At 56.0% G+C, this 57,671-nt stretch carries 46 protein-coding genes (2 of these 46 cut by a window edge); 20 read left to right on the plus strand and 26 right to left on the minus strand.

The features are described from left to right. From putP to ACONT6_RS12015, 3 genes are all read right to left on the minus strand, one after another. Positions 1-469 carry the 5' end (the start) of a sodium/proline symporter PutP gene (putP, locus tag ACONT6_RS12005; protein WP_428818737.1) on the minus strand. The gene continues 1,007 nt to the left of window position 1, outside the view, so only the first 469 of its 1,476 coding nucleotides appear in the window; its start codon is at positions 467-469; its stop codon lies off the left edge, out of view. 811 nt (positions 470-1,280) lie between these two features. Further along, positions 1,281-2,213 carry a tRNA 2-thiocytidine(32) synthetase TtcA gene (gene ttcA, locus ACONT6_RS12010; RefSeq protein ID WP_428818738.1) on the minus strand — a complete coding sequence of 311 codons (933 nt, stop codon included), beginning with the start codon at positions 2,211-2,213 and terminating at the stop codon, positions 1,281-1,283. A 256-nt stretch (positions 2,214-2,469) separates the two neighbouring features. After that, entirely contained in the window at positions 2,470-3,216 is a 747-nt protein-coding gene (locus tag ACONT6_RS12015; protein ID WP_428818739.1) for an arylesterase, read from the minus strand. A 71-nt stretch (positions 3,217-3,287) separates the two neighbouring features. Between ACONT6_RS12015 and ACONT6_RS12020 the strand changes: the two genes are divergently transcribed. The 6 genes from ACONT6_RS12020 to ACONT6_RS12045 all read left to right on the plus strand — a co-directional run bounded on the left by ACONT6_RS12020 (position 3,288) and on the right by ACONT6_RS12045 (position 15,900). Further along, positions 3,288-4,040, plus strand: coding sequence for an ABC transporter ATP-binding protein (locus tag ACONT6_RS12020; protein WP_428821509.1), 753 nt, complete (start codon positions 3,288-3,290; stop codon positions 4,038-4,040). After that, a complete protein-coding gene (locus ACONT6_RS12025; protein ID WP_428818740.1) occupies positions 4,040-6,493 on the plus strand; it encodes an ABC transporter permease in 2,454 nt (817 codons plus the stop codon). Before ACONT6_RS12020 ends, ACONT6_RS12025 begins: the two co-directional genes overlap by 1 nt. A 237-nt stretch (positions 6,494-6,730) precedes the next feature. Beyond that, positions 6,731-8,002: an adenosylmethionine--8-amino-7-oxononanoate transaminase gene (bioA, locus tag ACONT6_RS12030; protein ID WP_428818741.1), complete on the plus strand. Its 1,272-nt coding sequence runs from the start codon at positions 6,731-6,733 to the stop codon at positions 8,000-8,002. 146 nt (positions 8,003-8,148) lie between these two features. Then, positions 8,149-10,974 (plus strand): glycoside hydrolase family 9 protein, encoded by a 2,826-nt coding sequence (locus ACONT6_RS12035; protein ID WP_428818742.1) that lies wholly within the window; start codon positions 8,149-8,151, stop codon positions 10,972-10,974. An 88-nt stretch (positions 10,975-11,062) separates the two neighbouring features. Beyond that, positions 11,063-12,964, plus strand: coding sequence for a cellulase family glycosylhydrolase (locus ACONT6_RS12040; RefSeq protein WP_428818743.1), 1,902 nt, complete (start codon positions 11,063-11,065; stop codon positions 12,962-12,964). 248 nt (positions 12,965-13,212) lie between these two features. Further along, positions 13,213-15,900 carry a cellulose binding domain-containing protein gene (locus tag ACONT6_RS12045; protein WP_428818744.1) on the plus strand — a complete coding sequence of 896 codons (2,688 nt, stop codon included), beginning with the start codon at positions 13,213-13,215 and terminating at the stop codon, positions 15,898-15,900. A 71-nt stretch (positions 15,901-15,971) separates the two neighbouring features. Here ACONT6_RS12045 and ACONT6_RS12050 read toward each other — a convergent pair whose 3' ends face one another. The 3 genes from ACONT6_RS12050 to ACONT6_RS12060 all read right to left on the minus strand — a co-directional run bounded on the left by ACONT6_RS12050 (position 15,972) and on the right by ACONT6_RS12060 (position 20,592). Beyond that, entirely contained in the window at positions 15,972-17,669 is a 1,698-nt protein-coding gene (locus tag ACONT6_RS12050) for a glycoside hydrolase family 43 protein (RefSeq protein WP_428818745.1), read from the minus strand. A 193-nt stretch (positions 17,670-17,862) separates the two neighbouring features. Then, on the minus strand, positions 17,863-18,495 hold the full coding sequence (locus ACONT6_RS12055; RefSeq protein WP_428818746.1) for a thioredoxin family protein: 633 nt from the start codon (positions 18,493-18,495) through the stop codon (positions 17,863-17,865). 27 nt (positions 18,496-18,522) lie between these two features. Then, positions 18,523-20,592: a protein-disulfide reductase DsbD family protein gene (locus tag ACONT6_RS12060; protein WP_428818747.1), complete on the minus strand. Its 2,070-nt coding sequence runs from the start codon at positions 20,590-20,592 to the stop codon at positions 18,523-18,525. A gap of 193 nt (positions 20,593-20,785) precedes the next feature. Between ACONT6_RS12060 and selD the strand changes: the two genes are divergently transcribed. The 6 genes from selD to phnE all read left to right on the plus strand — a co-directional run bounded on the left by selD (position 20,786) and on the right by phnE (position 26,431). Further along, positions 20,786-21,853 (plus strand): selenide, water dikinase SelD, encoded by a 1,068-nt coding sequence (gene selD, locus ACONT6_RS12065; protein WP_428818748.1) that lies wholly within the window; start codon positions 20,786-20,788, stop codon positions 21,851-21,853. Next, entirely contained in the window at positions 21,850-22,962 is a 1,113-nt protein-coding gene (mnmH, locus tag ACONT6_RS12070; protein WP_428818749.1) for a tRNA 2-selenouridine(34) synthase MnmH, read from the plus strand. The genes selD and mnmH overlap by 4 nt, the downstream gene beginning before the upstream one ends. Positions 22,963-23,027: 65 nt before the next feature. Further along, positions 23,028-23,915, plus strand: coding sequence for a putative selenate ABC transporter substrate-binding protein (locus ACONT6_RS12075; RefSeq protein ID WP_428818750.1), 888 nt, complete (start codon positions 23,028-23,030; stop codon positions 23,913-23,915). Then, complete coding sequence (locus tag ACONT6_RS12080) at positions 23,912-24,760, plus strand: phosphonate ABC transporter ATP-binding protein (protein ID WP_428818751.1); 849 nt, start codon at positions 23,912-23,914, stop codon at positions 24,758-24,760. Before ACONT6_RS12075 ends, ACONT6_RS12080 begins: the two co-directional genes overlap by 4 nt. A 16-nt stretch (positions 24,761-24,776) precedes the next feature. Further along, positions 24,777-25,637 (plus strand): PhnE/PtxC family ABC transporter permease, encoded by an 861-nt coding sequence (locus tag ACONT6_RS12085; protein WP_428818752.1) that lies wholly within the window; start codon positions 24,777-24,779, stop codon positions 25,635-25,637. Next, entirely contained in the window at positions 25,634-26,431 is a 798-nt protein-coding gene (gene phnE, locus ACONT6_RS12090) for a phosphonate ABC transporter, permease protein PhnE (RefSeq protein ID WP_428818753.1), read from the plus strand. The genes ACONT6_RS12085 and phnE overlap by 4 nt, the downstream gene beginning before the upstream one ends. Before the next feature lie 40 nt (positions 26,432-26,471). On the opposite strand, the gene ACONT6_RS12095 is transcribed toward phnE, so the two are convergent. Together ACONT6_RS12095 and ACONT6_RS12100 are read right to left on the minus strand one after the other, a co-directional pair. Continuing rightward, entirely contained in the window at positions 26,472-27,266 is a 795-nt protein-coding gene (locus tag ACONT6_RS12095) for an alpha/beta hydrolase (protein WP_428818754.1), read from the minus strand. 41 nt (positions 27,267-27,307) lie between these two features. Beyond that, positions 27,308-28,795 (minus strand): flavin-containing monooxygenase, encoded by a 1,488-nt coding sequence (locus ACONT6_RS12100; RefSeq protein ID WP_428821510.1) that lies wholly within the window; start codon positions 28,793-28,795, stop codon positions 27,308-27,310. 188 nt (positions 28,796-28,983) lie between these two features. On the opposite strand from ACONT6_RS12100, the gene ACONT6_RS12105 reads away from it, so the two are divergent. Next, positions 28,984-30,000, plus strand: coding sequence for an AraC family transcriptional regulator (locus ACONT6_RS12105; RefSeq protein ID WP_428818755.1), 1,017 nt, complete (start codon positions 28,984-28,986; stop codon positions 29,998-30,000). A 118-nt stretch (positions 30,001-30,118) separates the two neighbouring features. After that, positions 30,119-30,532 (plus strand): hypothetical protein, encoded by a 414-nt coding sequence (locus ACONT6_RS12110; protein WP_428818756.1) that lies wholly within the window; start codon positions 30,119-30,121, stop codon positions 30,530-30,532. A 218-nt stretch (positions 30,533-30,750) separates the two neighbouring features. Here ACONT6_RS12110 and ACONT6_RS12115 read toward each other — a convergent pair whose 3' ends face one another. From ACONT6_RS12115 to ACONT6_RS12150, 8 genes are all read right to left on the minus strand, one after another. Beyond that, positions 30,751-30,921 carry a hypothetical protein gene (locus ACONT6_RS12115; RefSeq protein ID WP_428818757.1) on the minus strand — a complete coding sequence of 57 codons (171 nt, stop codon included), beginning with the start codon at positions 30,919-30,921 and terminating at the stop codon, positions 30,751-30,753. 12 nt (positions 30,922-30,933) lie between these two features. Further along, positions 30,934-31,419, minus strand: coding sequence for a hypothetical protein (locus ACONT6_RS12120; RefSeq protein WP_428818758.1), 486 nt, complete (start codon positions 31,417-31,419; stop codon positions 30,934-30,936). A 150-nt stretch (positions 31,420-31,569) separates the two neighbouring features. Beyond that, entirely contained in the window at positions 31,570-32,016 is a 447-nt protein-coding gene (locus ACONT6_RS12125) for a DUF1493 family protein (protein WP_428821511.1), read from the minus strand. Between the two features lie 41 nt (positions 32,017-32,057). Further along, entirely contained in the window at positions 32,058-32,552 is a 495-nt protein-coding gene (locus ACONT6_RS12130; protein WP_428818759.1) for a hypothetical protein, read from the minus strand. A gap of 154 nt (positions 32,553-32,706) precedes the next feature. Continuing rightward, positions 32,707-33,087, minus strand: a complete 381-nt coding sequence (locus ACONT6_RS12135; RefSeq protein WP_428818760.1) for a hypothetical protein — start codon at positions 33,085-33,087, stop codon at positions 32,707-32,709. A gap of 151 nt (positions 33,088-33,238) precedes the next feature. Further along, on the minus strand, positions 33,239-34,870 hold the full coding sequence (locus ACONT6_RS12140; protein ID WP_428818761.1) for a UvrD-helicase domain-containing protein: 1,632 nt from the start codon (positions 34,868-34,870) through the stop codon (positions 33,239-33,241). 1 nt (position 34,871) lies between these two features. Then, the gene (locus tag ACONT6_RS12145; protein ID WP_428818762.1) at positions 34,872-36,572 is read right to left on the minus strand and encodes an ATP-dependent nuclease; all 1,701 of its coding nucleotides are present in this window, start codon (positions 36,570-36,572) and stop codon (positions 34,872-34,874) included. A gap of 232 nt (positions 36,573-36,804) precedes the next feature. Next, positions 36,805-37,182, minus strand: coding sequence for a tetratricopeptide repeat protein (locus tag ACONT6_RS12150; RefSeq protein ID WP_428818763.1), 378 nt, complete (start codon positions 37,180-37,182; stop codon positions 36,805-36,807). Between the two features lie 381 nt (positions 37,183-37,563). Here ACONT6_RS12150 and ACONT6_RS12155 point away from each other — a divergent pair, with 381 nt between their 5' ends. Then, positions 37,564-38,505: an integron integrase gene (locus ACONT6_RS12155; protein WP_428818764.1), complete on the plus strand. Its 942-nt coding sequence runs from the start codon at positions 37,564-37,566 to the stop codon at positions 38,503-38,505. A gap of 125 nt (positions 38,506-38,630) precedes the next feature. Here ACONT6_RS12155 and sucD read toward each other — a convergent pair whose 3' ends face one another. From sucD to sdhC, 9 genes are all read right to left on the minus strand, one after another. Next, positions 38,631-39,503: a succinate--CoA ligase subunit alpha gene (gene sucD / locus ACONT6_RS12160; RefSeq protein ID WP_078086032.1), complete on the minus strand. Its 873-nt coding sequence runs from the start codon at positions 39,501-39,503 to the stop codon at positions 38,631-38,633. A 2-nt stretch (positions 39,504-39,505) separates the two neighbouring features. Continuing rightward, entirely contained in the window at positions 39,506-40,672 is a 1,167-nt protein-coding gene (gene sucC, locus ACONT6_RS12165) for an ADP-forming succinate--CoA ligase subunit beta (RefSeq protein WP_078086033.1), read from the minus strand. A 157-nt stretch (positions 40,673-40,829) separates the two neighbouring features. Continuing rightward, a complete protein-coding gene (gene lpdA, locus ACONT6_RS12170; protein ID WP_428818765.1) occupies positions 40,830-42,272 on the minus strand; it encodes a dihydrolipoyl dehydrogenase in 1,443 nt (480 codons plus the stop codon). A gap of 179 nt (positions 42,273-42,451) precedes the next feature. Then, positions 42,452-43,651, minus strand: coding sequence for a 2-oxoglutarate dehydrogenase complex dihydrolipoyllysine-residue succinyltransferase (odhB, locus tag ACONT6_RS12175; protein ID WP_428818766.1), 1,200 nt, complete (start codon positions 43,649-43,651; stop codon positions 42,452-42,454). A gap of 41 nt (positions 43,652-43,692) precedes the next feature. Then, positions 43,693-46,518, minus strand: a complete 2,826-nt coding sequence (locus ACONT6_RS12180; RefSeq protein WP_428818767.1) for a 2-oxoglutarate dehydrogenase E1 component — start codon at positions 46,516-46,518, stop codon at positions 43,693-43,695. Positions 46,519-46,708: 190 nt separating this feature from the next. After that, a complete protein-coding gene (locus ACONT6_RS12185; protein ID WP_428818768.1) occupies positions 46,709-47,413 on the minus strand; it encodes a succinate dehydrogenase iron-sulfur subunit in 705 nt (234 codons plus the stop codon). A gap of 18 nt (positions 47,414-47,431) precedes the next feature. Continuing rightward, a complete protein-coding gene (sdhA, locus tag ACONT6_RS12190) occupies positions 47,432-49,204 on the minus strand; it encodes a succinate dehydrogenase flavoprotein subunit (RefSeq protein WP_428818769.1) in 1,773 nt (590 codons plus the stop codon). Positions 49,205-49,207: 3 nt separating this feature from the next. Continuing rightward, positions 49,208-49,576, minus strand: coding sequence for a succinate dehydrogenase, hydrophobic membrane anchor protein (gene sdhD, locus ACONT6_RS12195; RefSeq protein WP_078086038.1), 369 nt, complete (start codon positions 49,574-49,576; stop codon positions 49,208-49,210). Further along, positions 49,570-49,944, minus strand: coding sequence for a succinate dehydrogenase, cytochrome b556 subunit (sdhC, locus tag ACONT6_RS12200; RefSeq protein WP_428818770.1), 375 nt, complete (start codon positions 49,942-49,944; stop codon positions 49,570-49,572). Before sdhC ends, sdhD begins: the two co-directional genes overlap by 7 nt. 647 nt (positions 49,945-50,591) lie before the next feature. Between sdhC and gltA the strand changes: the two genes are divergently transcribed. Further along, a complete protein-coding gene (gene gltA / locus ACONT6_RS12205) occupies positions 50,592-51,881 on the plus strand; it encodes a citrate synthase (protein ID WP_078086040.1) in 1,290 nt (429 codons plus the stop codon). Positions 51,882-52,191: 310 nt separating this feature from the next. Here gltA and ACONT6_RS12210 read toward each other — a convergent pair whose 3' ends face one another. Then, positions 52,192-52,260, minus strand: a complete 69-nt coding sequence (locus ACONT6_RS12210; RefSeq protein ID WP_428821512.1) for an OapA N-terminal domain-containing protein — start codon at positions 52,258-52,260, stop codon at positions 52,192-52,194. On the opposite strand from ACONT6_RS12210, the gene ACONT6_RS12215 reads away from it, so the two are divergent. From ACONT6_RS12215 to ACONT6_RS12230, 4 genes are all read left to right on the plus strand, one after another. Then, on the plus strand, positions 52,231-53,742 hold the full coding sequence (locus tag ACONT6_RS12215; protein WP_428821513.1) for a vanadium-dependent haloperoxidase: 1,512 nt from the start codon (positions 52,231-52,233) through the stop codon (positions 53,740-53,742). The two genes, ACONT6_RS12210 and ACONT6_RS12215, sit on opposite strands and share 30 nt — an antisense overlap. A gap of 381 nt (positions 53,743-54,123) precedes the next feature. Then, positions 54,124-54,633: a hemerythrin domain-containing protein gene (locus ACONT6_RS12220; RefSeq protein ID WP_428818771.1), complete on the plus strand. Its 510-nt coding sequence runs from the start codon at positions 54,124-54,126 to the stop codon at positions 54,631-54,633. A gap of 185 nt (positions 54,634-54,818) precedes the next feature. Then, positions 54,819-56,831, plus strand: coding sequence for an FAD-dependent oxidoreductase (locus tag ACONT6_RS12225; protein ID WP_428818772.1), 2,013 nt, complete (start codon positions 54,819-54,821; stop codon positions 56,829-56,831). Then, positions 56,832-57,671 carry the 5' portion of a cytochrome c3 family protein gene (locus tag ACONT6_RS12230; protein ID WP_428818773.1) on the plus strand. The gene runs 504 nt beyond the window's last position, so the window shows 840 of its 1,344 coding nt (coding positions 1-840); its start codon is at positions 56,832-56,834; its stop codon lies beyond the right edge, outside the window.

Consider the following 57,671-nt stretch of genomic DNA (forward strand, 5'->3'; position numbering starts at 1 on the left):
CGAATACCGTTTCAAACAGCTTACCGCCGGCGATCAGGCCCGAGGCCACATAGAACAGGAAAAACAGCAGAATGAATATCGCGCAAACCGTGCGCAGGTAGGGGTGCTCAAGGTTAAATCGCCGGTGCAGGTAAGCCGGTACCGTGAGCGCATCGTCCAATGCGTAGGTATAAATCCGCAGGCGGCGCGCCATGGTCGTCCAGCTCAGTACAATGCCGCTGAACAACCCGATGGCAATCCAGGCGGAGGACAACCCGGAGGCATAGGCAGCACCGGGCAGACCGAGCAGCAGCCAGCCGCTCATATCCGAGGCGCCGGCACTGAGTGCGGCCACCGCCGGAGGTAGCGAGCGGCCACCGAGAAAATAATCACTGGCATCTTTGGTGCGCTGGTAAGCGTATACGCCGATGGCAAGAATCAACGCGAGATAAGCGATGAACGTGAGGGCGACAAGCCATTGTCCGGACATGTGGGGTTCCCCGTCAGAATTGGCAGACAAAGCCTCTCTTGGCGAAAGAATAGGCTGAATCCGTCGTTATTGGTCTTTATTGCGCGTAAATCTACCCATTTGCTGGCGATAGCTCAATCGGCAAACTAAACCAAGGGTGTAAGTTGCGCTAAAGCATACATTTGAAAGTGCCAGGGAGCGGCATTTTCAGACTGAGCAGTAAGGGAATATCAAAACACTATGGGTATTTGTCTCGACGAGCTGCGCCTCCTGGTGGTTCGTCCCACGTTAAAGCAGTTGCGCGCCTGGTCCCCGGGGATGGAAGCCCTGTTACTGGGAACCGCCGCACAGGAGTCCGAGCTGGGGTTTCACCTCAAAACCGGACACCGCCACGGTATGGGCATCTTCCAGATACTCCCCAGCACCCACCGACAGATCTGGGACAAGTACCTGATCAACTTCCCTGCGCTCGCCTCCAAGGTACGCGGACTCGCCAGCCAGCGCGACTTCCTGCAACACCCCCACGCCGAACTCGCCACCAACCTGCGCTACGCCACCGCCATCGCCTGGCTGGTCTACCGCGCTGCAGGTGTGGAAACTGTCGAAAGCGAAAACCTGCCGAAAATGGCGCGGCTGTGGAAAAAACATTTCCACCACGGCCCCAGCGCCAGGTTGCGGGACTTTGTCGAAAGCTACAGTGCGCTGATCAATCCCGAAAAAAATCTCCCTTCCGGGTCGCCGACCGGCGGAAGGCCGCCCCCCAAAAACGAAACAGCCGCGGCAAATGCCACGGCTGTTAAGAAAAGCGATACGCTACTGATCGAAGACGAACCTACAGATTCCGCGCCTCGATATACATTGGCTGAGCAGCCTGAGCCGGCTCCTCCTCGCGGGCATCTTCGGGAATCCAAGAATCCACCGACTGCTCGATCGAACGCGCGTTCACCTCAGGCGCGGGTGTAGAACGATCCAGCTCCAGACTCTCGAAATCATACAGATCCCGATCCGCCAGCTGTGATGGAGACACCCGCGTGAGCGCGGCAAAAATATTATCGCTGCGCCCGGGGAATTTCTTGTCCCAATCGTTCAACATGCCCTTGATCGCCTGACGCTGCAGGTTTTCCTGACTACCGCACAGGTTGCACGGAATAATCGGGAAATTCTTGTGCTCCGCAAACGCCACCAGATCAGACTCACGGCAATACGCCAGCGGGCGAATCACAATATTGCGCCCATCGTCCGCACGCAATTTGGGTGGCATCGCCTTCAGGCGGCCACCGTAAAACATATTCAGAAACAGTGTCTCGACGATATCATCCTTGTGGTGTCCCAGCGCAACCTTGGTCGCACCGATCTCCTCCGCAAAGCCGTACAGCGTGCCGCGACGCAGACGGGAGCAGAGACCACAGGTCGTCTTCCCTTCCGGCACCACCTCTTTCACCACACTGTAAGTATCCTTATTCACAATGTGATAAGGCACCCCCACAGACTGCAGGTACTCCGGCAGGATGTGCTCCGGGAACCCCGGCTGCTTCTGATCCATATTCACCGCCACCAGCTCAAAGTGCACCGGTGCCGTCTTCTGCAGGTTCATCAGGATTTCCAGCATCGCGTAGGAATCCTTACCACCGGACAGGCACACCATCACCTTGTCGCCCTCTTCAATCATATTGAAGTCGGCGATCGCCTTGCCCACATTGCGGCGCAGGCGCTTTTGCAGCTTGTTGAATTCCAGCCGCTCGCGGCGGTTTTCCAGATCAGACATTGGGTAAATCTCAAACTCCCGAACGACAACAACTTGCTGCCGCCGGCTACGAAGTATTTCAGTTGGATGCGAAGGCGCTGACGCCGGGTAAGTCTTTGCGGGACCGTCTGTGGCCATGGATGGCCACAGCCGAGCGTTCATGGATGAACTCGTAGCGTGTGCCGCAAAGGCTTACCCGGCGGCAGCGCCGCCACCAGCCCCAGCAACGAAGTCACTGGGGCCAGCAAAAATCAGCCCGCGATTGTACGCTTTCCGATCAAGAAGTGCACAGGCTATCGGACCGGGTGTCCACATCGCCTTTCAGCAGACTCTCCAGACACGGCCATACATGCTCCAGCAACGCCGGCTGGGCCTTCGCCGTGGGATGAATACCGTCCGTCTGCATCGCCCCCTCCTCCAGCGCTACCGGCTCCAGGAAAAACGGAATCAGCGGCACCTGCTCCTCCGCCGCCACCTTCGGATACACCGCCGCAAACGCCTGCGTATACGCCTTACCGTAATTGGGCGGCATCTGCATACCCAGCAACAGCACCTCAGCACCACCGGCCCGGGCCATCTTCACCATCCGCTGCAGATTCTGCTGCAACGCCCGCGGCGGATACCCCCGCAGACCATCGTTGCCGCCCAGCTCCACCACCAGCCACTCCGGTGAATGCTCAGTCAGCAACCGCGGCAAACGCGCCACACCGCCGGAAGACGTCTCCCCACTCACACTGGCGTTCACCACCTCAACCGCCAGGCCGCGCTCCGCCAGCCGCTCGCGCAGCAACTGCACCCAGCCCTGACGCTCATCCAGCCCGTAAGCCGCACTGATACTGTCCCCCAGCACCAGTAAAGTCTTCTGCTTCTCTGCCGAACTCACTTGTTCCCGCGCGGCCGAGTCTGCCCCGGAAATAGCATCCGCCCGGGCAAAACCGGCGTATAAACCCGTGACCAGCGCGACGAAAAGCAGACCTCGCGGGACAAAATCCGCCCCGAATCCCCGGAAAAAAACTGCCGCCATGTCATACTCTCCAATTCAAACTGGTCGCTACAAACGTGAACCACATTTTGCAGGAATTACAGGGACTTGCCATGTCGATGATGCTAAAAGCCGAACATCTTCACCACCGTGTCAGCACCAGCGAAGGCCCGCTGACCCTGCTCAACGACATTTCCCTGCAACTGCCCGCCGGCCAAAGCCTCGCCATCACCGGCGCCTCCGGCTCAGGCAAATCCACCCTACTGGGCCTACTCGCCGGCCTCGACCGCCCCACTGAGGGCAAAATCTGGCTCGCCGGCGAAGATATTACCGCCATGGACGAAGAGGAACGCGCCGCGCTGCGCGCCCGCTGTGTGGGCTTCGTGTTCCAGACTTTCCAGCTGTTGCCCGGCCTCACCGCGCGGGAGAATGTCATGCTGCCGAGCGAACTGCGCGGCGAGCGCAACGCCGGCAAGCGCGCGGAAGAATTCCTCGAGCGCGTCGGCCTCGGCCACCGCCTGCACCACTATCCCCGACAACTCTCCGGCGGCGAACAGCAGCGGGTCGCTATCGCCCGCGCATTCTGCAGCATTGCCAATCAGGGTTCAGGCTCAAACTCAGACACAAACAATGGCATTCTGTTCGCCGACGAACCCACCGGTAGCCTCGACGCGCACAACGGCGACAAGGTGATCGACCTGCTGTTCAATCTCAACGCCGAAACCGGCACCACTCTGGTACTGGTGACCCACGAACAGCGCCTGGCCGAGCGTTGCGGTGCCCACCTGCGTATGGCTGCAGGGGAAATTACTACTGCCGACATTCCCGACGGCTATTTCGGTGATCAGGCGGAGGTATCCGCCTGATGCTACCGCTTCGACTATTGAGCCGCGATTGGCGCGGCGGCGAACTGGCACTGATCGCCACTGCGCTGGTGCTGGCGGTCAGTTGCGTCACCGCCATCGCCCACTTTGGCGATCGCCTGACCCGTGCCATGCATATCCAGTCCCAGAGCTTCCTCGCCGCCGAGCGGGTGGTGCAGAGCAGCAAGCCGGTACCGGAGGCGTGGCTGGACAAGGCCAGTGAGCTGGGCCTGCAACAGGCGCAGACGGTCGGCTTCGCGTCCATGCTCTCTGCCGGAGACGAATTCCAGTTTGCCTCGGTAAAAGCCGTGAGCGACGGTTACCCACTGGTGGGCCAACTGGAGATGCGCACCACCACCACCGCGACGCCAATCACTACGCAACAGGGCCCCGCGCCGGGCAATGTGTGGCTGGAACCGCGCCTGCTGCCGCTGATGAACCTGGAAATCGGCAGTGACCTGCAACTGGGCGACAGCACGTTTACCGTCAGCGGGTTGATCGACCAGGAACCGGATCGCGGCGCCAACCTGTTCTCCATGGGCGCGCGCCTGATGATGCATGCCGACGACCTCGCCGCCACCAATATTCTCCAGCCCGGTAGCCGCGTCACCTACCGCTACCTGTTCGCCGGTGATGACGCCGCCCTCAAGCAGTATTTCAAGTGGCTGAAGCCGCACCTGACCGAGCACCAGCGGGTGATCGACCTGCAGGAAGGCCAGCCGCGGGTTGCCAAGGCACTGGATCGCGCGGAAAGCTTCCTGTACCTCGCCGGCAGCCTCGCGGTTCTGCTGGCCAGCGTGGCCGTCGGCCTCGCCGCACGCCGCTACGGCCTGCGTCACGCCAACTATGTCGCAGTAATGAAAAGCCTCGGTGCGGGCAAACAGAAAATTCTTGCCATCTACATCGGCCAGATGACCGCGCTCACCCTGATCGCCACCGCGGTCGGCCTCGCCATCGGCTCCTTCGTGCAATCCCAGGCGGTAAACCTGTTGCAAGGCTTCTTCCCGGTCACACCACCGCCCAGCAGCTGGCAACCGCTGATTGTCGGCATCGCCACCGGTCTTGCCTGTGTGATCGGCTTCGCCCTACCGCCACTGTTCCGCCTGGCACAGACCGACCCCATGCAGACCCTGCGTCAGGACTGGAGCAACCCGGACAAACGCGAATGGCTCGGGCTGATCCCCGGCCCGCTTTCCATGCTGCTGCTGATCTGGTGGCTTTCCGGCAGCCTCGCCACTACTGCGGCACTACTCGCCGGCTTGGGCCTGCTGGTGGCTGGCAGCGCCGGAATCAACCGCCTGCTGGTACGCGGCAAACTCGCCGCCCTCGGCGGCAGCTGGCGCATCGCCCTCGGCAGCCTGCAACGCCGCGCCGGCTTCAACACCCTGCTGATTGCCGCCTTCGGCACCGGCCTGCTCGCCATGCTCGCCATGTTCTACGCCCGCACCGCGCTGATCGATGAGTGGCAGATGCAGCTGCCGGAAAAGGCCCCCAACCACTTCCTGGTCAATATCGCCCCCTACGAACTGGACGGCGTCAAACAGAAAATCGAAGGCAAAAACCTCGAAGGCACCGAGTTCTACCCCATGGTGCGCGGCCGCCTGACTGCAGTGAACGGCACCCCGGTTGATGAGCGCGAACAGAAAGACGGCGCCATCCGCCGCGAACTCAACCTGAGCTGGACCGACACCGTCCCCGCCGACAACAAGATCGTCGCCGGCGAATGGTGGGACGAAAACACTACAGAAGGAGTGTCCGTAGAAGTCGAAGTCGCCGCACGACTGGGACTCGAAATGGGTGACGTATTGCGCTTCTCCATCGGTGGCCTCGAAACCGAAGCCCCCATCACCAGCCTGCGCACCCTCGACTGGAACAGCATGCGTCCCAACTTCTTCATGCTGTTCGCCCCCGGTAGCCTCGACAACTTCCCGGCCACCTACATCCAGAGCTTTTACCTACCGCCGGAAGAAAAGCTGTTTATCAACGAACTGGTGAAAAACTTCCCCAGTGTCAGCATCATCGAGCTGGACAAAATCATCGCCAATATCCGCGAAACCATCGGCCAGGTCGCCATCGCCATCGAATCCGTCCTCGCCCTGATGCTGATCGCCGGCGTACTGGTGCTGATCGCCGGCGTCCGCGCCAGCATCGCCGAGCGCTTGCAGGAAGCCGCCGTCATCCGCACACTGGGCGGCCGCCGACAGCTGCTTATTCGCAGTCTGATGATCGAATTCGGGCTGTTGGGGATTGCAGCCGGTTTGCTTGCGGCGTTTGGCACCGAGGCAACGCTGGCAGTGCTTTCGCAGCGGGTGTTTGAACTGCCATTCAATTTCCACCCGGGCCTGTGGATACTCGGCCCGCTGGTGGGCGCGCTGCTTGTTGGCACTGCCGGCACTCTCGCCTGCCGAAGTGCAGTGAGCCAGCCGCCGTTGAAAGTTTTAAGAGAATTAGCTTAATCGCAATTCTCGGCGCTGATTTCCGGTCTTCGCCGAAATGACAAAGTAGCAATTCCACGCTGCTAACGAAGTATATATTTTTGAATTGAAGGTGGAGTACCGGGTATCTGTTTTTGAAAGCGTCGCAAACAGGATGTTTGCGCCGCAGCGCCCAGGGATGGGTTCACAGCGGTTTCAAAAACAGATACCCGGTACTTCACCGCCACCCACCTGCTTAAGAAGAAATCCCACTGAACCATGATGGATTTAGAGTTCGATAAAAACCACATCTGGCACCCCTACTCCTCTCTGATCAATCCTCCTCCGGTCTACCCGATCGCAAGAGCCGAAGGGGTAAGAATTTATCTGGAAGACGGCCGCGGGTTGATCGACGGCATGAGCTCCTGGTGGAGCACTCTGCACGGCTACAACGTTCCCGAACTGAACGCCGCCATGCAGGCACAGATGGAAAAAATGAGCCACGTCATGTTCGGCGGACTTACCCACGAGCCCGCCATCGAACTCAGCAAAAAACTCGTCGCCCTGACCCCGGAACCGCTGCAGAAAGTCTTCCTCGCCGACTCCGGCTCCGTCTCCGTCGAAGTCGCCATCAAAATGGCCCTGCAATACTGGCAGTCCCAGGGCAAGCCGGAGAAAAACAGACTGCTGGCACTGCGCAACGGCTACCACGGCGACACCTTCGGCGCCATGGCCACCTGCGATCCCGTCAACGGCATGCACCACCTGTTCGCCAGCCAGCTCACCCAGCACCTGTTTGCCCCCGCGCCAAAGCCAAAATTCGACGAACCCTGCACTGACGAAGATATCGCCGAACTGCAGCACATGATTGAGCAGAATCACCCGCAACTGGCGGCGGTAATTCTGGAGCCCATCGTCCAGGGTGCCGGCGGTATGCGTTTCTACTCACCGGAATACTTGCGCAAGGTGCGTGCACTGTGCGACGAATTCGACCTTCTACTGATCGCCGACGAAATTGCCACCGGCTTCGGCCGCAGCGGCAAAATGTTTGCCTGCGAGCACGCCGGCATCAGTCCGGATATCCTCACCCTCGGCAAAGCACTCACCGGCGGCACCATGACCATGGCGGCCACGTTATGTACCGATAAAGTTGCCAACGGTATCTGTAACGGCGAAGCCGGCGTCTTCATGCACGGGCCCACGTTTATGGGTAACCCCATGGCTTGCGCCGTCGCCAATGCCAGTATCGACTTGTTGCTTAAACGGGACTGGCAACAGCAGGTTCAACGCGTTGAAATGCAGCTGAAAGAAGAATTGGCCCCGTTGAAAAATGCCACCGGTGTCACCGATGTGCGTGTACTGGGCGCCATCGGCGTAGTGGAAATGAAACAGCCTGTGGACAACCGAACGCTACAGGAAAGTCTGATCGAGCGCGGCGTTTGGCTACGCCCATTCGGCAAGCTGGTTTACACAATGCCGCCGTACATCATTTCTGCATCAGATCTGACAAAGCTGACAAGTGCAATGAACGAAACGCTCTCTGCACTCTGAATATCGTAATCCATCACAAAACATAAAAGCTGGCGGAGAAAGCTTTCCCGAAGTAAATCGCAACACGTCCTTCTTGTGCGAGTGCAAACGCTCGCCGGGCAACCCACCTGCCCGAAAACAATAATTTACAAGAAGGATTTTTCACCATGCGATTGATCAGAGCCAGCAAACCGCTCAGTGCCGCCATCGCCGCGGCCCTGGCGGGTTCTGCACTATTCTCTTCCGGTGCCCTAGCCGCCAACTACGGCGAGGCGCTACAGAAATCCATTTATTTCTACGAAGCCCAGCAGTCCGGTCCGATTCCCAGCTGGAACCGCAATGAGTGGCGCGGTGATTCCGCGATGACAGATGGCGCGGACAATAATGTGGATCTTACCGGCGGCTGGTACGACGCCGGTGACCATGTGAAGTTCGGGTTCCCTATGGCCGCCAGTGCCACCATGTTGGCCTGGGGAGTGGTAGAGAACCGCGAGGCCTACGCGCAGACCGGTCAGCTGGACCATATCCAGAACAACCTGCGCTTTGTAGCCGATTACTTTGTCAAAGCACACACCGCGCCCAATGAACTCTGGGGGCAGGTGGGCAACGGCGGTGCGGATCACGCCTGGTGGGGCTCGGCGGAGGTGATGCCGATGGCGCGGCCTTCCTATAAGGTGGATGCGAACTGTCCGGGATCGGATCTGGCCGGTGAGACCGCGGCGGCACTGGCGGCAATTGCGATGGTGTTCGAGCCAACGGACGCAACCTATGCAAGTAATCTGTTGCAGCACGCGGAGCAACTTTACAGCTTTGCGGACAATTACCGCGGCAAATATAGCGACTGTATTACCGATGCCACCAGTTACTACAACTCCTGGAGTGGCTATAACGACGAGTTGGTATGGGGCGCAGCGTGGCTATATCGCGCCACTGGCAATCAGTCCTACCTGGACAAGGCCAACAGCTACTACGACAACTTATCCACAGAGCAGCAATCCACTACCCGCTCCTACAAGTGGACCCACGCCTGGGACGACAAAAGCTACGGCAGCTACGTATTGATGTCACAGCTAACGGATAATCCCCAGTACCGCGCCGACGCGGAGCGCTGGCTGGATTTCTGGACCACGGGCTATAACGGCAATCGGGTTTCCTATACCCCCGGTGGCCTCGCACATCTGGATCAGTGGGGCGCGGCCCGTTACACGTCCAATACCTCGTTTATCGCGCTGATCTATTCAGATTACCTGAACAGCAAGGATCCCGGAAATCCCCGCGTGCAGACCTATTATGATTTCGCCGTGGGTCAAATGGAGTATCTGCTGGGCGACAACCCGTTGAACATGAGCTACCAGATCGGTTACGGCCCAGTCTCCCCCACTTCGCCCCATCACCGCACCGCACACGGCTCCTGGAACGACAGCCTGTCCGATCCCGTGGGTAATCGCCACACACTGGTCGGCGCCCTGGTTGGTGGGCCGGATACCAGTGACAACTTCCAGAATGATCGCGGTGATTATGTACTGAATGAAGTGGCCACGGACTACAACGCCGGCTTCACCGGTGCCCTGGCGCGCCTGTGGCTGGACTTCGGCGGCAACCCGATTCCTGAGAGCAGTTTCCCTGCACCTGAAACCCGCGATACGGAGTTTTTCGTCGACGCCAAACTGAATTCCAGTGGCCCACGCCACACAGAAATCAGCGCGCGCCCGCACAATCGCAGCGCCTGGCCAGCGCGACTCACCGACAACCTGAGCCTGCGTTACTGGATCGATATTTCCGAACTGGTGGATGCAGGCTATTCCGCCAGCGACCTGCAACTCTCCAGTGCCTACAGCCAGGCCAGCGGCTTCAGCGGCCCCCACCCCTGGGGCGATCCTGTGGACAATATTTTCTACGTGGAAGTCTCTTTTGCCGGTATGGATATCTATCCCGGCGGCCAGTCCGAGAGCAAGAAGGAAAGCCAATTCCGGGTCGCGGTGCCGGAAGGCCTGCCGTGGGACCCGAGCAACGATCCGTCGTGGGATAATTACACCAGTGACCGTCTTGAAGCACCGCTAATCGCGCTGTACGACGATCGCGAACTGATCTGGGGCCAGGAACCCGGTGAGGGCTGTGGTGGCGACTCCGGTATCAACTGCGCGCCCACCGCGAATGACGTGAACGTACAGACCGGGTTCGAATCCCAGGTGATGGTGACCCTGTCCGGCAGCGACAGCGACGGCAGTATCACGGCCTATACTGTGGCAACCGGTCCCGCAAATGGCAGCCTGAGCGGTAGCGGTGCGGAGCTGCTGTATACCCCCGATGCGGGCTTCTTCGGCGCCGACAGCTTTACCTACACCGTCACCGACAACGCCGGTGCGGTATCCCCGGCAGCCACCGTCACCATCGATGTGGAATCCCCGCCAGTACCCGCCGTCAGCATTACCTCCCCCGCCGGCGGCAGCACCTTTGATGAAGGGGAAGACATCACCGTGCAGTACACACTGCAGTACGCAGACGGTGTGAACCTCTACTTCGACGGCGTGCTGACATCCAGTGCCAGCGGCACAACCGATCTGGTCATCCCGGCGCCGAGCCTCGGCGACCATCAGATCGAAGTGCGCGCCGTTGACGACGGGGAAGAACTCACTGCCAGCGACAGTGTGACGATTACCGTGGAAGCGGAGTCTACTGGCGGCGGTGACGGCGTCAGCTGTGAAGCGCTGAGTGCCGACACCTGGAACAACGGCTTCGTGCTGAACAATATCACCGTAACCAACGACGGCAGCGAGGCAATCCAGGCGTGGGAAATCCAGCTCACCTTTGCCGAGCCCATCACCCTGGTAAACGGCTGGAGCGGTGAGTTCAGCCTCTCGGCGGACGGCCGGGTGGTAACCGTTTCCAACGCGGCCTGGAATGGCAGTCTGCAGCCCGGTGGCTCCACCGTGCTGGGATTCCAGGGCGGCCACAACGGCAACTTCAGCCTGCCCACCTGCAGCGCTGATTGATCATACCTCCCTCCTGAACAAGTCCCCGGCTTCCGCCGGGGACTTCTCTTCAAGCAGTAAAAAACCGGATAAGAATAATGAGGAACCCATGAATAAACTAAACCTGCTTGCGCTTTCCAGCGCACTGGCGCTTGCCATAAACATGAATACGCATGCCCAAGTCCAGGCACAACCCGATGACGACTGGCTGCATGTGCAAGGCAATCAGATTGTGGATCAACAGGGTAACCCGGTGTGGCTCACCGGTGCCAACTGGTTTGGCTTCAATACCAGCGAGCGGGTATTTCACGGCCTGTGGGCGGTAAATCTTGAAGAAGCCATGGCCGACCTGGCCGGCCGCGGAATCAATATTCTACGGATTCCTATTTCTACCGAACTGATTTACGAGTGGCAGAGCGGCCTCGCCGCGGTACCCAGTATCAACGATTATGTAAACCCGGAGCTGGAAGGCAAAACGTCTCTGGAAATCTTTGATGCGGTGGTCGCCCAGGCGAAAAAGTACGGGGTCAAAATCCTGATTGATGTACACAGTGCAAAAGCGGACAACTCCGGTCACTTTGCCCCCATGTGGTACGACGAGGTATTTACCACCGAGATTTTTTACCAGACCTGGGAGTGGATGGCGGAACGCTACAAAAACGACGACACCATCCTCGCCTTCGATATCGAGAACGAACCCCACGGCAAACCCTGGGCGGATTCGCCATTCGCCAAATGGGACAGCTCCACCGACGAGACCAACTGGAAACACGCCTGTGAAACGGCGTCAAAACGGGTCCTGGCCATCAATCCCAATCTGCTGGTGCTGTGCGAGGGCATCGAGTCCTATCCCAAAGACGGCGTAACCTGGAACAGCAATTCCAGCAAGGACTTCCACAACTACTGGTGGGGCGGCAATCTGCGCGGTGTGGTCGATCACCCCATCGATCTCGGGCCCAATCAGGACCAGCTGGTTTACTCACCACATATTTACGGCCCTTCCGTCTACCAGCAGCCCTGGTTCGAGCCGGACTTCTCCTATGAATCCCTGATCAATGACGCCTGGCGGGACAACTGGTTCTACCTGTATGAACAGGGAATCTCGCCGCTCCTGTTCGGTGAGTGGGGTGGCCATATGGATGGCGGCCAGAATGAAAAATGGATGGGCTATGCCCGCGACCTGATCGTCGAGTACAGGCTGCACCACACCTTCTGGTGCCTGAATCCCAACTCCGGCGATACCGGGGGCCTGTGGGGATACGATTGGAAGACCTGGGACGAAGAAAAATACGCGCTACTGGAAAGTGCGCTGTGGAAAAACACCGACGGCAAGTTCGTAGGGCTCGACCATGAGGTGCCACTGGGCAGTAGCGCCACCGGTATTAGCGTCAGCGAGTATTACGGCACAGAAACACCGAAGCTGAATGTCGTCTCGCCGACTGATGGCAGCCAGTTCCTGCCCGAAGAACCCGTATCCATTGCATTCAACCTGCGCAAGAGCAGCGGCACCAACATTTACCTGGATGGTGGCCTGGTCGCTACCGCCAATAGCAGCCCTACCACGGTCACAGCGCCCGCAGAAATCGGCACATACCAGCTGCAGCTGGTTGCGATAGACAATGGTGGTATCGAACTGCCCGCCAGTGACAGCCTGTACATTGAAGTCGTCAGTGAAACCACCCCCGAACCGGAACCAGAGCCCGAAACGGACGTCATCTGTGAACTGGGTACCGCCGATGTGTGGGCAGACGGGTTTGTCATTAACACAGTCACCGTAGCCAATGGTGGCAATACGCCGTTGAGCGGCTGGTCGGCAGCGCTCCGCTTTGCACCGGGCACCCAGTTTGACAGCGGCTGGGGCGGCGTTTTCCAGGCCAGTGACGACGAACAGACGATCACCGTGAGTAATCTGGAGTGGAATGGCAGCCTGCAACCGGGAGCATCAGCGACGTTCGGTTTCCAGGGCGTGCACAACGGCAACTTCAGTCTGCCTACCTGCAGCGGCGACTAAAATACACAACCCATCCGACATAAACCGGGGTCACAGTGAATAGTTTTTAAATTTTCCTGTGATCCCATTTTTGATTAACCGGTGATTCAGCCCGCGGCTGTAAAAACGCCGGCTGCGTTCATTTGCTGGCCAAAGGAGGAACTCAAATGGCTCCGGATCAGGCGCACATTCCGGAAAATTAAACTAATCACTAATAACAAGCACCAAGTACCCCGATAAAAATAAAAATTTACGCAACAAGAGAGACAATGACGATGAACAAAAAATCCCTTTTGTTCCGCGCCCGGCTCTGGGTCGCGGCCGCAGCCAGTATTGGGCTTTTGCCTTCGCTGGCGCAGTCACAGGAATCCATTTCCTGTGACGTGGACTATCCCATCAGCGACTGGAACGGCGCTTATCAGGCCGACGTGGGCATCACCAATACCGGCAATGCGCCCATTGCCGGCTGGACCCTGGAGTGGGATGTCGGCAGTGGTGAAAGCCACAGCGGCGGCTGGAATGCGAATATTGTGCAAAGTGGCACCCGTATCCGTGCCTCCAATGCCGCCAGCCATTGGAATGGCACCATCGCCCCCGGCGCCACCCACAACTTTGGTATCCAGCTGACCGACGCCGTGCCCCCGGCGCAGATCCCCGCCGTTTTCACCCTTAATGGCACAGTGTGTAACGGTGGCGGTTCGTCGAGCAGCTCGTCCGGCGGTGGCTCTTCAAGTTCGTCTTCAAGCTCTTCCTCCAGTGGTGGTTCCGGCTCTTCGGGCAGCGGCGGTTCGTCCGGTGGTGGAAACGCGATTACCCTGCAGGAAAACGCCACCGGATTCTGTGGTGTCGACGGTAGTATCGATAGCAATAATGCCGGATTCACCGGCGGTGGCTTCGCCAATACCCACAACCTGAGCGGAACGCGCATTCGCTGGAGCCTGAATGCGGCATCTGCCAGCGATTACCTGCTGGACTGGCGCTTTGCCAACGGCGGCAGTGCAAACCGGCCCGCCAATGTGCGCGTCAACGGTGCCGACCTGGCCAGCGTGGATTTTCCCTCCACCGGCGGCTGGACCAGCTGGAGCCAGGCTAGCGTCGTGGTCGCGCTGACCGCTGGGGAAAACACTATAGAACTGGTTGCCTCGGGCAGCGACGGCCTGGCAAATATCGACGCCCTCACGGCAACTGGCGACGGACCATCTGCCGGTGCCTGTACTTCCACCGGTGGTGGCAACTATCAGATGGAAAACCTGACGCGCGGCGTCACCGTCGTACCCACCGGCAATGGAAACCTGGTGAGCTGGCGAATTCTTGGCACCGACGATCCGGATGTGGCCTTCAACCTTTATCGCAACGGCCAGAAGATCAATAGCCAACTAATTACGGGCGCGAGCAACTATCTGGACCGGAACGGGTCTGCCGGTGCCGCCTATTCAGTACGTGCAGTGACCAATGGCAGCGAGGGTGCGCCGGCACCCGCAGAACTCGTGTTCAACGGGAACGGCTTTTTTGACGTACCCATCCAGCGCCCGGCGGGCGGGTCCGGCTACACCTATTCCGCCAACGATGCCAGCGCAGCCGACCTTACCGGTGATGGCCAGTATGAACTGATTGTAAAATGGGACCCCAGTAACTCACGCGATAATTCCCAGAGTGGTTTTACCGGCAACGTCTACATGGATGCCTATCGTCTCAATGGCGAACGCCTGTGGCGTATCAATCTGGGGAGCAACATTCGCGCGGGCGCCCACTACACCCAGTTCCAGGCCTACGACTACGATGGCGACGGCCGCGCGGAAGTGGCGATGAAAACCGCTGACGGTACCGTGGATGGCACTGGCAATGTAATTGGCAATGTCAGTGCCGACTACCGCAACTCCGCCGGTTATATTCTCTCCGGCCCGGAGTTTCTCACCATCTTTGACGGCCGCACCGGCGCCGCCATCGACACCGTCGATTACCAGCCCCCGCGCGGTAACGTGAGCAGCTGGGGAGATAACTACGGCAACCGCGTGGATCGTTTCCTGGCCGGCACCGCCTGGCTCGATGGCGCCACCCCCAGCCTGATTTTCTCCCGCGGTTATTACACCCGCACCGTGATCTGGGCAGTGGACTTCGATGGGCAGAACCTCTCCACCCGCTGGATATTCGATTCCAATCAAGCGGGCAGAGAATACGAGGGACAAGGCGCTCACAGCCTATCCATCGCGGATCTGAACGGTGACGGACGCCAGGATATTGTCTTCGGTGCCATGGCGATCGGTGCTAACGGCCAGCCGCTGTGGAACACCCGCATGTATCACGGTGACGCACTGCACGTGAGCGATTTCGTACCCGGCCGTCCCGGCCAGGAAATCTTTATGCCCGCGGAGCACAGCAACCAGCCCTCGTCGCGGTTGATCGACGGCCGGAACGGCTCGGTGATTTTCCAGACCCCGGCCAATGGCGACAATGGCCGGGCCGTGGCCGGTAATATATGGGCAGGCAATCCGGGGGGCGAATTCTGGTCCTCGCGGGTCAGCGGTCTACTCAATGCCAGCGGTAGTGCGGTCGCCGCCAAACCCGGTCCCACCAATTTCCTGATCTGGTGGGATGGCGACGGAGAACGGGAATTACTGGACGGTACCCGCATCGACAACTACGACCCTGCAGTGCGCTTGCTGACCGGTTCCAATGTTGTCTCCAACAATGGCACCAAGGCGACGCCATCCCTTTCCGCCGATCTGTTCGGTGACTGGCGAGAGGAAGTGGTGTGGGCGACCAGTGATAGCTCCGCGCTGCGGATCTATGCTACCCCCTACGGTACGGATCTGCGCATACCTACCTTGATGCACGATCCACAATACCGCGCGGCCATCGCCTGGCAGAACAGCGGTTACAACCAGCCGCCGCACCCGAGTTTTTATATCGGCAGTGAGGTACTGACGTATCCGTGGCCGGATATCTATACGCCCTGAAGCGACAGGGAAGTTCGATATTACAACGCAAAAGGGCTCCGTAATGGAGCCCTTTTCGGTTTCGCGGCATTTTAGCGCTTCGGCTGGATAAAGCGGAATTCTTTTACATCAATATAGTTTTTCGCATTTACCAGATCCGCATCATTGGTGCGGACAAACAAACCGACCTTGGCACCTACCCAGCGTCCGCGGCGCGCCTGGAAGAGTTCGCCCAGTGCGCGGAAGCGGCCATTTTCTTTCTGGTAGCTGAGCACTGTCTGCCCGCCCTGACTTACCGTCATGCGCAGGGTCAGTTCGCCAGATTTCACACGGCTGTGCGGTTCAAAGTGCTCAGTGCATTCCTTGCGCGCATCGCGACAGCTCACTTCACCGATTTCCATTTCGCCGGTGCCGGGCAGGTTGCGGAACCCGATCCAGGCGTAGTCTTCGCCAAACATAAGTAGGCCACCTTCCACTTCGCCGAGCGTCTCGGGAATTTCCAGCGTGGCCTGTACGATAAACTCCGGTGCCGGCAGTTTCTGCAGCAGCAAAGATGGCTGCATCCACAGGTTGTCCCCTTCCGGGTCCACGCTCTGCTGTGCGAACAGACGCAGGTAACCTTCGCGCGCGTCCAGGCTGTACCAGTCTTCACTGTAATTGGCATTCCACTGCCACTGCAGAGCCAGCTCGTCATCGGCAAAGTCGTCCGCAAACGGCAGGTTTTTTACCGGACTCGGTTTGCTGACTTCCGGTTTACGATAACTGGTCACCGGGTTGCCCACACCATCGTCGTCTTCATCCACACCGATTACCGGCCAGCCGTCTTTCCATGCCATTGGCTGCAAGTGCACGATACGGCCATAGGGACCGCGCGCCTGAAAGTGGATAAACCAGTCTTCCCCCGCCGGGGTGTGAATCCAGGAACCCTGGTGCGGGCCGTTGGTGATGCTATTGCCCTGCTCCATCACGATACGGTCTTCATAGGGACCGTAAATATTTTTGGAACGGAATACCGACTGCCAACCCACCGGTACCCCGCCGGCGGGCGCAAATACGTAGTAGTACTCTCCGCGCTTGTAAAACTTCGGCCCCTCAAGCGTGCGGTAACCTTCCAGCGCATGGCCATTGATCACAACCTCGCCTTCCGCTTCCACCTCGGAGCCATCGGCGGACATTTTATGCAGCGTGAGGATATTGTTCTTGCCGGAACGGCTCTTTGCCCAACCGTGCAACAGATAGGCTTGGCCATCGTCATCCCACAGCGGGGTCGGATCGATAATGCCCTTGCCCGGCAGAATCAGCTTCGGCTCGCTCCAACCCTGCTTGGGATCTGCGGTATTGGTCATGTAGATGCCGTGATCCGGATCGGGAAAAAAGATCCACAGCTTGTCGTCGTGGTAGCGGATATTCGGTGCCCAGATGCCGTTACCGTGCTGGGGCACAGCAAAGGTCTCCGCAGGGACATTCTTGTCCACCACATAGTCAATCAGTTCCCAGTTCACCAGATCCGTGGAGTGCAGCAGCGGCAACCCCGGAGAAGCATTGAAACTGGACGCGGTCATGTAAAAGTCATCCCCGACCGCAACCACGTCCGGGTCTGAATAGTCTGCGTACAGGATGGGGTTCTGGTAGTGACCATTGCCCAGATCCGCCTGCCACAGGGCAACTGGCGCAGTCGAAAAGTGGCCTGGCTTGATTTCCGCTACTTCTGCGTGGTCGCAACCGTTGACCAAAAGAGCAGTTAGGATTAATGGCAAAATCAGCCTGAAAACGTTTACATCGTGCTTCATAATTTTCCCGCGGTTATCGGTTTTTTTCTGAGGGGTACTATTTCAGAGGGGACGTGAAAATTGGCTGACCATTTTATCTTTGGTCAGGCCAAACTTTCAATCAATGTGACAGAGGGAAGGAAAAGGAAAGTTAAAAGAGCCTCGCCACTTCTCGGCGAAGTGGCGATAAAACGTGCAAAAAGCCAATCGCAGATCAGTACTTCACGCTGCAGCCATAGGCACGAGAAGAAGCAACGGCAACTTTTTCACCGTTCAGTGCCGCATCAAACGCAGCGGCCACATAATTGTTGGACTTGGGAATCACTGCCGGATTGGCCGAGTCATTGTCATCAATCGCACCGGCGTACACCACCTCGCCTTGCGGGTTGATGATAAACATATGCGGAGTGGTCTTGGCACCGTAGGCGCGGCCCATGCTGCCATCGCTATCCAGCAGGAATGGCACGCTGGCAGCCAGCTTGTGGCTTTCCGCCACTTCCAGTGCCTGCGCCGGTTCCAGGTAACCCTGCTTGCCCTTGGCGGAGGAAATGACGGTCAGCCAGTTGATATCCTGGTCGGTGTATTTCTTCTGCAGTGCCTGCATATTGCCACTGCCGTAGTGCTTCTTCACATAGGGACAGTCCTTGTTGAACCACTCCAGCACCAGCCACTCGCCTTTGTAATCCTCCAGGCTGCGGGTTTCTCCTGCCGCGTCCACTTCGCTGAAGTCCGGCGCCTTTTCGCCGGGCACCGCCACAGCCATGGTCAGTGCCGGCAGCGCCAACAGCGCAGCGCCACTCAGCACATTACGGAAAAAACGTTTACCACTCATACCTTGTGTACTCACGATCACGCATCCTCTTGGTTGATAAAATCATTCCTGATTGAACAGTGCTTCGATCATCTCTGCTTTCAGTATCTGCGGCAGTAAAACTGGCGTGCGCTCTCCCGGGGCATACCACGCATAAACCGGCACCGAGTTCCTTCCCAGCTCCCCCAGTGCGCGGGTAATGTCCGGGTCCTGATCGGTCCAGTCCGCGCGCACCAGAAATACGTCATTGTCCCGGAACAGCGCCTCGACGTCCTCGGACTCCAGCACCAGTTTTTTGTTCACCTGACAGGTAATACACCAGGCCGCGGTGTAGTCGATAAATACGGCCTGATTGCGCGCCAGTGCCTGATTGATGGCATTACGATTGTACGGCTGCCAACCGCCTGCAGACTCGGTCTGCGCGCTTTTCACACCACTACCGTTTTGCTGCAATTTACTGACCGCGCCAAAACTCATCACCAGCGCGGCGAGGACCAGTAACCAGGCGATCCAGCGACTGCCCCGAAACTGATGGCGGCCCAGCCAGAAGGCAAACACCACTGACAGCATCAGCAGGGCACTGATCAGCCAGCCACTTTCACCAATCAGCCTGCCCAGCACCCACATCAGCCAGATCACCGTGGCATAAAGCGGGAAGGCAAGGAATTGCCGCAGCGTCTCCATCCAGGGTCCCGGTGCTGGCAGGCGGTTGAGCAGCGCGGGAAAAGCGCACAGCAATACAAACGGCAGCGCCAGGCCGATACCCAGGCCAAGGAAAATGGCCATGGCGCCGTAGGCCGGCAGCAGTGTCGCTGCCCCGAGTGCGGCGCCCATAAACGGGCCGGTACAGGGCGCGGCAACAAACACCGCCAGCACACCGGTCACAAAAGCGCCACCGCGGCTGTTGCCCGCAAGGTTCATCAGGTGGTGTCCGAATTCATACAGGCCGCTGAACGACAGGGCCATTACCCAGAACAGTAGAATCAGCCCCAGCACCACCGGCGCCGATTGCAGCTGGAACCCCCAGCCGATGGCGGCACCGCCGGCGCGCAGGATCAGTAACAGCGCACCCAGCGCGGCAAAGGTCACCAGCACACCCGCAGCGTAGCGCAGGCCTTCCTTGAGGCGTCCCGAGGCCTCAGCTTCCGGGCCAACCAGGCCAAACAGCTTGATCGACAGTACCGGGAATACACAGGGCATCAGGTTGAGAATGGCACCACCGGCAATGGCGGCGAGTACCAGCAGCCACAGTGGTTGACCGCCGTCGACAGGCGCGGGTTGTGAGGCCGGTGCGCTGGAAGACGCTGCCTCAATTTCTACATCGTCCAGCTGCCAGGCGCGCTCGCCGTCACTGACAACGAATCCGGTGGTCGGTGTCACCGGCGCGCCGGGCACCCGCTGGAAGGTGTAGCGGATGGTGTTTTCCGCTTGCTCGACCTGAGGCTCCTTGGCGGTAAGCAAGCCGCCATCGAGAGGGAATACATCCGGCACCGACCGCTGTTTGCCGCCCTCACCCGCCTCAAGGATCAGTTGCAGGGAATCTCCCGCTGACATGGCGGACACATTGGCGACGGTCCAGGGAAAGTTTCCGGTGTCGGCGGATTCGGGCACCCGTGCGGCGAACCGGTCCCGCAGCGCCTTGTCCTCAAGGGACCACTGTGCGGCATCCGCCACAGGCCGCGACAGGATCATGGTGCCGTAGCCGGGAATGCAATCGACCTTGCACACCAGCCACTCGAGATTCACCACCAGCTCCATGCGCGACGCATCGGGCTTTACCGAAAACAGGTAGGCCACATCGCCCTCGTAGCCGAGATTGGTCAGATGCTCGATGGGTAGGCGTACTGGAAACGGCCATTGAATATCGCCCACATCGCCACTGGCGCCGACAAAATCAAAGCGCGGTGCAGCGCCAGAATCCCCGGCATTGCGCCAGTAAACATGCCAACCGGGGTCAACTTCGAAATAGAAGCCGATGGTTTCGGTTCCACCGGCAAACGTATCCGGCGCCAGCCAGCGTACTTTTACATGGTCGCCGGAGGCGGTTTCCTGCGTCGTATCCCCGTGGCTGTGAAACGCGAGGCCCCACAGAAAAAAGGAAAACAGAAATCCAGCCAGAGATTTCAAAGCCAACAGACACCCCACTTTGCAGCCGTCAATGGATTTACTTTGTCAATCGTATTGTGTTTGTACTCACCGGTCATTCAAATGGATTACCACGGTTGCTGCAAGCAGGTCGAACGGCATGGATGAAAACACCCGCCAACCACTGATAAAATGTCCGTCTTTCATCCCGGCATTCGTCCCGTCAACGCACAAGGCTTCCATGTCCAATCACGCTCCTGCCTCCTCCGAGCCCGTTCGCCTGACCCAGTACAGCCACGGCGCCGGCTGTGGCTGCAAAATTGCGCCCGCAGTACTCGACAAGATCCTCGCAGACAGCGGCACCCAGCTCGCCGATACCAACCTGTGGGTGGGCAATAGCTCCCGTGACGACGCCGCTGTGTACGCGCTGGACGAGGAACGCGGGGTGGTGTCGACCACCGACTTCTTTATGCCGATCGTGGATGATCCCTACGACTTCGGCCGCATCGCCGCCACCAATGCCATCAGTGATATCTACGCCATGGGGGCCGATCCGCTGATGGCCATCGCCATTCTCGGCTGGCCGATAAATGTGCTGCCGCCGGAAGTGGCGCGGGAAGTGATTCGCGGCGGCCGTGCCGTATGTGAAGCCGCGGGCATCCCGCTGGCGGGCGGCCACTCCATCGATGCCCCGGAACCCATCTTCGGGCTGGCGGTCACTGGCGTGGTGGAAAAACGCCGGCTGAAACGCAATGACACCGCCACCGCCGGTTGCAAACTGTATCTGACCAAGCCCATCGGCATCGGCGTGCTCACCACCGCGGAAAAGCAGGGCAAGCTGCGCGAAGAAGATATCGGCGTGGCGCGCGACCTGATGTGTACCCTCAATCGTCCCGGCAGCCACTTTGCGCGGCTGTCCGGCGTCACCGCGATGACAGACGTCACCGGTTTCGGCCTGCTCGGCCACCTGGTGGAACTGGCGGATGGCAGCGGCCTGTGTGCCGAACTGGATTTCGACGCTGTGCCCCGGATAGCCAGCGTGCCCCACTACCTCGAACAGGGCTGCATTCCCGGCGGTACCGGGCGCAACTTTGAAAGCTACGGGCACCGGGTTCGCCTGCAGGAAGAAAGCCAGCACCAGTTGCTGTGCGACCCGCAGACCAGCGGTGGATTACTGGTGGCAGTTACCCCGGAAGGTGAGGCAGAGTTTCTCGCCGCCGCTCAGGCACTGGATTTGCACCTCACCCCCATCGGCGAACTGGTGGCGCGGGAAGACGCCGGCCACGAATTCGCGGTGACCCTGCGATGAGCACAGTGAAAGCCCCCAGGCCGGATACCGGCGACTTCCGCGAGATCTTCCTGCACGACGTGCCAATGATCGATACCCGCGCACCGGTGGAGTTCAACAAGGGATCTTTTCCCAATGCGGTTAACCTGCCGCTGATGACCGACATCGAACGCCAGAAGGTGGGCACCTGCTACAAACAGAAAGGCCAGCAGGCGGCGATCGCGCTCGGTCACGAGCTGGTTGGTGGCGCGGTAAAGGAAGCACGTGTGGCCGCGTGGGCGGAGTTTGCCCGCAATCATCCCGAAGGCTACCTGTTCTGCTTCCGCGGCGGCCTGCGCTCCCAGATCAGTCAGCAATGGCTCAACGAGGCGGGCGTTCCCTATCCGCGGATTACCGGCGGCTACAAGGCAATGCGCACCTTCCTGATCGAGGAACTTGAAAGCGCCGTACGCGAATGCAGTTTCACCCTGGTCGGTGGAATGACCGGCACCGGTAAAACCGAAGTCCTGATGCAGCTGGACAACGCAGTAGACCTTGAGGGCCACGCCAACCACCGCGGCTCCAGCTTCGGCAAGCGAGCCACCGCACAACCGCCACAGATCGCGTTTGAAAATGCACTGGCGGTGGATTTTCTCAAGCGCCGCGCTGCGGGCCAGACACACTTTGTGCTGGAAGACGAAAGTCGCCTGATTGGCCGCTGCTCTGTGCCGCTTTCCCTGCACCAGGGCATGGGCAACTACCCGCTGGTATGGCTGGACGACACCCTGGAAGGCCGGGTGGAGCGGATCCTGAAGGATTACGTGGTCGACCTGTGTGCGGAGTTTGTGAAACTGCACGGCGCCGAAGAAGGGCCGGTGGCCTTTGCCCAGGCACTGCGCCAGAACCTGGCCAACATCACCAAACGGCTCGGTGGCCAGCGCTACCAGGAACTGGACACCATCATGCAGGAGGCACTGCAACAGCAGACCGCCGATGGCAATGTGGACCGCCACCAGGACTGGATCACCGCGCTGCTGCGGGACTACTACGACCCCATGTACGTCTACCAGGCGGAAAAGAAAGCCGCACGTATCGTATTCCGCGGCAACCAGCGCGAAGTGGTGGAGTACCTGCGCGCGCAAGTGCAATAAAGTAAGCCGAATTTTTTCCGACAATCCGTTAATCGTTTTTTCCACTATTGAACTGGAGAACTCGCATGTTGAATCGTGCCCCTCAGCAATGGGCAAAGGTGCTTGTTGCCCTTTGCCTGCTCCCCCTCACCCTGCTTTTCGGCGCTACCGCCAGTGCCGATGAATCCAGTCCGAAGGTTCTGCGCGTCTCCGCCATTCCCGATGAAGCGCCCACAGAACTGCTGCGCAAGTTCAAGCCGCTGGGGACTTATCTGGAACAGCAGCTTGGAATGCCGGTGAAATTTATTCCGGTGACCGACTATGCGGCGGTGGTGGAAAGCCTGGCGGCCGACCGCGTCGACCTGGCCTGGCTTGGGGGATTCACCTTTGTGCAGGCGCGCCTGAAAACCGGTAACGCAATACCCCTGGTACAGCGAGAACAGGACCGGCATTTCACCAGCAAGTTCATTACCGCCGATCCCGCGGTAAAAACCCTGCAGGATTTGAAGGGCAAAAGCTTTGTCTTCGGTTCCATCTCTTCCACCTCCGGCAGCCTGATGCCGCGCTACTTTATGGCCAAAGACGGTATCAAGCCGGAAACCTTCTTTGGCCGAGTAGCCTACTCCGGTGCCCACGATGCCACCGCAGCCTGGGTGCAGGCCGGCAAGGCGGATGCCGGTGTGCTGAATGCCTCGGTGTGGGACAAGCTGGTAGACAGTGGCAAGGTGGATACCGACAAGGTGCGGGTGCTGGCAACGACACCGCCCTACTTCGATTACAACTGGACCGTACGCGGCGATCTCTCCCCGGCCCTGACGAAAAATATCAAGGCAGCCTTTCTGGCACTCGACCCGGCCAATCCTGAGCACAAGGCCATTCTCGATCTACAGGCCACAGAGCGTTTTATCGAAACGGCTCCGGAAAACTACCAGTCCATTGAAGATGCGGCACGCTCGGTGGGCCTTTTGAAATGAATATCGCGTTGCGCGGTGTCGGCGTGATCTTCACGCGCGCCACAACCGCGCTGCAGCACCAGGCTCAGGTAAAGCCCGCGCTGGAGAATATTGCGCTCGCTATCAAAGAAGGTGAGCAGGTAGCGATTATCGGGCCTTCCGGTGCCGGGAAAAGCACACTGCTGCGCCTGCTGGCGACCGCGCAGCGGCCCGACACCGGCAACATCAGCATTCTCAATACCTCCCCCTGGTCGATCAGCAGTGGCGTGCGCCAGAAATTGCGCGCGCGAATCGGCCTGGTTCAACAGTCGCCTCCGTTGCCACCGCGGCAACGGGTGGTCACCGCTGTCGCCGCCGGTCGCGCGGGTCAGTGGTCGCGGTTGAAGGGCCTGCTCAACTTTTTTTATCCCATGGATATTCCAGGTGTGCGCGCAACCCTGGCGAAACTGGATCTGGGGGACAAACTATTCGAGCGCTGCGATCAACTCTCCGGAGGTCAATTGCAGCGTGTCGCCATCGCCCGTGCCCTGTACCAGCAGCCGGCACTGATTCTGGCCGATGAGCCGGTGTCCGCGATGGACCCGGTGCTGGCGGAACACACGCTGAACTTGTTGAAACAGGAAGCGGGACAACACAGCGCAACCCTGGTAGTGAGTCTTCACAACCTGGAACTGGCGATGAGACTGTTTCCCCGGGTCATCGGCCTGCGCGACGGCGCCATACTTTTCGACAAACCGGTGGAAGAAATCACCGCCGGCGAGCTGGACCAGCTCTACGCCAACGAACAGCTACAAGCCGCAGTTAACCATATCGGCCAGGATCAACCGCAGTGGCAACCACTGACACCACCGCGCTGCCAACCCTGATGACTGGCCTGCAGCGATGACGCAACCCAGCATACATACGGCCGCCGATCCATCGGGATGGCAACAGCGCGATCCGGCACTCCTGCCCCGCTTGCTGCTGGGCGCCGTGGTGTTGCTGCTACTGTGGCCGGGCCTCCATTTCAGTGAACTGAATCCGGGCGTGCTGTTCGATAGGGATAACACCCAGGCCATGGGCACATTGCTCAATGGCGCCTGGCCACCGGCACATAACCGCGAGTTTCTCGAACTCCTGTGGCATTCGACCCTGGAGACCCTCGCCATTGCCGTGGCCGGCATCGCACTGGCGCTGCCACCCGCCTTCGCCGCCGCCCTTCTGGTTACCCGCGCCCTGTCTCGCTCGGCATTACACCGGCGCGGACAGCCCTCGCTGCTGGGGCGCAGCTTGCGCCTGCCGGTGCGCGCACTGCTGGTTTTGCTGCGCAGCGTGCCGGAAATCGTATGGGCACTGCTGTTCGTGCGCGCGGTGGGGCTAGGCCCCAGCGCTGGCGTGCTGGCAATCGCCATTACCTATGTGGGGATGCTGGGCAAAGTCTACGGAGAAATTTTTGAGTCGGTGGACCGGCGGCCGGCGGAGGCACTGATCGGCGCCGGCGCTTCGCGGTTTAGCGCATTCCTGTATGGCGTATTGCCCAATGCCGCCGGCGAGATGCTTTCCTATACGGTCTATCGCTGGGAATGCGCCCTGCGCGCCTCGGTGGTGATGGGATTTGTCGGTGCCGGCGGCCTGGGGCAGCAGCTGGAGCTCTCCCTGCGGATGTTTGCCGGCAATGAGGTCGTGACGATCCTGCTGGTATTTCTGCTGCTGGTTTTGGTTGCCGACCAGGTCAGTCGCCTGCTGCGGAGTCGGCTACTGTGAAACCGGAAACAAACTCCAGAAAATACCCGTTCCGCTGGGGTAACCTGTTCCTGCTGTTGGCTATCCTCGGCGCGATTGTCGCTGCCTTCCAGTTCCTGTCCGTAGATTTTTCTGCGCTTGCAGAGCCCACAACCCTGCATGCAATGGCCGAGTATTTTGCGGAGTTCCTGCAGCCGGATCTGTCCCCCGCCTTTTTACGGGCAGTGGGCCAGGCCGCACTGGAGACCATCGCCATGTCCGCCATGGGTACTTTACTGGCGGCGCTGCTGGGCGCCTGCCTCGCGTTACCGGCAGCGGGATATTTGGGCGGGTTAATGCAGGCGTGTGCGCGCGCTGTGCTCAATGCGCTGCGTTCCGTTCCGGAACTGGTGTGGGCGGCGCTGATGGTGCTGGCCGCAGGACTGGGCCCCAATGCCGGCACCCTGGCACTCGCCCTGCACACTACCGGCGTACTGGGCCGTCTATTTGCCGAGGCTCTTGAGAATACCCCTACCATAGCTGCCGATGCGGTACGCAATTGCGGGGGCTCCCGCACCACCGCGTTCCTTTACGGCACCCTGCCAATACTGTGGCCCCAGTGGTCCGCGTATACCCTGTACCGCTGGGAAAATAATATCCGCATTTCCAGCGTGCTCGGCTTCGTGGGGGCCGGAGGACTCGGGCAGATGCTGTATATCCACCTGAGCCTGTTTCAGCAGTCTCAGGCAGCGACGGTCATTCTCGCCATCCTGATACTGGTGTTTGCGGTGGACGGGTTCAGCCGGTGGTTAAGGCAGAAATACCTGGCCAAATAAACTGCGCACAATTATTGGATAAGCCAATCACCAGATGTGCTTATGCCGCCTTATTTTCCAGCCAGTGGAACATGGCCGAGCAAACCCGGGGAAAGTTACTCCCCCCTACCGTCCAGTGACAGACGCCGGGCAGCTCCACCAATTGGGCCCGCGCACCATATTTGTTGGCGATAGCACGCTGTATTTTGATCGGGGTAATGCGGTCAACTGTTCCGCCGATCACCAGTACCGGGCACTGCACAGCCTGGGCATCAACCCGGGAAAAGCCATGGGGCAAAAAGCCGCCGACACCGATCTGGAACGTGGCCATACCGGATTCATAGGTGGACATGTCAAATATCTGCCGCTGAACAACCGGAGTTTGAGTATTCGCAATGCCATAGCGGATATTGCTCTCCCTCACCTCGGTCACGCGCGTCCACAATGGAAACCGAAACAGGTTGCGGCCAAAGGTGCGCACCATTGACCAGCTCCAGCTGTTAATGCCGCCGGGGGCCGCCGAGGACAGCAGCACCAGCTTCTCAACCTGGACCCTTGCGGCCACCAGCTGTGCCAGTAACCCGCCCATAGAGTGCCCAACCAGAATCGGCGCCGTCTCAAGCGCGTTTACTTTGGCAACAATAAAATCCACATATTCCTGCAGACTGGCCCGGGCCAGCCGGGCCCGGTCATCCGTATCGTACGCCGACTTTTCCTTGTGATATGGCAGGGTGGGCGCGTGCACCACATACCCCTGCCGCTCAAAAGCCTGCTGGAGTTCCGATAAGGTTTCCCCAGTACTCCACATACCGTGGATCAGCACGACCGGCGGTTTGGTGTTATCCACAGCGCTCATACGCAATACCTCTTACATTCAGTACGTCAAAGGCCCAGCGGTTAAGCTGTGGCCTCAAGGTCCTGAGTCACAACGGGAGATACCGCCCGCGCAAACTGCAATACACCGTCTGCAATCGGCTCTTCGGTCAGTGCCTTCTTGTCCTTGCCATAGTGCATGGTTACCACCCATGGTGCTCCCCTGCCCTGACGGGGCATCCGGTCTTTGGCCCGATCCATATAACCGGGTGCAAACCCATCCAGCATACCGGTACCACTGGCATTGTTCTCGAGATCAACCGGCCGCGCTACGGAAAGCCCCTGCTTTTCCATATGCGTGAACAGATTACACAAATAGCGTCCGCCGATATCGGCCTTAAGCGTCCAGGGCGCGTTGGTATAGCCGAAGATCCACCCGTAGTTGGGGAGATCCTGCACCATGATGCCCTTGTAAATCATTTTTCCCGGCACGTTTACCGGGTTGCCATCCAGGCGGAATTCCATACCACCCATCAGCTGTACATCCAGGCCGGTAGCGGTAACGATCACATCCGCATCCAGGTGCTGGCCGGACTTCAGCATGATGCCGCGCTCGGTAAAGTGATCGATATGATCGGTAACGATATCCGCCTTGCCAGAACGCAGGGAAGTGAAGAAATCACCGTCCGGCGCTGCGCACAGGCGTTGCTCCCAGGGATTGTAGCTTGGCGAGAAGTGGCGCATATCGAAGTCGGGGCCGACCTGCTTGCGGACATGGGACAGCAACAGTTTGCGCATGGCGTTTGGCCACTTTCTGCAGGCCAGATACAGGCCACGCTGCATCAGGATGTTGCGTTTTCTAGCGAGATTGAACACCCACTTCTTCGGCAGGACTTTATTCAGCAGCATGGACAGCTTGTCGGTACCCGGCACCGACATCACATAGCTTGGCGAGCGCTGCAACATGGTCACACCGGCCGCCTTATCCGCCATGCTCGGTACCAGGGTAATGGCGGTTGCACCACTGCCGATAACCACGACTTTCTTGCCGGCATAATCGAAATTTTCCGGCCAGAATTGCGGGTGAACGATGTCCCCCTTGAATGACTCCTCACCTTCAAAGTGAGGACGATGACCCTGATCAAAATTGTAGTAACCGGCGCAATTAATCAAGAACGCGCAGGTAAATGTTTTCTCTTCACCGGACGGCTCGTGCACTGCGGTGACGGTCCAGCGCTGTCGCGCCTCGGACCAGTCCGCACAGGTGATGGCCAGGCCATACTGCACCTTTTCTTCCAGGCCGAACTCGGCTGCGGTTTCCTTGACGTAATTGCGGATATTGTCGCCTTCCGCCAGCACCTTGTCCGAATACCACGGTTTGAAGTTGAACCCAAAGCTCGCCATATCAGAGTCGGAGCGAATGCCGGGGTAACGGAACAGATCCCAGGTGCCCCCCATTTTTTCCCTGCGCTCGAGAATGGCCAGACGCTTGTGCGGGTGTTCTGAGGCGATATGGCAGGCGGTACCGATGCCCGAAAGCCCGGCACCGATGATGATGGTGTCGTAATGCATCGCTGTCACAGTGGTCTCCTTTTTTATATGTATTGATGACCAGACCTGAACAATATTTCAGAAATTCCCCTTGACAATATTGACGAATGACGACTATTTTTTGACAAATCGCGACAGGCTAAACCATGCCCGTATCGCCAACCCCGTTGCGAATCCACAAAACAAGCCGGTAAAAAATCGGAGCGCCCGTGCCCAACCTGATCAGAGCCACCAATCTGTGGGGATACGACGAGCTGGTCAGAAACCTGGGGGGAGACCCGCGCGCACTGCTCTCCAGACACCGGATTCCCGTGGCCGAAAATCGCGAAGACAATTCGTTCCTGATCTACCGCGATATGGCCGCGCTGTTCGAGGACACCGCCAAAGCACTCGATTACCCGGAGTTCGGCCTGAAGCTCGCCGAATATCAGGGGATGGATATTCTCGGGCCAATTTCCGTGATCGCGCGCAGCTCTGCCACCGTGGGAGAAGCCCTGGATAGCATTGCACGATATTTACACCTGCATTGCCCGGCACTCGGTATACGCAGCACTTTCGAGACACAGGGGCAGTCCCGGCATATCAGGCTCGAATACTGGATAGACGATGGCAGCGGCTATTCGATACAGGCCTACGAACTGGGACTCGCCAATGCCATGCAGGTCATGAAGCTGTTGTGCGGTGAAGCATTCAATCCACTCAGCACCTGTTTCATCCACGCCCGACTGGGCAGTGAAAAGACCTACCGCAAGGTATTTGGCAGCGCGGTGCATTTCAACCAGAGCTGGTGCGGCTTCCTGCTGCCAGACACCACACTGTCCATTCCGCTGTCGAGTGTGGACCACCAGACCCGGCAACTGGCGGAGCTCTACCTGGATGCGCAACAGCCCCCCTATACAAACTCGGTCTCTGAGGATGTTGCCAGGTTGATCAGGAGCCTGCTGCCCACCGGCCTGTGCAGCAGCGAGACGATTGCCTCACACCTGTCCATGCACAAACGTACCCTGCAGCGCAGGCTGGCCAACGAGGGCACCACCTATGAAAAGCTGTTGACCGTGGAAAGGCAGGTAATGGCCCGGAACTACCTGATGGAACCCAACCTCAAACTCAGCCAGATAGGCGGCCTGCTCGGGTATTCAGAACAATCCGCGTTCAACCGCGCTTGCCGGGACTGGTTCGGTGCCACACCCCGCACCTATCGCGCGCAGTTACTGAATCAGCGCTGATCGCGAGACAGGGCCGCAGTGGGTAGCTTCCGATAATGTCTACCAATCGCTGTACATTCACCCGCCGTTGGGTAAATCTGAACCACACCTTCATCCCCAACCTAACAGGATCGACACAATGAAGAAAACCTCAGCGTTGATTGCCACCACCCTTCTGGTTTCTGCATCCGCCTTCGCCCAGCAACCGGATACCAGCCAGGCAGACAAAGCGAAAGAACACGTCGCAGAGCATCGCGAGATGGCGGAAGGCAAGCGTGAAATGGCCGCCGAGAAGCAGCTCAAGAAAGAAGAGAAGCGCATGATGGCCGAAGAAAAGCGTGCCGCCGCTATGGAGAAAAAAGAAGCCCGCAAGGCTGACAAGGCAATGGAAGCGGAAGAGCAATCCACCGCAGGGAAAGAAGAAGCCAAGGGTCTGGAAAAACAACAGGCCAAAAAAGCGGAGCAAGTGCGCAAGGAAATGGATAAGGGATCCGAGCAGGGTCAGGCTGCGCGCGCGGAAAACAGCAAAAAGTGGTGGCAGTTCTGGAAGTAATACGCGGGTAATTGCCGAGTCGGTGCAGCCCCCATATGGACTGGGGGGCTGCACAGACTGAAGGCTTAGAGATATCCCTCCGCCTTCAGCTCGGCCATGGTGGCCTCAATGCTCTCGCGCAGGGTCGCCACCAGGAAGTCGATGCTTTCCTTGTTCAGGGGCAGAGGCGGAGACAGCACGTTCATGTGTGCCAGCGGGCGCACAATCAGTCCGCGAGCCTAACAGTGATCGGCGATACGGTTACCCACCTTGGCGGCAGAATCGATCAGTTCCTTGGTCTCCTTGTCGGCTACGTTCTCGATACACATCATGTACTTACGACCGCGCACATCACCGAAGATGGGCAGGTCGATCAGGGTTTTCACCTGCTCCTCGAAGTAGGCCCCCATCGCCCGCCCTTACTAGGCTTTTCGAGAAGTACAGCACCAGTGGATGGCTAGAACCATAGCCAGAATTAGGCCCACCAAAGCAACCACGATAAATCCAGTTTCAGATGCAAATGGAGGAGCACCCAAAGTAGGTGACGTTAACAACGCAAAAAGAGAGAAATATAAAGCTAATAGACCAAGCCGCCAGGCTTTAACGAAGAGTGAAATTATAGCTAGTGGAGCCGACACTAGAGATAAAAGTACCGCTGGTGTGAATGCTGCCGCACCAAAATAATAAGCCGCGAGTGATATGACTACAGCCAGAAAACCAGTCGCCATTTTTCCATTCTTTGTCATCTGTCTTACAGCGACATGAAGCCGCTTGCAACTTAGTTCGAGTATGTTCTCGTTTACTTCAACAACCTCCACAAACAATGACGTACTTTCTTTTATTAGTCTACGCAAATCATCTGAATTGACTCGAACATCTCCCTCCCAGAATTCTATACAGAGCCCCATAACTATCTCTACGCGTAACGCCGCCAGCAGGGGCAGCTTACCTTGTGCGCGTTTTGCGCAAAAATGGGAGCATAGCGACCTGTGCAAAACGTGCACAAGGTAAGCTGTCCCGCGGAGGGCCGAAGGCCCGGAGCAAACAGCCTGGCCTGGTTACATGTTGACCCACTTTCCGGCCTCCGCAGACTTTACAAGCTGTGATACAGGAAGCGGTACTAGACCGATAGGCCTATGGCCAAGTAGCAAGCGTATGAAATGAAACGGCCATAAAAGAGGTACACCTTCTGGACTAAAATACGATTCAGAGATCCCGCTAATGTCGACGTCAAATTTCTTTGCATACTCCTGTAACAGCTCTAACCCATCGTCGCCATCCACGCCTAGGTCAAAATTTACTAGCGTATCTCCCGAGATTTTTCCCGGCTTTATCGCGGTAAATTCTGATAAAAACTTTATGATCTCAGGTTCCATAAGACATGTAACGCCCGCAACAGGGGCGACCAATGCCATGCACATTTTGTGCGAAAGTGGGAGCACAGCGACCCGCACAAAATGTGCATAGCGTTGGGCGTCCCGCGGAGGCCCGAAGGGCTGGAGCATTCTGCTTGCGTTTGTTAGGCAGTTGCTCTGCACACGCTCAATTATAGCCACCCTTGCCTTTTGGCCTCCTCAACCTCCGCTTTCTTTTTTACTTTAAGTCGGTTTTTTTGATTCAACTTGTCATAATCTTTGTTTTTCGCGAAATATGGGCCTGCGTTTTCACCATAATAGTCCTCGTGAGTGAAAGCCATAATCCAAGCCATGTTTTCGGGGAAAACATAATATTCGGAAGCCTGAGCATTCTCCGGCTTTGCATTAGAGAGAACAGCAAGCTTAAAGTTGTCCGGAAGTACAACGTATCCTGGTGCGACTTGAGCCTCGTAAGCTTTGATTGCAGCTTTTCCACTTAGCGCCGGATATACTCCCTTTGGGAATACAGCCCACAAATAGGGCAAGGCACGCAACTTAGGCTTTACTTGGTCCGGATAAAATACCTCCAACCAATCTTCTTCCCACTTCTCCGTCCGCGCCCGGCTATAAACTTCTTCCACTTCATCCGGCTCAATTTCAACGGGAGCTGAAAATGCTCTTTCCATGTGGTTTGCCTAACGCCGTGCTCAGGGACGGCTTACCTTGCGTGCATTTTGCGCAAAAACAGGAGCGCAGCGACTGCGCAAAAGGTGCGCAAGGTAAGACGTCCCCTGCAGCACCTTGTTAGGTGCTTCGCTAGTGGTGCACCACATATCATGGCTAAACACCTTCACTATAAGTTTCAGCGCTCACGTCTTCTACTTCTTCCGCGAAGATTTCATAAACACCAATTTCAGGCAAAAATATACTGTAGTGCTTTAAATGAGGTGGAGTCGAATTTCTTTTCAAGCTCGTTTTAATAGTTTCCTGAAGATCTTCAGTTGAGCCGAGATCTACCACTTCGCAAGAATACACAGCCAGGCATAGTGAGCAAAGGTCGGCATCAGAAAATTGTATTTTCTTAACGCCAATAAACTTCAGCAGAAAATTTCCAATTTCTTCGTCGTAAAGCTCAACATGAAGAGTTCCAGCTCTCTTTGTGAGCTTTGCCCCACAGAACCCTTGCTTTTCATAACCGAAGTAACCGGCGACACTTTCCATGTTTTGGCTCACCTAACGCTTTGCTCACCGGAGAATTAGGAGCGAAGCGAGTAATTTTTCCGCGTGCAGCAACTTGTTAGAGGGAAAATTGCGACATCCTGCGGGTTGATAACAGTCTTTATAACTATGACGACAGCGAATATTTATTGTGCTATCGATATAAACCATCTAATCCTGGCAACGAAAAGAATTGAGATGGATTACCTGTTTTGGTTTCATAGGCTCGATTGAGACGACTATTACTAGTAACTAGAACACAATAATTTTTCGCTCTAGTTATCCCAACAAAATGTAAATTTAACTCCTGCTCCCAATTATCATATATTACATCGAAACAACCTCGAACAAACTTTCTTTTAGGGTGAATCCAATCGTATAGATCCAAGTGATAAACAAGTTCAAATTCTAGCCCTTTAGATTTATGAAGCGTCATGACTTGAACTTCATTCTCATTTATCGGCTTATAGTGTTGAAGTAACTTAGAATCCAAACATATTGCATTGATCAACTCTTTATCTGAAGCACTGATGTCAATATTTAAAACTTCCCCAGTGATATCTACAATTGTACGTGATAGTTCATCCTGAACTTTATCACCAATAGTTGATATCGTTTCACGCAATACAGATAATCTATTCTTCGAAATTGGAGTGAAAGACTGAATATATTCAACAACATCATTTAAACGATGATGCTCGTCGTATCTAAACCTCAAAAGCTGAGAAAATAGATTACAAACCCTTGTATTTCTAACTGCTAATGGGTCTTCGTCAAAAATTCGAAACGGTACATTTAATCCATTACTAAGAAATTCTAGAGATATGTTATTCCTTACAAGTATTCCTATTTGCGAGTATGACTCGACTATGTTTTTCTTAAGCGCAATTTCAATTGACTCATTTATTTTTTCAGTGACATCTACTTGAGTACCTGTGTAGTGGCGCCTATACACTCTGACATCACTAGCAGGCAATAAATCACACTCAGCGTCGTAAAGCCGGTTAGAATAGTTAGTAATTGATGGATGACAGCGATGATTAATATTTACAATATGATGTTCGAAGACATCAGGATTATTTGTTAACTCTTTAATGAACTCTGGGTCACTTCCACGCCAAGCATAGATGGATTGTTGTACATCACCAACTGCAACACCGACAAGTCCCAGCTCTAATAACTTGAGAAAGAGTGCATGCTGTGGCTCAGAGGAGTCCTGATATTCATCTATATATACCGAGCTGTATTTTGCTGCAATATATCTTTGACAAGCATGAGATTCTGCTATGACATAATTTGCTATCACACCTAGCAGTTCAAGCAAGACGAAACCATGATCGAATAATGTGCTAATATCATCTTCGAGGCATTTAAATGAAGTGGAGTTTACCTCGTCGCTGTAATGAGGTATTACACTCAGTTTTTCTAAAACAAATTCGGGTATTTCATCAAACTTAATACACTCTAACTGGTGCTTTTTCCTATCAAGAACTCTTGCTAAAAAAGGATGTATAATCTCACTCAAACAAAAATGATCAATTGTGCCAAAAAAGCTCATTTTAGTATCACAAGCATTCTTCTTACATCGCTGTCTTAATTCCTTACTGGCTTTTACAGTAAAAGTAATTCCAATAACACCTTTGTAAGGCGGAAGATCTTTAACTTCATTTCTTATCTTTTCTGCAACGACAGTAGTCTTTCCACTTCCTGGACATGCAGTAATAACCATATTTGAGTTTGAGGTTATGGCTGCTTTCTGATCCGGCGTATACTCGAAATCACTCATGTTATTGGCCTGCCAACTTAACCGCATGATGCAGTGGCTTAGCTAGCTCGCCCCCGCTAACTCCTATGAGCGCCTGTTGATTTTGTGACAAAAACTCTCGCATTCTAATAGCTTTTTTACTTTGCAAGTATTTTACTGCATCATTGATATCCGTCTTTCCAGAATAAGTTAACAACTCAGCAGGAAGTTCTAAAGACAGATCGGCTTCTAGGTCAACCTTTGAAAGAAATATTCCGTAAGGATTTATTTGATCTGAAGTCGTTTTCCAAACTCCTGAATCAACTAAGCCTTGCGAAGTTGTTGTTGGGGTATAGTCGGGGCCATTAGCTAGGCCAGCCAATGACAAGCATCTATTAATACCGACAGCTCTTTTATTAACACTATTTTTAATGCCTGAAACATCATTGTCTGTTCTCATCACCCAAGGTATTTCCATAGCATCTAAAATTTTGCTATAGACTTTAAATTGAATTCCATCAACACTAAGGATAGAGATATTACAAAAATCCAAATCTATACCTATCTGTCTTGCTAACTCTTCGTAAAAAAGTTTTTCCGATGGGCCTTCTACCAAAAAAACACAGCTAGAAAAAAAAGCCTCAGCCGGAAGAATGCTCATCCTATAACCTAAGTCGTCCCAAGCATCGGAAATGCATTCAGAACAACCACCGCTGGCCGCTGTACTACCAGTTTCAGTTAAGAGAATTCGAACTATCGAATCTGGCTTATATCGTTCTGTAATTTGAGGGGAGTGACTTGTAATTATGGTTTGCCCGGGCAAATCATGAATTAAGTAATCAGCTAGCTTTCGTTGTTGATGTGGATGTAAATGGGCTTCAGGTTCTTCAACACAGTAAAATGTAACCTCGTGGTCAGGATCAAACTCTCTTTGACTTTTTGCCTTCCATAAGGCCAATAATATTTGATTGTTTCGTCCATCACCGCCAATCATTAGTTTTGAGCCAGATGTAGATGCACCTAATTCTAAATTTTCAATAAACTGATTTACCTTTATAGCCCCAGTGTCCAAATGAACACTATAGTTATCATTTTTATATGATAGCTTTTTCAACTCTTCATTAACTACTGAAGTGGCATCCTTTACATAGTTAAGCTCAGCAACCTTTTCATTAACTTCGTTTAGCTTGGCTGAGATGGCTAGCATTTCAACTTGGTCACTCTCGAGATCTTCAGGCTTAAGGCTCTCTTGCGACTGTTTAAGTAATTTTCTTTTCTCTATTTGAATGAACTTTTGAAGGTCTCTGCGGGATTTTACATATCGTAAATTCAACTGTTTTAAATAGAACCTTGATGGAATAATCTCAAGCTCATCATCCGAGCATCCAATAGATATCTCGTAATCAAGTGTCGTTCTATCTGCTGTAAGAGCAATCACGGTCTTGCTTTCATCACTCACACTTCCCTTTAGTGAAGAAAGAACAGCATCTTCTTTAATTTCAGAAAAATAAATTTTAATAGTGAAAGATTCTGCTTGAACTCCATCGCTATCTATGAAGAAGTCGGTAGCTTCTGGCTCAATATCCCTATCTGACAACGATTTATCGAGTAGCAAACGGATGCCATAGAGCAAATTTGTTTTACCAACATCATTGCCCCCAATAATTAATGTCTTATCTGTAAATCGAATAGTGGCTTCTTGGAAGTTCCTGAAGCCTTTAAGACTTACTTTTTCAATTATCACTTTAAGTGCCCTTTAAAACAGTCTGAAAGGTCAGGTTTGATAGCAATCAACCTTACTCATAAAATTATTATGGTTGCAATGAACTATATGATTCACAAGGAATTACGATTGCCCTCTAACGCCGCAATCAGCCGCGGCTTGCTTTGTGTGCTTTTTGCACGAAAATAGGAGCGCAGCGACCGTGCAAAAAGTGCACAAAGTAAGACGTCGGCTGCATTGCATTGTTAAGTTTTTAGTGCCCCATAGGATCGAAATATGCCTCCCAAGTCAGCACGCCTTCTTTTTTAGCTTTTGCTTTTTTCATGTAGACCATAGCATCGTCGTGGGAAGAATAATTTATAAGCGCTACGCCCAAATTGTAAAAAGCATGTTTATTTTTGCTGCTTTGATCTATTGCCTTTTTAAGATATTTAGTGGCGTCTTTATGGCGACCCATGTCACATAAGACCGTCCCATAATTTATTAGCGTTGTTTCATCACTGGGATCTACACTCAACGCACCTTCTAGTAACTTTCTGGCTTCATTGAAATTCTCGTGCCACTTGGAGCTATCCTTCCAAGTTTCATCAATCAATAATTTTGCCTTTTTGTTTATATCTTCGATGTCCATTCCAAAACTTAACAGTTATATCGTGGGCGAAGTGCGCTAATTTATCTGCCCACTATCCGCCGCGGTATTTTGCGTCAAGAATGCGCGCCAGGCCCCATGACGTCAAGCTTTCCGGTAATCCGTCAACCATACACCCCAAAGCATAATGAGTCACTTTGCCCACTATCACGTCCTGGCTCACCTCGCCCAAGTCATTGATTATATTTATATTTCCAAGGTATAGCTCTTTCGGCTGGAGATAGCGGGCACTGTAATCGCTTGTAATGGGATATGGCTAGCAATCACCCAGAATACTGTATATAAAATCAGTACAAGTTCCTTGATGATGGTGCCCCCATGGAAGATGTACCTCACCCACTACCGCCCCACCCAATTAGGTTCATGGATCGCCTGCGCGCCTTTATGCGAGCTAGACGACTGGCATACAGGACGGAGGAAACCTATTGCCGGTGGATTCGTGACTATATCCGCTTTCACAATATGGAGAGACCGGAGAACCTCGGGGCTGAGCAGATTGACAACTGGCTTTGCCACCTCGCCTGCAACCGTTCTGTATCCATCAACACCCAGAAAACCGCCCTCAATGCCGTGGTGTTCCTGTACAGACAGTTCTTGCGCCGTGAAATCGGTCAATTGAGTTTTACCCGCGCCAATAAGGGGCGAAAGTTGCCCGTCGTATTTAGTCACGACGAAGCAATGCGTGTACTGTCCCTCCTTACGGGCCAAAGTTGGCTGGCAGCGTCGCTGATGTATGGTGCGGGATTGCGGATAATGGAGGCCGTGCGCCTGCGTATAGGTGATTTGGACTTTGGCGAATCTTCCTTGACTGTCAATGAAGCCAAAGGCAGTAAGGCACGTCGAGTACTGTTACCCCGGTCACTCGTTAACCCCTTGCAACACCAGATTGATATGGTTTTGGCTTTAAACCGCCAGGATCGGATAAAGGGTTTCGGTTCTATCTACATGCCGGGTGTAAAGTCTTCTAATTCGACCCACAGTAGCCCGGGATTACTGTATCTATTCCCCGCGGAAAGGCCTGCCTTTTGTCCACAGTTGCAAGTGACTCGCCGTCATCATATCCGTGAACAACAGGTACGACGCGCTGTGGCACGCGCAATTATTAAGGCCGATGTAAAAAAGGCTGCAAGCTGCCATACCTTTCGTCATTCATTTGCCACCCAGCTACTCGCAGCAGGTACAGATATTCGAAAGATACAGGAGCTGCTAGGACACAGTAACGTAAAGACGACGATGATCTATACCCATGTTATCGGCACACATACAGAGGAAACTCACAGCCCGCTGGATAACGACATCCAGTGACAAGGGTTGTGTGGACAAAATCAGGTCAGAAAGCAAAGAGAGCATTGCAAAAGCCTCTGGCCAATTTTATCGAGGCAAAAAAAACGGGCCCACTAGGGCCCGTTTTTTGGGAAGCAATTAGCCGATTACCAGCCAGTTACTTCCTTCAGTGCATTACCGATTTCCGCCAGGGAACGGACGGTTTTAACACCAGCGTCTTCCAGTGCCGCAAACTTCTCGTCTGCAGTACCTTTACCCCCGGAGATGATCGCACCGGCGTGGCCCATGCGCTTTCCAGGAGGAGCGGTTACACCAGCGATGTAGGAAACGACCGGCTTGGTGACGTTTTCCTTGATGTAAGCAGCTGCTTCTTCTTCAGCAGAACCGCCGATCTCGCCGATCATAACGATCGCTTCGGTCTGCGGGTCGTTCTGGAACATTTCCAGGATGTCGATGAAGTTGGAGCCCGGGATGGGGTCGCCGCCGATGCCCACACAGGTGGACTGGCCGAAGCCGTGGTCGGTAGTCTGCTTTACGGCTTCGTAAGTCAGAGTACCGGAGCGGGACACGATGCCCACTTTGCCCGGCTTGTGGATGTGGCCCGGCATGATGCCGATTTTGCACTCACCCGGAGTGATCACACCCGGGCAGTTCGGGCCGATCAGGCGTACGCCCAGCTCGTCGCACTTAACCTTGGCATCCAGCATGTCCATGGTAGGAATGCCTTCGGTGATGCACACGATCAGCTTGATGCCGCCGTTGGCTGCTTCCAGGATGGAATCCTTACAGAAAGGTGCCGGTACATAGATAACGGATGCTTCTGCACCGGTAGCTTCTACGGCTTCTTTCACGGTGTTGAATACCGGCAGGCCCAGGTGAGTCTGGCCGCCTTTGCCCGGGGTTACACCGCCGACCATTTTTGTACCGTACTCGATAGCCTGCTCGGAGTGGAAAGTACCCTGGGAGCCGGTGAAGCCCTGGCAGATTACTTTGGTGTCTTTGTTAATCAGTACTGACATGATTATTTACCCTCCGCAGCTTTAACCACTTGCTCTGCCGCGTCGGTCAGGCTGGTGGCAGCGATGATGTTCAGGCCGCTGTCGCTCAGAACCTTGGCACCCAGGTCTGCGTTGTTACCTTCGAGGCGAACAACAACCGGGATCTTAACGCCGACTTCTTTCACAGCACCGATTACGCCTTCTGCGATCATGTCGCAGCGTACGATGCCGCCGAAGATGTTAATCAGAACGGCTTTTACGTTCTCGTCGGACAGGATGATCTTGAACGCTTCAACAACGCGCTCTTTGGTCGCGCCGCCACCAACGTCCAGGAAATTAGCCGGCTTGCCGCCGTGCAGGTTGACGATGTCCATGGTACCCATGGCCAGGCCAGCGCCGTTTACCATGCAGCCGATGTTGCCATCGAGCGCTACGTAGTTCAGGTCCCACTTGGCTGCGTGTGCTTCGCGCTCGTCTTCCTGAGACGGGTCGTGCATTTCACGCAGGTCCGGGTGACGGTACAGTGCGTTGCTATCGATGACGATTTTCGCATCGAGGCAGTGCAGGTTTTTCTCTGGGGTGATTACCAGCGGGTTGATTTCCAGCAGGGCCAGATCTTTCTCTTCGAACATCTTGGCGAGGCCCAGGAAGATCTTGGTGAACTGCTTGATCTGATCGCCTTCCAGGCCCAGCTGGAATGCCAGCTCGCGGCCCTGATAAGGCTGAGCGCCTACCAGCGGGTCGATGGTGGCTTTCAGGATTTTTTCCGGGGTCTCTTCCGCAACTTTCTCGATCTCAACACCGCCTTCGGTGGAGGCCATGAATACGATGCGACGGGTAGCACGGTCCATCACTGCGCCCAGGTACAGTTCCTGGTCGATGTCGGTGCAGCTTTCCACGAGGATGCGGGAAACCGGCTGGCCGTTTTCGTCTGTCTGATAAGTTACCAGGTTGTTACCCAGCCACTTTTTGGCGAATTCTTCAATTTCCGCTTTGGAGTCTACCAGCTTAACGCCGCCCGCTTTACCGCGGCCGCCAGCGTGCACCTGGGCTTTAACAACCCACTTGTCTCCGCCGATTTCGTCTGCTGCCGCTGCTGCTGCTGCCGGGGTTTCCGCTGCGATGCCTTTGGAAACCGGCAATCCGTATGCTGCAAACAGTTGTTTGCCCTGATACTCATGCAAGTTCATAGTCAATACCAATTCACATTTGAAATGTGTTTACCAATTGCAGATTGCTCTGCACCTTTAGACAGGTTCCTGAGCTTGCGTCGTTACAAAACCAGGAGCCTGAAATGAATCCGGGGCGAAAACCGTGTCCCGGTTCCGCCCCGACTTTACCTGTCGCTTACTTGCGCTTTTTACGGTTGGCGATGTGGATCGCGTGGCCGTTGGCTGCCAGTGCAGCTTCCTTAACGGCTTCAGACAGGGTCGGGTGACCGAATACGGTCATACCGATGTCTTCAGCGCTGGAGCCGAACTCCATGGCGATCGCCACTTGCTGAACCAGGTCGGCAGCGGACGGGCCAACAATGTGGGCGCCCAGTACACGATCGGTTTCTGCGTGTGCGATGATCTTCACCATGCCGCCAGTTTCGTTGGCAGCTACGGCGCGACCGGAAGCCACGAACGGGAAAACACCTACGTTGTAGGGCTCGCCGTCGGCTTTTACCTGCTCTTCGGTACGACCGACAGCGGCAATTTCCGGGTGGGTGTAGATCACGTTCGGGATCACGTCGTAGTTCATCATCGGCTTCTGGCCGGCGATGCGCTCAGCAACCACTACGCCTTCTTCAGACGCCTTGTGCGCGAGCATCGGACCGCGAACAACGTCACCTACTGCCCAAACGCCCGGTGCAGAAGTCATGCACAGGTCGTTGACGTAGATAAAGCCGCGCTCGTCCAGCTTAACGCCAGCATCTTCAGACAGCAGACCTTCGGTGTAAGGACGACGGCCCACACTCACGATCAGCTTGTCGAAGGTTTCCTGGTGCTCTTTGCCATCTTTGTCTTCGTAAGTGACGACAACTTCTTTGCCCTTCACTTCGCTGCCGGTTACGCGGCATGACAGACGGATATCCAGGCCCTGCTTCTTCAGGATTTTCTGGGATTCTTTGGCGATCTGCTGGTCCATGATGGACAGGAAGCTGTCCATGGCTTCGAGAACCACAACGTCGGAGCCCAGGCGATTCCATACGGAGCCCAGTTCCAGACCGATCACACCAGCGCCGATCACGCCCAGGCGCTTCGGTACGGAGGTGAACTCCAGTGCGCCAGTGGAATCAACGATGATCTTGTTGTCGATCGGAGCCGGCGGAATGTTTACCGGCACGGAACCGGAAGCCAGGATGACGTTTTCGGCTTCGTAGGTGGTGGTCTTGCCGTCGTGATCGGTGACTTCCACTTTCTTGCCCGCGAGCAGCTTGCCAGTGCCTTCGATGGAGGTCACTTTGTTGGCCATGAACAGGCCGGCGATACCGCCAGACATCTGCTTAACAACGCCGTCTTTGCGCTCGATCATTTTCTTGACGTCGATCTTTACCTTGCCGGTATCAATGCCATGTACGTCGAGAGAATCTTTGGCTTCGTGGTATTTCCAGGAGCTGTCCAGCAGCGCCTTGGACGGGATACAACCCACGTTCAGGCAGGTACCGCCGTTGACGACCTTGCCTTCTTTGTTGGTCCATTTTTCAACACAGGCAGTTTTCAGACCCAGCTGCGCTGCGCGGATTGCGGCCACATAACCACCGGGGCCGGAGCCAATTACTATTACGTCAAATTTTTCTGACATGGTCTGTTCCAAATTTGAGTGGATTCAACGAATGCGGTGTTTCCGCATCGCCGGGGATCTGCCCGGCTTTCCTGAGGCGGTCTTGGTGCCGCTGATGCCTGAAGTTATTCACAGGCTCATATGCTTCGGGCGGTTACCGAATACACCGGAAACCGCCCTTTCTCCAAAAATCGAACGACTTAGACTTCGAGCAGGATGCGCGCCGGGTCTTCGATCATTTCCTTGATCGCTACCAGGAAGCCAACTGCTTCCTTGCCGTCGATCAGGCGGTGGTCGTAAGACAGGGCCAGGTACATCATCGGCAGGATTTCTACCTTGCCGTCTACTGCCATCGGACGCTCCTGGATCTTGTGCATACCGAGAATCGCGGTCTGCGGCGGATTCAGGATCGGAGTGGACAGCAGGGAACCGAACACACCACCGTTGGTGATGGTGAAGGTGCCGCCGGTCATCTCTTCGATAGACAGCTTGCCGTCGCGCGCACGCAAGCCCAGGTCACGGATATTGTTTTCCATGTCCGCCAGGCCCATGTTTTCTGCGTTACGCAGAATCGGAACAACCAGACCTTTCGGAGAGGAAACGGCAACACCGATGTCCTGGTAACCGTGGTAAACAATGTCGTTACCGTCGATGGACGCGTTCACCGCGGAGTAACGCTTGAGCGCTTCAACCGCTGCTTTTACGAAGAAGCCCATAAAGCCCAGACGAGTGCCGTTGTGGGTCTTCTCGAACAGATCTTTGTAGTTCTTACGCAGATCCATGATCGGCTTCATGTTCACTTCGTTGAAAGTAGTGAGCATGGCGGTGGACTGGGAAGCATCCAGCAGTCGCTCGGCGATGCGCTTACGCATACGGGTCATGGGTACGCGCTTCTCAACACGCTCACCCGGCGCAACTTCTACCTGCGCAGCAGCAGCCGGAGCCGCAGCAGCAGCCGGAGCGGAGCCCGCTTTCATCACGTCTTCTTTCAGTACGCGACCACCTTTGCCGGTGCCTTCGACACCACCCAGGTCCACGCCTTTTTCTGCCGCCATTTTCTTGGCAGAAGGCATGGCGATTTTCTCGCCGCCAGCGGCCGGAGCCGGTGCTTCTTCAGCCGGAGCCGGGGCTGCTTCAGAGGAGTCACCCGCGCTGCCGCCGGCACCCTCTTCAAACTTGGCAATTACTTCGTTGGAGAGGACGGTATCGCCCTCACCCTTGATAATTTCGCTGAGGGCGCCGTCTGCCGGAGCAACAACTTCCAGCACGACTTTGTCGGTTTCAATATCCACGATCAGTTCATCGCGGGACACGGCTTCACCCGGTTGTTTGTGCCAGGTGGCAACGGTGCCATCCTGAACGGATTCCGGGAAAGTTGGCGCTTTAATCTCGATGGTCATTGTTCCTGTTTCCTGAGATTGCTCTTCGTTGTACTGCTGCCTTATTTGACAGTCAGCGCCTCATTGATGAACGTATTCTGTTCTTCCAGGTGGGTGGACATATAGCCCGCCGCCGGTGCAGCAGAAGCTGCGCGGCCGACATATTCCAGCTCCAGCTTCGGATGTGCTTCGTTCAGCAGACGACGCAGGTGATGCTGGCTGGAGTACCAGGCACCCTGATTCATCGGCTCTTCCTGACACCAGGCGACGCTCTCGATGTTCTTGAATGCGGAAACCGCTGCCAGGAACTCGTCGTCCGGGAAGGGGTACAGCTGTTCGATACGAACAAAGGCCACATCTTCCTGCTCGCGCTCCATGCGCGCTTCCAGCAGATGGTAGTAGACCTTGCCGGAGCAGATAATCAGACGCTTCACCTTGGCAGGATCTACGCCCTCGTCCTGAATCACGTTGTGGAACTGGCCGTTGGCCAGCTCTTCCAGGCTGGAAGTAGCCAGCTTGTGACGCAGGATCCACTTCGGGCTCATGATCACCAGCGGGCGACGCATCGGGCGAACTGCCTGGCGACGCAACAGGTGGAAAATCTGTGCCGGGGTGGTGGCGTTACACACCTGGATGTTGTGCTCTGCACACAGCTGCATGAAGCGCTCGAGTCGCGCGGAGGAGTGCTCCGGGCCCTGGCCTTCGTAGCCGTGCGGCAGCAGCATCACCAGGCCGCACATGCGGCCCCACTTGTGCTCACCGGAAGTAATGAACTGGTCGATTACCACCTGCGCACCGTTGGCGAAGTCGCCGAACTGCGCCTCCCAAACCACCAGGGATTTCGGGGTGGTGGTGGCGTAACCGTATTCGAATGCCAGTACCGCTTCTTCGGACAGCAGCGAGTCGTAGATATCGAAACGCGGCTGGTCTTCGGACATGTGCTGAAGGGGCACATAGCTCTGGCCGTCTTTCTGGCTGTGGATAACCGCGTGACGGTGGGAGAAGGTACCGCGACCCACGTCTTCACCGGTGAAGCGGACCATATAGCCCTCTTCTAGCAGCGTACCGTAAGCCAGGGTTTCCGCCATGCCCCAGTTCAGTGGCAGTGCGCCACCGGCCATCTTGCGGCGGTCTTCGTAGATCTTGGAAACCTGGCGCTGCATCACGATACCGTCGGGAACGGTGGTCATGCGGTTGGCCACGTCTTTCAGCTTGGACAGCTCGTAGCTGGTATCGCCTTCTACGGTCCACTCGTGGTTCAGGTACGGACGCCAGTCTACAAACATGGACTCATCCGGCTTGTTCACCAGGCCGGTTGCCACGTCTTCACCGCGATCCAGTTTGTCACGGTATTCGTTGGCCAGTTTGTCCGCTTCCGCTTTGCTCACCACGCCTTCTGCGATCAGCTTGTCAGCGTACAGAGTGCGGGTGGTCTTGTGCTTGCGGATGGTCTGGTACATCAGCGGCTGGGTGCCAGACGGGTCATCGGTCTCGTTGTGGCCGCGACGGCGGTAACACACCAGATCGATAACGATGTCTTTCTTGAACTCGTAGCGGTAATCCACTGCCAGCAGGCCGGCCAGTACCACCGCTTCGGGATCGTCGCCGTTCACGTGCAGCACCGGAGCGTCGATCATCTTCGCCACATCGGTACAGTACTCGGTGGAGCGGGCATCTTCGCGCTTGCTGGTGGTGAAGCCCACCTGGTTGTTCAGTACCAGATGGATGCTGCCGCCGGTGTAGTAACCGCGGGTCTGGGACATCTGCAGGGTTTCCTGCACAACGCCCTGACCGGCAAATGCCGCATCACCGTGGATGTTGATCGGCATTACTTTCTCACCAGTGCTGTCGCCACGGCGATCCTGACGGGCACGCACGGAGCCCACAACTACCGGCGCACAAATTTCCAGGTGCGAGGGGTTGAAGGCCAGCGCCAGGTGCACTTCGCCACCGGGGGTCATCACGTTGGAGGAGAAGCCCTGGTGATACTTCACGTCACCGGAGGTATCGAGGGTTTTCTTGCCTTCGAACTCTTCGAACAGGTCCGCCGGGTTTTTACCCAGGATATTGACCAGCGTGTTCAGGCGACCGCGGTGGGCCATACCGATCACGATTTCTTTGACCGCGTAAGTACCGGAGCGACGGATCAGGGCGTCCATCAGCGGGATCAGGCTCTCGCCACCCTCAACGCCGAAACGCTTGGTGCCCGGGTACTTGGAGTCAAGGTGGCGTTCCAGGCCTTCAGCGGCAGACAGGCGCTGCAGGATTTCAGTGCGGACGTCGTTACCGAAATTCGGTTTCGACTGGCTGCGCTCGAGGCGCTGCTGGAACCACTGCTGCTCGTCCAGATTGGACAGGTGCATGATCTCTGCACCCAGGTTGCCGCAGTAGGTATTTTCCAGGCCTTCCACGATCTCGCGCAGGGTCGCCTCGCCGTTACCGAAGAACAGGTCGCCGGTCTGGAAGGTGGTGTCGAAATCGCCTTCAGTGAGGCCGTGGTAGTTCAGCTGCAGATCCGGCACCTGTTCACGGGCCATGAGTCCCAGGGGGTCCAGGGTGGCTCTCTTGTGACCGCGGTGACGGTAGGAGTTGATCAGTTGCAGAACTTTGATCTGTTTGCGTTCGTGCTCGATATTGACCGAGCCGGCGCCGGGAGCGGCGAGGGGGCGGGTACGGTTTTTCGCCAACAGCTCGAAGTGCTGGCGAATGGCAGCATGTGAGACATCACCGCCATTGACGCGCGGCAGGCTGTCAAAATAATTACGCCATTCTTCCGGTACGCCACTGGAATCGTGCAGATAGGTCTCGTACAGCTCCTCCACGTATCCGGCGTTGCCGCCAGAAATATGCGAAGTACGCCAGAGTTCCTCCATTGTGCTTTCGTGCATTAATGCCTACCTCAGTTGACGGCGCGCACCCTTGAATTTCACGCCGCTCTTTCCTGTCTTTCACTCACAAAAGGGGAGGCGCTAAAAAGACACCTCCCCTTTTTCGTATAAGCCTGACACCTGCTTTGCTGTCGGCTTAATTGTGATTATTTTTGGTGGGAACCCGCGCTCCCGTTTGGGAATGACTCCCCTACACGGCGCGAGTTATCAGCATATTACGGATGTGGCCGATTGCCCGGGTGGGGTTCAAACCCTTCGGACATACATTCACACAGTTCTGGATACCGTGGCAGCGGAACACGCTGAACGGATCGTCCAGTTTGCCGAGACGCTCATCGGTTGCGTCATCGCGGCTATCCGCGAGGAAGCGGTACGCCTGCAGCAGACCGGCCGGGCCGATGAACTTGTCGGGGTTCCACCAGAACGACGGACACGAGGTAGAACAGCAGGCACAGAGAATACACTCGTACAGGCCATCCAGCTTCGCGCGCTCTTCCGGGGACTGCAGGCGCTCGATGGCCGGAGCCGGGGAGCTGTTCTGCAGGTACGGCTCGATCTTCTTGTACTGGGTGTAGAACTGTTCCATATCCACAACCAGGTCACGAATGACCGGCAGGCCAGGCAGCGGGCGCAGTACCAGCTTGCCCTTCGGCGCGGCCTCGGAGATCGGCATGATACAGGCAAGACCGTTCTTGCCTGAAATGTTCATACCGTCGGAGCCACACACGCCCTCGCGGCAGGAACGGCGAAACGCCAGGCTCGGATCCTGGGCCTTGAGCAGTTCCAGCACGTCCAGCACCATCAGGTCCTTGCCCTGGGTATCCAGGTCGTAGTCCTGCATATACGGCGCAGAATCGGTTTCCGGGTTGTAACGGTAGATGCTTACTTTCAACATGGTCATTCCGCTCCCGAATTAGTAAGTACGCGCTTTCGGCTCGAAAGCATCGACGGTGTTGGGCGCGAAGTTAACCGCACGCTTGCCAACACGTTTTTCCGCGGGGAAGTACATGGAGTGGCACAGCCAGTTCTCGTCGTCGCGCTCCTGGAAGTCTTCGCGGGCGTGGGCGCCGCGGCTCTCGGTGCGGACTTCTGCAGCGATGGCAGTCGCTTCTGCAACTTCCAGCAGGTTCTGCAGCTCCAGCGCTTCGATACGCGCGGTGTTGAATGCACGGGACTTGTCGTCCAGACGCACATTGGCGATACGCTCGCGCAGGCCTTCCAGCTTCTTCACGCCCTCGGCCATGTAATCGCCGCGACGGAATACACCGAAGTGGTTCTGCATCACACCCTGCAGCTCGGTACGCAGGCTGGCAGCAGACTCGCCATCGTTGGTGGTCTCGAGACGGTTCAGGCGCGCCATGGCGGCTTCGATATCGGACTCGGATGCTTCGCGGTTCTCGATACCTTCGCGCAGGGCCTTCTCGATGAACAGGCCGGACGCGCGACCGAATACCACCAGATCCAGCAGGGAGTTGCCGCCCAGGCGGTTGGCGCCGTGTACGGATACACAGGCAACTTCACCACAGGCGTAGAAGCCGTCGATCACCTGATCGTTACCGGAGGCATCCTGGGTCAGGGCCTGGCCGTGAACGTTGGTGGGGATACCGCCCATCATATAGTGACAGGTCGGCACTACCGGGATCGGCTCTTTCACCGGATCGGCGTGCGCAAAGGTCTTGGCCAGCTCACAAATACCCGGCAGGCGGCTGTGCAGCAGCTCTTCACCCAGGTGATCCAGCTTCAGGAATACGTGGTCGCCATTCTCACCAGCACCGCGACCGTCGAGGATCTCGAGCACCATAGAACGGGCTACCACGTCGCGGGAGGCCAGGTCTTTGGCGTTCGGCGCGTAACGCTCCATGAAGCGCTCGCCGTCCTTGTTGATCAGGTAGCCACCCTCACCACGACAACCTTCGGTCACCAGTACACCGGCACCGGCGATACCTGTCGGGTGGAACTGCCACATCTCGATGTCCTGCACCGGCATACCGGCGCGCAGGGCCATACCAACACCGTCACCGGTGTTGATGTGCGCATTGGTGGTAGAGGCGAAGATACGGCCGGCACCGCCGGTCGCGAATACAGTCGCCTTGGACTTGATGAACACTACTTCGCCATCTTCGATACAGATAGCGATGACGCCGACCACAGCACCGTCCTGGTTTTTCACCAGGTCTACCGCGAACCACTCGTTCAGGAATACGGTGTTGTGCTTGACGTTGTTCTGGTAAAGGGTGTGCAGCAGTGCGTGACCGGTACGGTCCGCCGCAGCGCAAGTACGCGCCGCCTGGCCACCGCGGCCATAGTCCTTGGACTGGCCACCGAAAGGACGCTGATAGATGCGACCTTCTTTAGTACGGGAGAACGGCAGGCCCATGTGCTCGAGCTCGAACACGGCTTCCGGGCCTACGGAACACATGTACTCAATCGCGTCCTGGTCACCGATATAGTCGGAGCCCTTGACGGTGTCGTACATGTGCCAGCGCCAATCGTCGTTGGGGTCATCGCTGGCAATGGCACAGGTAATGCCGCCCTGGGCGGAAACCGTGTGCGAACGGGTCGGGAATACTTTGGTGATTACCGCAGTCTTGAAACCGGACTGGGCCATCTGCAGGGCCGCGCGCATACCCGCGCCGCCGCCGCCAATTACGATACCGTCAAAGGTTATTGTTCGCATATTCGACATGACTTACATACCCCACAGAATTTCGAAGCCCCACACCGCGTAGAACACGGCGACGGCACCCAACAGGACCTCTACCAGGATGCGCAGAACGGTAGCTTTACCGCCCATCATGCGATTGGTGAGGTAGTCGGTGACAACGGACCAGAGTCCGATCCAGGCGTGAGCGAGTGTGGAGAGCAGAGCCACCAGGGTGAATACGCGCACCCAGCGCTGTTCAAACAGCGCGGACCAGCTGGCGTAGCCAAAATCCTTGGAGAGGAAAATAAAGCCCACTATAAAGAGCGTGTAAGCCACCAGCACTACAGCACTGATGCGCTGAATGAACCAGTCGTACAGACCACTGCGGCCGAAGCCAGTAACTGCCTTTACCATACCAGAACCCCCGCCAGCAGAATGAGCACTACAGAAAGCACCAGCACGATGACGGCGCCGCGACGACCACCTTCGAGGCTCTCACCCAGGCCGATATCCATCAGCAGGTGACGTACGCCAGCGATCAGGTGGTAAATCAGCGCCGCCAGGGATGCCCACAGGACCAATTTGGCCGGGACGCTGGTAAAGAAGTCGGCTACTTTTTGGAAACCCTGCTCGGATTCCAGACTGGAGTCCAGCATGCACAGTAAAAGCGCAACCACAGCGAAGAGCACCACACCGGAAACACGGTGCAGAATGGAAACCAACGCTGGTGCAGGGAGCTTGATAGTAGAAATGTCTAAATTGACAGGTCTGTTCTTGTTCACAGGAATAACACCTTGTTGCCCTGAAAGACGGGGCGCCCGTTAATTTTCTATTTACCGGGCGAGCTTGCTGATCACTTTTCACCCAACCTGGGGAGGTCTTGTACAAAGTGGCCTTACCAAGGCGCAAGCCGCGCGGATTATAGGCATTCAAATTTCAAAACACAACGAACCGAGGGCCGCAGATGACGGCTTTGTACCAGTTGCAAACGGCGCCAAGCACCCGACCATGGTATGAGACGTCCATTTCAACAAACCCGAATTTCCGCGCCAGAATTCCTTCCGGAACAGGCAAAATCCCTGCCACCCACGCCCAACGCGATAGATCCTGCGGTCATAGAACCCGCCGGCCACATCGATTTGGTTTGACAATTTGGAGCGCGGCACTTAAGTTTGGCCGCGCTCAAAAGCCCGCTAGCCCCCAATCCGCGTCGGATGCAGCCAAAGAAGGCCCTCCGAGCCCGCAGAATCCGGCACTTTCCGGGTTTTGTACGTGCAAAGAATGCACCTGAGACAACCCTTCCCATAAAAAGGTGATCACAGGTGAGCGCGGAACGCGCCCCTATTCGGGCCGTCTGATTACTGAAGTGATTCAGTGATTTGTGTGGAAATAAAAAAGCTGGCAAACGAATAGTTTTTAGGAGTCCACAATGTCCGACAAGAAAGCTCAACTCACGGTCGACGGTATCGACGCCCCTTACGACCTGCCGGTTTACTCTGGCACCGCCGGCCCCGACGTTGTCGACGTCAGCAGCCTGGCGAGCAAAGGCCTGTTTACCTACGACCCGGGCTTCATGTCCACTGCCTCCTGCGAATCCCAGATCACCTATATCGATGGCGCCAAGGGCGTACTGCTGCACCGCGGCTACCCCATCGAGCAGCTGGCGCAGAAATCCGACTATCTGGAAACCTGCTACCTGCTGATGAACGGCGAGCTGCCATCTGTTGAGCAGAAGAAGGAATACGTCAACAGCATCATGAACCACACCATGGTGCATGAATCCCTGGTCAACTTCTTCAAGGGCTTCCGCTACGACGCCCACCCGATGGCCATGATGTGCGGCGTAGTAGGCGCCCTCGCCTCCTTCTACCACGACTCCCTCGACATCACCGATCCCGAACACCGCAAGATCTCCGCTGACCGCCTGATTGCCAAGATGCCGACCCTGGCCGCCATGTGCTACAAGCACAGCAAGGGCCAGCCGTTCATGTATCCGGACAACAGCCTCAGCTACTCCGAGAACTTCCTGCACATGATGTTCGGCAACCCCTGTGAGCCGAGCAAGATCGACCCGGTTGTGGCCAAGGCCATGGACGTGATCTTCCTGCTGCACGCCGACCACGAGCAGAACGCCTCTACCTCTACCGTGCGTCTGGCCGGCTCCTCCGGCGCCAACCCCTTCGCCTGTATCTCCTCCGGTATCGCGACCCTGTGGGGCCCGGCACACGGCGGCGCCAACGAAGCGGTTCTGAACATGCTGCAGGAGATCGGCGACGAGAGCCGTATCGACGAGTATGTTGCCAAGGCCAAAGACAAGAACGATCCGTTCCGTCTGATGGGCTTCGGCCACCGCGTATACAAGAACTTCGACCCGCGCTCCCGCGTAATGCAGGGCATCTGCGACGAAGTTCTGGGTGCCATGGGTGCCGAGAACGATCCGCTGCTGCGTATCGCCAAGAAGCTGGAAAAGATCGCCCTGGAAGACGAGTACTTCGTCGAGAAGAAACTCTACCCGAACGTCGACTTCTACTCCGGTATCATCATGAAGGCGATCGGTATTCCTACCGACATGTTCACCGTGATCTTCGCTACCGGCCGTACCGCTGGCTGGATTGCACACTGGAACGAGATGATCTCCAACCCGTACAAGATCGGCCGTCCGCGTCAGCTGTACACCGGCTACACCGCTCGCGACTACGTGGCTGCAGAAGACCGTTAATCCCGGTCTTCCCCCACACGAAAAAACCCGGCACATGCCGGGTTTTTTTATGCCGGTAAAAAGTCACTTGCCGATAATTATCCCTGCATAGCGTTCCTTCTATTAATTACCAAAATCGCCACCGGCTTACTTGCCCCTCTAAGATTGTATTCGCTTTAGTCTCCGCAAATTTGTCGCACCAATTTCTGGCTCGCCACGCTTGGTGAATAAACACCGCCAAAAAATTGGCGTTGATAAAAACTCCAGTTTTTCCGGACTTTCACAAAAACACGATATAAATCGCAAGCCCTGCTGGAAATATCAGCAGGCGCTATGAACACACGATGATAAAAAGGAAAATCCGATGAAAATAGGGAAGTTGATTAACCGCTTTACGTATATTTGCGGGCTGGCCATAGCGCTAACCTGTACGCAGGTACAAGCTCAGGAGCAACCACCTCTGGATCTGGACAATGGCAACGCAGCTATTGAAGCAGTCATCCCCGCGGTCGCACCGGCTATATTCCAGTACGTCTCCCCAACCGGTGGTGATGCCACACTCGTATTGCGTATCACCACCATGGTGACCAATGCCTGGTTTGACGCGAGCGCCCCCTACCATCCGACGGCGGTTGGTGTTTACTCCCGCCTCGGACGCCGCCCGGCTTCCGAAGCGGAAACCAACCGCAATATCAATATTGCCCTGCTTTACGCGAGCTACCATGTAATGAACAGCCTGCTGCCAGAGCAAAATGGGTTATGGCGCAGCATGCTGGAAAATGCAGGCCAGGATCCGGACGATACCAGCCTGGACCTCACTACTGCCGTGGGTATCGGCAACGCCGCCGGCATGGCAGTGGTAGAGGGACGACTGCGCGATGGTATGAACCAGCTGGGCAACGAAACCCGCGTTGGACCACAGCGTGACAACAACCCCATGCCGTACATGGATTACACAGGTTACCAGCCAATCAACACCGCCTATACCCTGTTCAATCCTTCACGTTGGCAACCGGACCTGCAACGCCAAGGTATGGGGCTATACAAGATTCAGCAGTTCGTCACTCCGCAGTACGCCCTGACCGAGCCCTACTCCTACAAGTCTCCGCGTAAATTCCGCGCGTTACCTCCCCTCGCCAGTTACCACTGGAATTTCGCTGCGTATAAACAGCAGGCTGACGAAGTACTGGCCGCATCTGCCAATCTCACCGAACAGCAGAAGCTGATGGCGGAACTCTTCGATAACAAGATTGAGGCACTGGGTTTTTCCGCAGTGTTCGCGGCGCTTTCACAGGGACTCAGTCTGCTTGAGTTTATCCAGCTGGATTTTCTCACCAATATGGCAGCGCACGACGCAGGCATTTTCGTGTGGCAGGAAAAGCGCCGCTACGATGCGGTGCGCCCGTTCAGTGCCATCCAGTATATTTACGGAAGCCAACCGGTGACGGCCTGGGGCGGCCCTGGTAAGGGCACGCAGACTATCGCCGCACATGAATGGAAATCGTATCTGGAGGAAGCAGATCACCCGGAGTACCCCTCCGCATCGACCTGTTTCTGTTCCGCGCACGCACAATCGGCACGTCAGTACCTGGGATCGGATCTTCTGAACTGGAGCATTCCACGCTCGGCCGGCTCTTCCCGCGTTGAACCAGGGCTGACGCCCGCGAGTGATACCAGCCTGGATTTCCCCACCTGGACATCATTGGAAGAAAACTGTGGGCAGAGCCGCGTGTGGGCAGGCGTGCATTTTCAGGCTGCAGTCGATGAGGGACGCCGTATCTGTGGAGTATTCGGAGATAAGGCGCACGGTTACCTGCAAAAGCTAATTGACGGAACCGCATCGGTGCGCAAGCCAGCGAGAAAAATTCAGAGCAGACATTAAATCAAATAGAAACGCATTTTTCGCGCTGCGCCAATTAGGAACGCCCGTACCGAAACCGGTGCGGGCCTCATCGCAGGCAGAATAAAAACCCGAAACAACAAGTACTAAAGTACCAATAAATACTACTTTTTTCGTCTCAGTCAGATAAAACCCAAAACAAAATTTATATTCATTTTTCCCAGATAAATTCCTTCTGTTTTTCACTGGCGCTATTCTCCCCCGATTAAAACTGTGACAAAATTCTCAAGCTGGCCATGCAGCTGGAATATAAAACCAAAAAAACAGTTTCAATCACGCCCGGGCGCGGCAAAATTCCTACTCCTCTTTATCTGCGATAAAGCTAAAAGAATACCCAGATAAGTCCGATAAAAGGCTCAGACTATGTTCCGCATTTTCTCCGGGAAGTCCCGCAACAATTCATCCTCAGGGGACCATGATCTTAATGGCTCCCGGCAGGGGCGTTCGATCAGCTTCGACCCGAACCTGATCCACGATCTTAAAGGTGATCACAAAGAACTGATCCAGATCTATCAACGCATATGGTCAGAGGGCTATGAACGGCAGGATTTCCGGAAAATTTCTGAGCTATTGAAAGCCTTCAAATCGACGTTCCAGGCCCACCTGATAAAAGAAAACGTGAGCTTTTACGTGTACTTGGAACAATCTCTCGGCGATGACCAACATACGCTGCAGATCGTCAAAGATTTCCGTTCCGATATGAATGATATTGCCAATGCCGTAGTGCAGTTCTGCAAGCGCTACTCCCGTGAAGTTTTTACCGGGAAGATGCTGATGGACTTCAAGCAGGAGTATGAAAAAATCGGCGAGGCGCTGACCAGAAGGGTTTCCCTGGAAGAACGGGAGCTATATACGCTGTACCGTTACTCGTAACAGGAGTTCCGTCGGCAGACCGACAGTCAAAAACAGTTTGATCCACAGCTGCAATTTTCAAAGGGTCCATTGCAGAAAATACGAATATATCTCTTTAGAAAGACAACAATAACAAAAGCAGGGTTGATGATGACTCGAGGGAATACCCGTAATACGGGTACAGGGAAGTACTTCGGGGGGAACTTGTGACTGAAGTTTCCATGGAAAAGCAGTTTTCAAAAGCGCAGTCCGAAACCAACCAGAAAACTGCGGGCTACCCCATCTATGTAGTCGTCGGTGCCGGTCCGGTGGGCGTTCGATGCGCAGAGCGCTTGCTGGAAAATAGTGAAGACGCACAGGTTGTACTGATCGGTGCGGAGGACGAAGCCCCGTATAACAGGGTCAGGCTGTCCCAGTACCTATCTCAGGAACTCTCCCTGCAAGAACTGGAAAACCCGGTCCGGAAACAATCCGCCGGCCGCCTTGCCGAGTTTCACAATCGCCGAATTACCCGTATTGATCGACAAGAGCGTATCGTCTTCGATGAGGAAGGCGCACCCCAACCCTATACCAAACTGATCCTCGCTACCGGATCCCGACCGCGAGTGCCCGATATTCCCGGCGCACACCTGGAAAATATCATTCCCTTCCGCGATCTGCGCGATGCCAAGGTTCTCACCCGTCTGCGCGATAAGAGTCAAACCATTCTGGTAGCAGGTGCGGGCGCACTGGGATTGGAAGCCGCTGCGGCACTTAAGACACAAAAAAACCGGGTTGTACTTCTCGCCCGAGCGGGCTTACTCGGTGGAAAACTGAGTACCACATCAGAAGATTATCTCAAGGCTGCCCTCAGCGTACTCCAGGTGGAGCTGATAGCCGGTGCCGAAATCGAAGTGTTCAACGGCAGCAAGACTGTGAGCAATGTCCAGCTCTCCAGCGGGGAAAACCTGCACGTAGATACCGTTGTCCTGTGTACCGGCATCACCCCGGAAACCACATTGGGTGAGGAATCTGGTCTCGACACCGCACGCGGCATCCAGGTTTCTTCCTTTATGGAAACCAGCGATCCGGATATTTACGCAATCGGTGAATGTGCCGAATTTGCAGAACAGGTGTACCAATTGGTGCGCCCCGGCTTCGAGCAGGCCGACATCTGCGCGCGACATATCTGCGCCCAAAAAGATAAAGACATTCCGACGCCCTATTCCGGCAGTCGCACCGATATCGAACTCAAGATTTCGCATATCCCCTGTGCACTGCTTGGCAAGACAGAGCCCGGTGGCAATACGAGTGTGTATCGTTATGAAAACCGCTTCAGAGGCCAGTGCCGGGAAATCTACCTGCGCGAGGGAAAGCTGGTAGGTGCCAGCTTGATCGGCGCCTGGAGTGAACGCGCCCGGATTAGCACAGCCGTCAACGATGGCGAATCGATTTCAGCGGATGCGCTGTGTCGGTTTGAACAGGACGGATACCTGTGGACAAAGCAGGAAAAGCAGGGAATAAAACAGCAACCGGACAGCTACCTGGTCTGTCAGTGCAATGGTGTCAGCAAGGGAGAGCTTTGCGCAGCCATCGCCAATGGAAAACGCTCGCTGCATGATCTGGAGATGGAGACTCAGGCTGGATCGGTATGCGGCAGCTGTCGACCGTTCATGGCAGAGCTGCTCGACACCCCCGTTCCCAACCTCGTCATGCGACACGCGACGAGTATCTTATTGATATCCCTGCTCTCCCTGTTGTTGATTGCAATCGCGGTTTTTCTGCCCGCGCCCGATGTCAGCAACAGTGTGCAGGTCAACTGGTACCTGAAAAACCTCTGGTACGACAATTTCTGGAAGCAGGTGAGCGGCTACACACTGCTCGGGCTGTGTCTGCTGACCGCCAGCCTAAGCCTGCGCAAGCGCCTGAAAAAGCGCAATCTCGGCCACCTGGATCACTGGCGCTACTTTCACAGTATCGTCGGCTGCGTCGCGCTACTGGTGCTCATTGTCCATACTGGCTTCCGACTTGGCGACAACCTTAACCTCGCACTGATGCTGGTATTCCTCGCGGCTACATGCACCGGCTCCCTGGTGGGGGTATTTATGGCCCGCAATCACCACTGGACCGACCTGAAATTGCGCGAGCACCGCAAGTGGTGGTCCCGGGTTCACTACGCGCTGCTGTGGGCACTGCCGGTATTAATCTTTTTCCATATCCTCGCCGTGTATTACTTTTAAATGAATAACTATAAATTCAAGTTCTGGCACTACGGCCTGGTACTGACCGTTTGTGTTGCCGCGCTGATCACGTACAACCTGGAAGCCTCGGATAAATCTTATTTTCTCAGCGGTGAGGCCACCCACGGCCACCACCAGGTGGAACTCGCCTGTTACACCTGCCACGGTGACGGCTTCGCGGGCCAGGAAGTGATCCAGCAGGCGTGTACTGGCTGTCACAGTGAAGAACTGGCGCTGGCAAACGATAGCCACCCGCGCAAGAAATTTCTCGACCCGAGAAATGCCAACCTGTTGAACCAGCTCGACGCGCGCCAGTGTGTGTCCTGCCACACAGAGCACAAACCGGAAATCACCCACGAAATGGGGGTTACCCTGGCCGGGGATTTCTGTGTGCACTGCCACAGTGATATCGCGGAAAACCGCCCCAATCACGCCGACTTTGGCTTCGATACCTGCGCCAGTGCCGGTTGTCACAACTACCACGACAACCGCTATCTGTACGAGGGATTCCTGACCGCACACATAGGTACTCCCGACTTGCTTGAAGGCGGACAGCTTCCCCTGCGAACCCTGGTGGCCGGCTGGAAAGAGGCACACCCTCATAGCGAACCCCACCAGGTAGCGTCGCCGGATATGGCACTGCCATCGGATACCGGTGACGCGACCGCAGACATCGTTGGCAACTGGCTGTCCAGTACCCATGCGCAGACCGAAACCAACTGCAGCAACTGCCACCGTGATGGTCAGTGGCAATTCAGTAGCGCGGAGATAGTTGACACCTGCGGCGACTGTCACAGCCAACAGCGGGATGAATTTACCGGGGGTAAACACGGTATGCGC

Source organism: Microbulbifer sp. MCCC 1A16149 (genome assembly GCF_050368945.1).
In the GTDB taxonomy this organism is placed as follows: domain Bacteria; phylum Pseudomonadota; class Gammaproteobacteria; order Pseudomonadales; family Cellvibrionaceae; genus Microbulbifer.

What these genes read in the sequence shown, in the direction of transcription:
- ttcA (WP_428818738.1), bottom strand. Translation starts at nt 2,213, where the DNA reads ATGTCTGATCTGGAAAACCGCCGCGAGCGGCTGGAATTCAACAAGCTG.
- ACONT6_RS12015 (WP_428818739.1), bottom strand. Translation starts at nt 3,216, where the DNA reads ATGGCGGCAGTTTTTTTCCGGGGATTCGGGGCGGATTTTGTCCCGCGA.
- ACONT6_RS12020 (WP_428821509.1), top strand. Translation starts at nt 3,288, where the DNA reads ATGTCGATGATGCTAAAAGCCGAACATCTTCACCACCGTGTCAGCACC.
- ACONT6_RS12025 (WP_428818740.1), top strand. Translation starts at nt 4,040, where the DNA reads ATGCTACCGCTTCGACTATTGAGCCGCGATTGGCGCGGCGGCGAACTG.
- bioA (WP_428818741.1), top strand. Translation starts at nt 6,731, where the DNA reads ATGATGGATTTAGAGTTCGATAAAAACCACATCTGGCACCCCTACTCC.
- ACONT6_RS12035 (WP_428818742.1), top strand. Translation starts at nt 8,149, where the DNA reads ATGCGATTGATCAGAGCCAGCAAACCGCTCAGTGCCGCCATCGCCGCG.
- ACONT6_RS12040 (WP_428818743.1), top strand. Translation starts at nt 11,063, where the DNA reads ATGAATAAACTAAACCTGCTTGCGCTTTCCAGCGCACTGGCGCTTGCC.
- ACONT6_RS12045 (WP_428818744.1), top strand. Translation starts at nt 13,213, where the DNA reads ATGACGATGAACAAAAAATCCCTTTTGTTCCGCGCCCGGCTCTGGGTC.
- ACONT6_RS12050 (WP_428818745.1), bottom strand. Translation starts at nt 17,669, where the DNA reads ATGAAGCACGATGTAAACGTTTTCAGGCTGATTTTGCCATTAATCCTA.
- selD (WP_428818748.1), top strand. Translation starts at nt 20,786, where the DNA reads ATGTCCAATCACGCTCCTGCCTCCTCCGAGCCCGTTCGCCTGACCCAG.
- mnmH (WP_428818749.1), top strand. Translation starts at nt 21,850, where the DNA reads ATGAGCACAGTGAAAGCCCCCAGGCCGGATACCGGCGACTTCCGCGAG.
- ACONT6_RS12075 (WP_428818750.1), top strand. Translation starts at nt 23,028, where the DNA reads ATGTTGAATCGTGCCCCTCAGCAATGGGCAAAGGTGCTTGTTGCCCTT.
- ACONT6_RS12080 (WP_428818751.1), top strand. Translation starts at nt 23,912, where the DNA reads ATGAATATCGCGTTGCGCGGTGTCGGCGTGATCTTCACGCGCGCCACA.
- ACONT6_RS12085 (WP_428818752.1), top strand. Translation starts at nt 24,777, where the DNA reads ATGACGCAACCCAGCATACATACGGCCGCCGATCCATCGGGATGGCAA.
- ACONT6_RS12095 (WP_428818754.1), bottom strand. Translation starts at nt 27,266, where the DNA reads ATGAGCGCTGTGGATAACACCAAACCGCCGGTCGTGCTGATCCACGGT.
- ACONT6_RS12100 (WP_428821510.1), bottom strand. Translation starts at nt 28,795, where the DNA reads ATGCATTACGACACCATCATCATCGGTGCCGGGCTTTCGGGCATCGGT.
- ACONT6_RS12110 (WP_428818756.1), top strand. Translation starts at nt 30,119, where the DNA reads ATGAAGAAAACCTCAGCGTTGATTGCCACCACCCTTCTGGTTTCTGCA.
- ACONT6_RS12115 (WP_428818757.1), bottom strand. Translation starts at nt 30,921, where the DNA reads ATGGGGGCCTACTTCGAGGAGCAGGTGAAAACCCTGATCGACCTGCCC.
- ACONT6_RS12120 (WP_428818758.1), bottom strand. Translation starts at nt 31,419, where the DNA reads ATGGGGCTCTGTATAGAATTCTGGGAGGGAGATGTTCGAGTCAATTCA.
- ACONT6_RS12125 (WP_428821511.1), bottom strand. Translation starts at nt 32,016, where the DNA reads ATGCTCCAGCCCTTCGGGCCTCCGCGGGACGCCCAACGCTATGCACAT.
- ACONT6_RS12130 (WP_428818759.1), bottom strand. Translation starts at nt 32,552, where the DNA reads ATGGAAAGAGCATTTTCAGCTCCCGTTGAAATTGAGCCGGATGAAGTG.
- ACONT6_RS12135 (WP_428818760.1), bottom strand. Translation starts at nt 33,087, where the DNA reads ATGGAAAGTGTCGCCGGTTACTTCGGTTATGAAAAGCAAGGGTTCTGT.
- ACONT6_RS12140 (WP_428818761.1), bottom strand. Translation starts at nt 34,870, where the DNA reads ATGAGTGATTTCGAGTATACGCCGGATCAGAAAGCAGCCATAACCTCA.
- ACONT6_RS12150 (WP_428818763.1), bottom strand. Translation starts at nt 37,182, where the DNA reads ATGGACATCGAAGATATAAACAAAAAGGCAAAATTATTGATTGATGAA.
- ACONT6_RS12155 (WP_428818764.1), top strand. Translation starts at nt 37,564, where the DNA reads ATGGATCGCCTGCGCGCCTTTATGCGAGCTAGACGACTGGCATACAGG.
- sucD (WP_078086032.1), bottom strand. Translation starts at nt 39,503, where the DNA reads ATGTCAGTACTGATTAACAAAGACACCAAAGTAATCTGCCAGGGCTTC.
- sucC (WP_078086033.1), bottom strand. Translation starts at nt 40,672, where the DNA reads ATGAACTTGCATGAGTATCAGGGCAAACAACTGTTTGCAGCATACGGA.
- lpdA (WP_428818765.1), bottom strand. Translation starts at nt 42,272, where the DNA reads ATGTCAGAAAAATTTGACGTAATAGTAATTGGCTCCGGCCCCGGTGGT.
- odhB (WP_428818766.1), bottom strand. Translation starts at nt 43,651, where the DNA reads ATGACCATCGAGATTAAAGCGCCAACTTTCCCGGAATCCGTTCAGGAT.
- ACONT6_RS12180 (WP_428818767.1), bottom strand. Translation starts at nt 46,518, where the DNA reads ATGCACGAAAGCACAATGGAGGAACTCTGGCGTACTTCGCATATTTCT.
- ACONT6_RS12185 (WP_428818768.1), bottom strand. Translation starts at nt 47,413, where the DNA reads ATGTTGAAAGTAAGCATCTACCGTTACAACCCGGAAACCGATTCTGCG.
- sdhA (WP_428818769.1), bottom strand. Translation starts at nt 49,204, where the DNA reads ATGTCGAATATGCGAACAATAACCTTTGACGGTATCGTAATTGGCGGC.
- sdhD (WP_078086038.1), bottom strand. Translation starts at nt 49,576, where the DNA reads ATGGTAAAGGCAGTTACTGGCTTCGGCCGCAGTGGTCTGTACGACTGG.
- gltA (WP_078086040.1), top strand. Translation starts at nt 50,592, where the DNA reads ATGTCCGACAAGAAAGCTCAACTCACGGTCGACGGTATCGACGCCCCT.
- ACONT6_RS12220 (WP_428818771.1), top strand. Translation starts at nt 54,124, where the DNA reads ATGTTCCGCATTTTCTCCGGGAAGTCCCGCAACAATTCATCCTCAGGG.